Annotated in this window: 45 protein-coding genes, 1 pseudogene and 3 CRISPR repeat arrays (2 of these 49 only partly in view); of the genes and pseudogenes, 17 read left to right on the forward strand and 29 right to left on the reverse strand. The window is 56.0% G+C overall.

The window, feature by feature from the left end; all coding sequences use genetic code 11:
• The 3 genes from lolA to lrp all read right to left on the reverse strand — a co-directional run.
• On the reverse strand, positions 1 to 297 hold the beginning of the coding sequence (lolA, locus tag N037_RS03425) for an outer membrane lipoprotein chaperone LolA (protein WP_023310983.1). The gene continues 318 nt to the left of window position 1, outside the view; the window shows 297 of its 615 coding nt (coding positions 1-297); its start codon is at positions 295 to 297; the stop codon falls past the left edge of the window.
• Positions 298 to 425: 128 nt separating this feature from the next.
• Positions 426 to 4,106: a DNA translocase FtsK 4TM domain-containing protein gene (locus tag N037_RS03430; RefSeq protein ID WP_032638968.1), complete on the reverse strand. Its 3,681-nt coding sequence runs from the start codon at positions 4,104 to 4,106 to the stop codon at positions 426 to 428.
• 135 nt (positions 4,107 to 4,241) lie between these two features.
• Positions 4,242 to 4,736 (reverse strand): leucine-responsive transcriptional regulator Lrp, encoded by a 495-nt coding sequence (gene lrp, locus N037_RS03435; protein ID WP_000228469.1) that lies wholly within the window; start codon positions 4,734 to 4,736, stop codon positions 4,242 to 4,244.
• A 544-nt stretch (positions 4,737 to 5,280) separates the two neighbouring features.
• Here lrp and trxB point away from each other — a divergent pair.
• The 7 genes from trxB to N037_RS03470 all read left to right on the forward strand — a co-directional run bounded on the left by trxB (position 5,281) and on the right by N037_RS03470 (position 13,056).
• Positions 5,281 to 6,249, forward strand: a complete 969-nt coding sequence (gene trxB / locus N037_RS03440) for a thioredoxin-disulfide reductase (RefSeq protein ID WP_032638969.1) — start codon at positions 5,281 to 5,283, stop codon at positions 6,247 to 6,249.
• Between the two features lie 114 nt (positions 6,250 to 6,363).
• Positions 6,364 to 8,130: a heme ABC transporter permease/ATP-binding protein CydD gene (gene cydD, locus N037_RS03445; RefSeq protein WP_032638971.1), complete on the forward strand. Its 1,767-nt coding sequence runs from the start codon at positions 6,364 to 6,366 to the stop codon at positions 8,128 to 8,130.
• Positions 8,130 to 9,851 carry a heme ABC transporter ATP-binding protein/permease CydC gene (cydC, locus tag N037_RS03450; RefSeq protein WP_032638974.1) on the forward strand — a complete coding sequence of 574 codons (1,722 nt, stop codon included), beginning with the start codon at positions 8,130 to 8,132 and terminating at the stop codon, positions 9,849 to 9,851. The genes cydD and cydC overlap by 1 nt, the downstream gene beginning before the upstream one ends.
• 45 nt (positions 9,852 to 9,896) lie before the next feature.
• Entirely contained in the window at positions 9,897 to 10,601 is a 705-nt protein-coding gene (gene aat / locus N037_RS03455) for a leucyl/phenylalanyl-tRNA--protein transferase (protein ID WP_032638976.1), read from the forward strand.
• Positions 10,602 to 10,885: 284 nt separating this feature from the next.
• On the forward strand, positions 10,886 to 11,104 hold the full coding sequence (infA, locus tag N037_RS03460; RefSeq protein WP_002211347.1) for a translation initiation factor IF-1: 219 nt from the start codon (positions 10,886 to 10,888) through the stop codon (positions 11,102 to 11,104).
• A 173-nt stretch (positions 11,105 to 11,277) separates the two neighbouring features.
• Positions 11,278 to 11,906: direct repeats of the CRISPR family, unit length 28 nt; unit sequence TTTCTAAGCTGCCTGTACGGCAGTGCAC.
• 236 nt (positions 11,907 to 12,142) lie between these two features.
• Positions 12,143 to 12,586 (forward strand): type II RES/Xre toxin-antitoxin system antitoxin, encoded by a 444-nt coding sequence (gene parS, locus N037_RS03465; protein ID WP_023337017.1) that lies wholly within the window; start codon positions 12,143 to 12,145, stop codon positions 12,584 to 12,586.
• Positions 12,583 to 13,056, forward strand: coding sequence for an RES family NAD+ phosphorylase (locus N037_RS03470; RefSeq protein WP_032638978.1), 474 nt, complete (start codon positions 12,583 to 12,585; stop codon positions 13,054 to 13,056). The genes parS and N037_RS03470 overlap by 4 nt, the downstream gene beginning before the upstream one ends.
• A 21-nt stretch (positions 13,057 to 13,077) precedes the next feature.
• Here the strand turns inward: N037_RS03470 and cas6f are convergent, their stop codons facing one another.
• The 9 genes and pseudogenes from cas6f to clpS all read right to left on the reverse strand — a co-directional run bounded on the left by cas6f (position 13,078) and on the right by clpS (position 26,354).
• A complete protein-coding gene (gene cas6f / locus N037_RS03475; protein WP_032638980.1) occupies positions 13,078 to 13,632 on the reverse strand; it encodes a type I-F CRISPR-associated endoribonuclease Cas6/Csy4 in 555 nt (184 codons plus the stop codon).
• Between the two features lie 9 nt (positions 13,633 to 13,641).
• On the reverse strand, positions 13,642 to 14,640 hold the full coding sequence (csy3, locus tag N037_RS03480) for a type I-F CRISPR-associated protein Csy3 (protein ID WP_032638982.1): 999 nt from the start codon (positions 14,638 to 14,640) through the stop codon (positions 13,642 to 13,644).
• A 13-nt stretch (positions 14,641 to 14,653) separates the two neighbouring features.
• On the reverse strand, positions 14,654 to 15,589 hold the full coding sequence (gene csy2, locus N037_RS03485; protein ID WP_032638984.1) for a type I-F CRISPR-associated protein Csy2: 936 nt from the start codon (positions 15,587 to 15,589) through the stop codon (positions 14,654 to 14,656).
• Positions 15,586 to 16,893: a type I-F CRISPR-associated protein Csy1 gene (gene csy1, locus N037_RS03490; protein WP_032638986.1), complete on the reverse strand. Its 1,308-nt coding sequence runs from the start codon at positions 16,891 to 16,893 to the stop codon at positions 15,586 to 15,588. Before csy1 ends, csy2 begins: the two co-directional genes overlap by 4 nt.
• 16 nt (positions 16,894 to 16,909) lie before the next feature.
• Positions 16,910 to 20,140, reverse strand: a pseudogene (gene cas3f, locus N037_RS03495) (type I-F CRISPR-associated helicase Cas3f).
• A complete protein-coding gene (cas1f, locus tag N037_RS03500; RefSeq protein WP_032638988.1) occupies positions 20,137 to 21,120 on the reverse strand; it encodes a type I-F CRISPR-associated endonuclease Cas1f in 984 nt (327 codons plus the stop codon). Before cas1f ends, cas3f begins: the two are co-directional and overlap by 4 nt.
• Before the next feature lie 334 nt (positions 21,121 to 21,454).
• Positions 21,455 to 22,626: a CRISPR direct-repeat array (repeat unit 28 nt; unit sequence TTTCTAAGCTGCCTGTACGGCAGTGAAC).
• 177 nt (positions 22,627 to 22,803) lie between these two features.
• Entirely contained in the window at positions 22,804 to 23,241 is a 438-nt protein-coding gene (locus tag N037_RS03505; RefSeq protein ID WP_032638990.1) for a hypothetical protein, read from the reverse strand.
• A 485-nt stretch (positions 23,242 to 23,726) separates the two neighbouring features.
• Positions 23,727 to 26,006, reverse strand: coding sequence for an ATP-dependent Clp protease ATP-binding subunit ClpA (gene clpA / locus N037_RS03510; RefSeq protein WP_023335109.1), 2,280 nt, complete (start codon positions 26,004 to 26,006; stop codon positions 23,727 to 23,729).
• A 27-nt stretch (positions 26,007 to 26,033) separates the two neighbouring features.
• Positions 26,034 to 26,354, reverse strand: a complete 321-nt coding sequence (gene clpS, locus N037_RS03515; protein WP_006174393.1) for an ATP-dependent Clp protease adapter ClpS — start codon at positions 26,352 to 26,354, stop codon at positions 26,034 to 26,036.
• A gap of 267 nt (positions 26,355 to 26,621) precedes the next feature.
• Here clpS and cspD point away from each other — a divergent pair, with 267 nt between their 5' ends.
• Entirely contained in the window at positions 26,622 to 26,843 is a 222-nt protein-coding gene (gene cspD, locus N037_RS03520; protein ID WP_006809408.1) for a cold shock-like protein CspD, read from the forward strand.
• Positions 26,844 to 26,913: 70 nt separating this feature from the next.
• Here cspD and macB read toward each other — a convergent pair whose 3' ends face one another.
• Positions 26,914 to 28,854: a macrolide ABC transporter ATP-binding protein/permease MacB gene (gene macB, locus N037_RS03525; RefSeq protein WP_032638992.1), complete on the reverse strand. Its 1,941-nt coding sequence runs from the start codon at positions 28,852 to 28,854 to the stop codon at positions 26,914 to 26,916.
• A complete protein-coding gene (gene macA / locus N037_RS03530) occupies positions 28,851 to 29,966 on the reverse strand; it encodes a macrolide transporter subunit MacA (RefSeq protein ID WP_032638994.1) in 1,116 nt (371 codons plus the stop codon). Before macA ends, macB begins: the two co-directional genes overlap by 4 nt.
• A gap of 159 nt (positions 29,967 to 30,125) precedes the next feature.
• Here macA and N037_RS03535 point away from each other — a divergent pair, with 159 nt between their 5' ends.
• A complete protein-coding gene (locus N037_RS03535) occupies positions 30,126 to 31,082 on the forward strand; it encodes a VirK/YbjX family protein (protein WP_032638996.1) in 957 nt (318 codons plus the stop codon).
• Here N037_RS03535 and N037_RS03540 read toward each other — a convergent pair.
• Positions 31,079 to 32,737, reverse strand: a complete 1,659-nt coding sequence (locus N037_RS03540) for an ATP-dependent endonuclease (RefSeq protein ID WP_032638998.1) — start codon at positions 32,735 to 32,737, stop codon at positions 31,079 to 31,081. The two genes, N037_RS03535 and N037_RS03540, sit on opposite strands and share 4 nt — an antisense overlap.
• 291 nt (positions 32,738 to 33,028) lie before the next feature.
• Here N037_RS03540 and aqpZ point away from each other — a divergent pair, with 291 nt between their 5' ends.
• The 4 genes from aqpZ (at position 33,029) to hcr (ending at position 37,569) form a co-directional block, all read left to right on the forward strand.
• Positions 33,029 to 33,724: an aquaporin Z gene (gene aqpZ, locus N037_RS03545; protein WP_023335104.1), complete on the forward strand. Its 696-nt coding sequence runs from the start codon at positions 33,029 to 33,031 to the stop codon at positions 33,722 to 33,724.
• 169 nt (positions 33,725 to 33,893) lie between these two features.
• Entirely contained in the window at positions 33,894 to 34,793 is a 900-nt protein-coding gene (locus N037_RS03550; RefSeq protein WP_023335103.1) for a lysine exporter LysO family protein, read from the forward strand.
• Positions 34,794 to 34,937: 144 nt separating this feature from the next.
• Positions 34,938 to 36,590, forward strand: coding sequence for a hydroxylamine reductase (gene hcp / locus N037_RS03555; RefSeq protein ID WP_032639000.1), 1,653 nt, complete (start codon positions 34,938 to 34,940; stop codon positions 36,588 to 36,590).
• Between the two features lie 10 nt (positions 36,591 to 36,600).
• A complete protein-coding gene (gene hcr / locus N037_RS03560) occupies positions 36,601 to 37,569 on the forward strand; it encodes an NADH oxidoreductase (RefSeq protein ID WP_032639002.1) in 969 nt (322 codons plus the stop codon).
• 85 nt (positions 37,570 to 37,654) lie between these two features.
• Positions 37,655 to 38,944: direct repeats of the CRISPR family, unit length 28 nt; unit sequence TTTCTAAGCTGCCTGTACGGCAGTGCAC.
• Between the two features lie 166 nt (positions 38,945 to 39,110).
• Here the strand turns inward: hcr and N037_RS03565 are convergent.
• Positions 39,111 to 39,545, reverse strand: coding sequence for a DoxX family protein (locus N037_RS03565; RefSeq protein ID WP_023335100.1), 435 nt, complete (start codon positions 39,543 to 39,545; stop codon positions 39,111 to 39,113).
• Between the two features lie 151 nt (positions 39,546 to 39,696).
• Between N037_RS03565 and poxB the strand changes: the two genes are divergently transcribed.
• The 4 genes from poxB (at position 39,697) to N037_RS03585 (ending at position 45,005) form a co-directional block, all read left to right on the forward strand.
• Positions 39,697 to 41,415 (forward strand): ubiquinone-dependent pyruvate dehydrogenase, encoded by a 1,719-nt coding sequence (gene poxB / locus N037_RS03570; protein ID WP_032639004.1) that lies wholly within the window; start codon positions 39,697 to 39,699, stop codon positions 41,413 to 41,415.
• Positions 41,416 to 41,453: 38 nt separating this feature from the next.
• Positions 41,454 to 42,452, forward strand: a complete 999-nt coding sequence (gene ltaE, locus N037_RS03575; RefSeq protein ID WP_032639006.1) for a low-specificity L-threonine aldolase — start codon at positions 41,454 to 41,456, stop codon at positions 42,450 to 42,452.
• Positions 42,453 to 42,462: 10 nt separating this feature from the next.
• Positions 42,463 to 43,899 (forward strand): SDR family oxidoreductase, encoded by a 1,437-nt coding sequence (locus tag N037_RS03580; RefSeq protein WP_032639008.1) that lies wholly within the window; start codon positions 42,463 to 42,465, stop codon positions 43,897 to 43,899.
• Between the two features lie 92 nt (positions 43,900 to 43,991).
• Positions 43,992 to 45,005 carry an NAD-dependent epimerase/dehydratase family protein gene (locus tag N037_RS03585; protein WP_023335096.1) on the forward strand — a complete coding sequence of 338 codons (1,014 nt, stop codon included), beginning with the start codon at positions 43,992 to 43,994 and terminating at the stop codon, positions 45,003 to 45,005.
• 131 nt (positions 45,006 to 45,136) lie between these two features.
• On the opposite strand, the gene N037_RS03590 is transcribed toward N037_RS03585, so the two are convergent.
• The 13 genes from N037_RS03590 to gspE all read right to left on the reverse strand — a co-directional run.
• Complete coding sequence (locus tag N037_RS03590; protein WP_032639010.1) at positions 45,137 to 46,957, reverse strand: glycoside hydrolase family 19 protein; 1,821 nt, start codon at positions 46,955 to 46,957, stop codon at positions 45,137 to 45,139.
• Between the two features lie 139 nt (positions 46,958 to 47,096).
• The gene (iagB, locus tag N037_RS03595; protein WP_032639012.1) at positions 47,097 to 47,543 is read right to left on the reverse strand and encodes a type III secretion system invasion protein IagB; all 447 of its coding nucleotides are present in this window, start codon (positions 47,541 to 47,543) and stop codon (positions 47,097 to 47,099) included.
• A 138-nt stretch (positions 47,544 to 47,681) separates the two neighbouring features.
• Positions 47,682 to 50,390 carry a glycosyl hydrolase family 18 protein gene (locus tag N037_RS03600; protein WP_032639014.1) on the reverse strand — a complete coding sequence of 903 codons (2,709 nt, stop codon included), beginning with the start codon at positions 50,388 to 50,390 and terminating at the stop codon, positions 47,682 to 47,684.
• Between the two features lie 254 nt (positions 50,391 to 50,644).
• Positions 50,645 to 51,442, reverse strand: a complete 798-nt coding sequence (locus N037_RS03605; RefSeq protein WP_032639016.1) for a prepilin peptidase — start codon at positions 51,440 to 51,442, stop codon at positions 50,645 to 50,647.
• Complete coding sequence (gspM, locus tag N037_RS03610; protein WP_032639018.1) at positions 51,439 to 51,924, reverse strand: type II secretion system protein GspM; 486 nt, start codon at positions 51,922 to 51,924, stop codon at positions 51,439 to 51,441. Before gspM ends, N037_RS03605 begins: the two co-directional genes overlap by 4 nt.
• Positions 51,921 to 53,054, reverse strand: coding sequence for a type II secretion system protein GspL (gene gspL / locus N037_RS03615; protein ID WP_032639019.1), 1,134 nt, complete (start codon positions 53,052 to 53,054; stop codon positions 51,921 to 51,923). Before gspL ends, gspM begins: the two co-directional genes overlap by 4 nt.
• A gap of 15 nt (positions 53,055 to 53,069) precedes the next feature.
• Positions 53,070 to 54,080, reverse strand: coding sequence for a type II secretion system minor pseudopilin GspK (gene gspK / locus N037_RS03620; protein WP_032639020.1), 1,011 nt, complete (start codon positions 54,078 to 54,080; stop codon positions 53,070 to 53,072).
• Positions 54,077 to 54,712, reverse strand: coding sequence for a type II secretion system minor pseudopilin GspJ (gspJ, locus tag N037_RS03625; RefSeq protein WP_023335088.1), 636 nt, complete (start codon positions 54,710 to 54,712; stop codon positions 54,077 to 54,079). The genes gspK and gspJ overlap by 4 nt, the downstream gene beginning before the upstream one ends.
• On the reverse strand, positions 54,709 to 55,089 hold the full coding sequence (gene gspI, locus N037_RS03630; protein ID WP_032639022.1) for a type II secretion system minor pseudopilin GspI: 381 nt from the start codon (positions 55,087 to 55,089) through the stop codon (positions 54,709 to 54,711). The genes gspJ and gspI overlap by 4 nt, the downstream gene beginning before the upstream one ends.
• Positions 55,082 to 55,567, reverse strand: a complete 486-nt coding sequence (gene gspH / locus N037_RS03635; RefSeq protein WP_032639024.1) for a type II secretion system minor pseudopilin GspH — start codon at positions 55,565 to 55,567, stop codon at positions 55,082 to 55,084. Before gspH ends, gspI begins: the two co-directional genes overlap by 8 nt.
• Positions 55,567 to 56,016, reverse strand: coding sequence for a type II secretion system major pseudopilin GspG (gene gspG, locus N037_RS03640; protein ID WP_014169334.1), 450 nt, complete (start codon positions 56,014 to 56,016; stop codon positions 55,567 to 55,569). The genes gspH and gspG overlap by 1 nt, the downstream gene beginning before the upstream one ends.
• Positions 56,017 to 56,019: 3 nt before the next feature.
• Entirely contained in the window at positions 56,020 to 57,228 is a 1,209-nt protein-coding gene (gene gspF / locus N037_RS03645; protein ID WP_032639026.1) for a type II secretion system inner membrane protein GspF, read from the reverse strand.
• Positions 57,228 to 57,671, reverse strand: partial view of a type II secretion system ATPase GspE gene (gene gspE, locus N037_RS03650; RefSeq protein ID WP_032639030.1) — the 3' end only. 1,035 nt of this gene lie beyond the right edge of the window; 444 of the gene's 1,479 nt are visible here — the last part of the coding sequence; its start codon lies beyond the right edge, outside the window; the stop codon is at positions 57,228 to 57,230. The genes gspF and gspE overlap by 1 nt, the downstream gene beginning before the upstream one ends.

The raw sequence follows: 57,671 nt of genomic DNA on the forward strand, positions 1-57,671 counted from the left end.
CGCCGTTGCCTGCTCAACGAACGGGTTGAAGAACCATAAGGTTTTGCCGTCAGACACCAGGATGCTTTCATCCGGCTGGGTCATGTGCCAGTTAAAAAGATTTGGGCGTTTTACCCACAAATCTCCCTGGCCTTCCTGCACCGCGTTGCCGCTGCCGTCAGTCACTTTTTGCGTGAAGCTGGCGTGGAAGCTGCTTACTTTATCCAGTCGGCTTTTAAGGTCGCTGGCTGCATCAGCCCAGACGCTGCTGGCGACAAAACTGGTGAGTAATGCACAGGCGATGGCGATTTTTTTCATTGTTATTCCTTAAAATACGTCTTCCCGGTATGGGGTTTCCGTCTTCTATTCTGGACCTGCCCGAAGGCAGGCGACAGAAGAAAATGCTTAATTTTGGCTGATTTACCCTTCTTTGCAATCGCAGAAGGTTAATCAAACGGCGGCGGCGCCAGCACCTCACGGTTACCGTTATGCCCCTGCTCGCTCACAATGCCCTGCGCTTCCATCTGCTCGATGATACGCGCTGCGCGGTTATAGCCAATGCGGAACTGGCGCTGCACGCCAGAGATGGACGCTTTGCGCTTTTCGGTAACGAAGTTAACCGCCTGATCGAATAACGGATCCAGCTCTTCGCCGCCGTCGAAGCCACCGCCGCCGCCTTCGCTTTCCGTATCGCTGGTAATGCCGTCAACATATTGTGGACGACCGCGCGCTTTCCAGTCCTGCACAACGGCGTGTACTTCCTCATCGCGGACGAACGCACCGTGGACACGCACCGGAGAGGTGGAGTTCGGGCCGGAATAGAGCATGTCACCCATACCCAGCAGCGACTCTGCCCCACCCTGATCAAGAATGGTACGGGAGTCAATTTTACTGGATACGGTAAAGGCGATGCGCGTCGGAATGTTCGCTTTAATCAGACCGGTGATAACGTCCACGGAAGGACGCTGGGTTGCCAGCACAAGGTGAATACCGGCCGCACGCGCTTTCTGCGCCAGACGGGCAATCAGCTCTTCCACTTTCTTACCGACGGTCATCATCAGGTCAGCGAACTCATCGACCAGTACGACGATATAAGGCAGCTTTTCCAGGACCGGATGCTGGGCATCCATGCTGTCTCCCGGCTTCCAGTAAGGATCCGGGATCGGACGTCCCATGCGCACCGCCTGAGCGATTTTCTCGTTATAACCAGCCAGGTTACGCACGCCCAGCGCAGACATCAGCTTGTAGCGGCGTTCCATCTCATTGACGCTCCAGCGCAGGGCGTTGGCAGCGTCCTTCATGTCGGTGACCACTTCGGTCAGCAGATGCGGGATGCCTTCGTAAACCGACAGTTCGAGCATTTTCGGGTCGATCATGATGAAACGCACATCTTCCGGCTGCGCTTTATAAAGCATGCTGAGGATCATGGCGTTCACACCGACGGACTTACCGGAGCCGGTAGTACCCGCGACAAGCAGGTGAGGCATTTTGGCGAGATCGGCCACCACCGGATCGCCCGCGATATCTTTACCCAGCACCACGGTCAGCGGGGATGGGTTATCGCGGAATTTGGTGTTATCCAGCACTTCACGCAGGTAGACGGTCTGACGTTTCTTGTTCGGCAGCTCAAGCCCAACGTAAGGTTTGCCTGGGATCACTTCCACCACACGCACCGCAACGGTCGAGAGAGAACGCGCCAGATCGCGGGACAGGTTGGAAATACGCGCGGCTTTTACGCCAGGCGCCAGGTTCAGTTCAAAACGGGTGATAACAGGACCCGGCGAGTAGTTCACCACGTCCGCCTTGATGCGGAAGTCAGCCAGACGGGCTTCGACCAGACGCGCCATTTGTTCGAGCGCGAAGGTATCGACCGGCTCCACTTCTGACGGCGGCGGCGTTAACAGATCCAGAGACGGCAGCGGCGTGCTTGGACGCTGCAGCGGACGGCTGTCACCGTTACGCATCAGCAGCGGGTGAATCAGGCTTTCCTGCTGCTGAGGCGCAGGCTGCTGGAACTGCGGCGGCTGCGGCGGTTTGGCATACGGCTGCTGAACAGGTTGATGCGGCTGCGCGTAGGCCTGTGGTGCTGGCTGCTGGCGCACAGGCTCTGCTTCCGGCATCACGCTCGGGGTGAATAAAGGCTCGCTCGGGCCATCATCCACCAGATCCTTCATCGGCGAGAATTCAAAATCAGACAGCGAGAACGGATTTGCCCCCGCCGGTTGTTCACCGGAATAGCGCTGCTGCTGGGTGGCGGCAAACTGGCGCGCCAGTTCTGCTTCAGCCGCGTCCTCTTCGTCTTCCAGCAGCGGTTCATCATGCTGGTATTCTTCACCGTAGCGTTGATTCTGCTGCGCAGCGAACTGACGGGCCAGCTCGTCCTGCTGCATTTCATCAGCGTCATCTTCGTACTCAGGCTCGCGCGCTTTCTCTTCGGCCATACGTTGGGAAGGCAGCTTGATACCATACGAGGCAAGCTCTCGACGAGTCGGAACGCGAACGCGGTTAGGACGAGGCAGTTGCGGACCAATCCCCTCCTTCACCTGAGGACGCGGCGCGCCCCCGGTTGCCAGGCTAAAGACAGGTGCCGCCACGGCGGCAGCCGCGGTAGCCTGCTTCACGCTTTCCGCTACGGGTGCGACAGCAGGCGTAGGGGCGACCGGTGGAACGGAAACAGAAGGCGCTTTCGTCACCGGCTCCTGCACCGGTTCAGGCACTGGCTGGTACCAGGCCGCCAGCTGCTCGCGTTCACGCGCACGACGCTCTTCAACTTCTTCAAAATAGTACATTGGTGGACGAGAGGGTTTTACCTCTTCCACGATTTCAGGTTCAGGCTGCGGCTCTACATAAGGCTGCACAGGTTCAACCGGTTCAGGCACATACTCCTGATAAGGTTGGGCCACAGGCTGTTCGTAGTGCGGGTAATCCTGCGGTTCATACGCAGGCTGCGGCGGCTGATAAGGCTGCTGCCACTGCTCCTGCTGCACAGGGATATAGCTTTCAGGTTCAGGCGCGATAACAGGCTCCGGCGTGTGAACGCCGGGCGCAGTCTGCCAGTCAACCTGCGGCTGCTGAATAACGGATTCCGGCGGCGAAACCGGAGCAGATGGCGTTACCGCTTCAACAGGCGCGGCATAAGCCTGCGCAGCGGTCGTCGCGGCTGCGGCTGCCGCAACCGGTTCGGTAACAGACTGGCCGTTTAACAGCGGATCGTATTCGTCAAAATCACCCGGCATCGCGCGGTTGCCGGAGAAGAGAACATCGTCAGGATCGACGGCGGCACCCGCCGCGCGGTATTCAACCTGCTCGTCTTCATCCATGCGTTTTCCGGAGAAGAGCGCCGCATCGGTTTTACGGCCTAGCGGGTTGGCAAATTTCTCAGCAACACGCTGACGACGTGCCAGCGCGCCGCGCAGAATACGCGCACGACGAGACTCGCGACGCTGCACAGGCGCGTCATCTTCCTCTTCATCTTCGTACTCGTCTTCATCAACCCACGTATCGTCACGACGGGTACGGTTGCTGGCGAAGGTCAGAATGGTGAGGATAAAACTGCCGATTTTCTCGGCAATGCTCACCCAGGACCAGCCTGTAAATAACGTCAGCCCGGCCGCCCAGATGCACAGCAGCGCCAGCGTGCCGCCGCTGCTGTGCAGCATCGGCTGTAGCGCAGAACTGAGTAAGCTGCCGATCACCCCGCCCGAGGCGAAGTACCAGATATCATCCGCATTTATCGCTGCCAGCCCGCACGAGGTGAGGATCAGGGCCAGCGCGCCAATCAGGCGCAGCGACACGGCGAAATAGTCGATGTAATCATCGTTCTGACGATGACGCCACGCAAACCAGCATCCGCCAATGATAATGACGGGAAGGGTGTAGGCCATCACACCGAAAATGAAGAACAGCGTGTCCGCAAGCCAGGCACCGGGGACACCGCCTAAATTATGGATAGGCTCATGCCATGCCGTTTGTGACCAGCTGGGATCTGAGGGGTTGAAACTGAGTAAGGCTGCCATCAGCCAGACGGCAAAAAGGGCAATAACAATCAGCAAAGCCTCGAGGAGACGACGTCCGCTGCTTAGCTTCGATAGTGTGACTTCTTTGTCTTCAGTGTATTCCTGGCTCAAAAAAGGCTCTCCAGGTATCAGGCATATCCTGCCTGTTTGCTAAAACGGACAACAGCGCCGGGACTCCCCGGCACTGTTGCTGTATGGATTAACAGGAGTGTAATCAAACTACGCTGATTTTGCACCTGTTCCGTGTTAGCGCGTCTTAATAACCAGACGATTGCTCTGTTTGACCTCTTCCATCACCACATATGTACGGGTGTCGTTCACGCCTGGCAGACGCAGCAGGGTTTCCCCCAGCAGCTTACGGTAGGCGGACATATCAGGCACACGGGTTTTCAACAGGTAGTCGAAATCACCGGACACCAGGTGACACTCTTGAATTTCTTCAAGTTTTTGTACAGCGGCGTTAAATTGCTCAAACACATCCGGCGCACCACGATTCAGAGTAATCTCAACAAATACCAGAAGTGAGGCATCCAGATAATGCGGGTTCAGCAGAGCCGTATAGCCCTGAATAAAACCCTGTCTTTCCAGTCGGCGCACACGCTCAAGGCACGGCGTCGGGGAAAGTCCCACACGTTTTGAAAGCTCGACGTTGGAAATACGCCCATCCTTTTGCAATTCATTAAGAATGTTACGATCGATACGGTCGAGATCTTTGCCAGGGCGCTTCTTGCTATCTACCATTATTATTGTCTCTCTGTATTCCTTCCCTACTCCTGCCTGGACCCTGTGCACATCACTGTTCAGAGCCTGTACCCGTTAGTCATCACATCGCCTGATTATGTATTAGACGCGATGCGGATTCGGGTTCTGTTGGTAAGAAGACCGTTGCCCGAAGGCAGTCACCGACATCACGTATGGCGTCTGTCCACGCCATGCGTAGATTTCACTGACACGGTAAAAATGGCATTTACGTGCATGCCTATGCGGCATACGGTTAACGCGGTTTTTTTTCTTCCTTGAATGTTTTCGCAAAAGCGCAGGGGATTGTCAAAGCAAAACATCGTTTTTTAGTACAACATGCCGGATATTCATTACGGCAGGGTATTAATCCTCATTTTATTGCCTTACAAACGAGCGATTTTCAGGAGAAAGCGTGATGTTATAGCGCCTCATTCATCGTCCGTGGCTATTACACAGATTGATATCAAAATTGCTGCGCTCTTTTTTTACGGCAACAAATTCCCTACAATCCAGCCAAATGTCTGCCAACAACAATGGGGATCTCATGGGCACGGCCAAACACAGTAAGCTGCTAATCCTTGGTTCTGGACCTGCGGGATATACCGCAGCGGTCTATGCTGCACGCGCTAACCTGCACCCGGTACTCATCACCGGTATGGAAAAAGGCGGTCAGCTGACCACCACCACCGAAGTGGAAAACTGGCCAGGGGACCCGAACGACCTGACCGGGCCGCTGCTGATGGAACGTATGCACGAGCATGCCGCCAAATTCGAAACCGAAATTCTGTTCGACCACATCAATAAGGTCGATCTGCAGAACCGTCCGTTCCGCCTGACGGGCGACAGCGGCGAATACACCTGTGACGCGCTGATCATCGCCACCGGTGCCTCTGCCCGTTACCTCGGTCTGCCATCCGAAGAAGCGTTCAAAGGCCGCGGCGTTTCTGCCTGCGCAACCTGTGACGGTTTCTTCTACCGCAATCAGAAAGTCGCGGTTATCGGCGGCGGCAACACCGCAGTGGAAGAAGCGCTCTACCTGGCGAACATTGCCTCAGAGGTGCACCTGATCCACCGTCGCGAAACCTTCCGCGCGGAGAAGATCCTGATCAAACGTCTGATGGATAAAGTGGCAAGCGGCAACATCGTGCTGCACACCAACCGTACCCTGGAAGAGGTGACGGGCGATCAGATGGGCGTTGCCGGTCTGCGTATCCGCGATACCCAGAACACCGACAACGTCGAAACGCTTGAAGTGGCGGGTCTGTTTGTGGCGATCGGTCACAGCCCGAACACCGCGATCTTTGACGGTCAGCTGGAGCTGGAAAACGGCTACATCAAAGTGCAGTCCGGCATTCACGGTAACGCGACCCAGACCAGCATCCCGGGCGTGTTCGCGGCTGGCGACGTGATGGACCACATTTATCGTCAGGCGATTACCTCTGCGGGCACCGGCTGTATGGCCGCGCTGGACGCTGAACGCTACCTCGATGGACTGGCTGAACAAGGTAAATAATCTTTACAAGTCAGTAACAAACGTAAATAAAGGCGGCGATAAGTCGCCTTTATTGTCTCCCCGTTGTAACATTGCGCTGCCCAATTTCTAATAACGTCACCTGCAAAGTACGCAATGGAAAAAACCCGTCAACAAGAGTTAACACGCTGGCTGAAACAGCAAAGCGTTATTTCCCGCCGCTGGCTTACGATTTCCCGTCTCCTGGGATTCGTTAGCGGCCTGTTGATTGTTGCCCAGGCATGGCTGCTGGCCCGCATTCTTAATCACATGATCATGGAGAACATCCCGCGCGAAGCGCTGTTGCTGCCCTTTATTGTCCTGATCCTGATTTTTATCCTGCGCGCCTGGGTGGTATGGCTGCGTGAGCGCGTCGGTTTTCACGCCGGACAGCACATCCGCTACGAGATCCGTCGTCAGGTGCTGGATCGCCTTCAGGAAGCCGGGCCCGCGTGGATCCAGGGTAAACCGGCCGGTAGCTGGGCGACGCTGATCCTTGAGCAGATTGACGATATGCACGACTACTATGCGCGCTATCTGCCGCAGATGGCCCTTGCCGTCTTCGTTCCGCTGCTGATCGTCATCGCCATCTTCCCGGTTAACTGGATGGCTGCGTTAATTCTGATGGGCACCGCCCCGCTGATCCCGCTGTTTATGGCGCTGGTCGGCATGGGGGCCGCGGATGCCAACCGCCGTAACTTCCTGGCGTTAGGTCGCCTGAGTGGCCATTTCCTCGATCGTCTTCGCGGCATGGAGACGTTACGCATTTTTGGCCGCGGTGAAGCGGAAACCGAAAATATTCGCCAGGCATCGCAGGACTTCCGTCAGCGCACCATGGAAGTGTTACGCCTCGCCTTCTTATCTTCCGGCGTACTGGAATTCTTTACCTCACTGTCGATTGCCCTCGTGGCGGTCTACTTTGGCTTCTCCTACCTTGGCGCGCTGGATTTCGGCCATTACGGCACGGCGGTGACCCTTTCTGCCGGGTTCCTGGCCCTGATCCTGGCCCCGGAGTTTTTCCAGCCGCTTCGCGATCTGGGGACCTTCTATCACGCCAAAGCGCAGGCGGTTGGTGCAGCCGATAGCCTGAAAACGTTCCTGGAAACGCCGCTGGCACACCCGGAGCGGGGTGATGTGACGCTGAATGCTAAAGAGCCCGTGACCATTGAAGCGCAGGACTTTTCCATTCTGTCACCGGAAGGCAAAGTGCTCGCGGGTCCGCTGACCTTTACCTTGCCTGCCGGACAACGCGTGGTGCTCGTCGGCACCAGCGGTTCCGGGAAAAGCTCGCTGCTGAATGCGCTATCCGGTTTTATGGCCTACACGGGTTCACTGCGGATCAACAAAACCGAACTGCGCAACCTCGATCCAGACGCCTGGCGTAAACAGCTCAGCTGGGTGGGCCAAAACCCGCAGCTTCCCGCCGCTACGCTGCGTGAAAATGTGCTTCTGGCGCGCCCGGAAGCGCGTGAAGATGAACTGCAATCGGTTCTTGACCGTGCCTGGGTCAGCGAGTTTCTGCCGCTGCTTCCGCAAGGGGTTGATTCCGTGGTCGGCGACCAGTCCGCCGGGCTATCGGTCGGACAGGCGCAGCGTGTGGCGGTTGCCCGCGCGCTGCTTAACCCATGCCAGCTGATGCTGCTGGATGAGCCTGCCGCCAGCCTGGATGCCCACAGCGAACAGCGCGTAATGGAGGCCCTGAACGCCGCCTCCCGGCAGCAAACCACCCTGATGGTCACCCATCAGCTGGAAGGCATTGCCGACTGGGACCAGATCTGGGTCATGGAGAATGGCCGTATTGTTGAGCAAGGCGATTACGCCTCTCTCGTTGCCGCGCAGGGACCGTTTGCCGCCCTGCTGGCGAACCGTCAGGAGGACATCTGATGCGTGCTCTGCTGCCTTATCTTGCGCTCTATAAACGCCACAAATGGATGCTGACGCTGGGGATTGTGCTGGCGATTATCACGCTGCTCGCCAGCATTGGTCTGCTCACGCTTTCCGGCTGGTTCCTGTCGGCCTCGGCCGTCGCGGGCTTTGCCGGTTTATACAGCTTCAACTATATGCTCCCGGCTGCCGGTGTTCGCGGTACCGCCATCACCCGTACTGCCGGACGCTATTTCGAACGGCTGGTCAGCCACGACGCCACTTTCCGCGTGCTGCAGCACCTGCGCATCTACACCTTCAGCAAACTGCTGCCCCTCTCCCCTGCCGGGCTGGCGCGTTTTCGTCAGGGTGAGCTCCTTAACCGTGTCGTCGCGGATGTCGACACGCTGGATCACCTGTACCTGCGCGTGATTTCCCCGATCGTGGGCGCGTTTGTGGTGATTGTGGTGGTCACGCTGGGGCTGTCTGTTCTGGATGTTCCCGTTGCGCTGACGCTGGGCGGGATCATGCTGTTAACGCTGATCGTTCTGCCGCCGCTGTTTTACCGCGCCGGAAAATCCACCGGGGAAAACCTGACGCGCCTGCGCGGGGATTACCGCCAGCAGCTCACCTCCTGGCTTCAGGGGCAGGCAGAGCTGACGATTTTTGGCGCCAGCAAGCGCTATCGCGCCCGCATGGAAAGTACGGAGCTTAACTGGCATGAGGCCCAGCGCCGCCAGTCGGAGCTGACGGCCTTCTCTCAGGCGCTGATGATGTTAATCGGCGGCGTGGCGGTGATTGCCATGCTGTGGCTGGCCTCCGGCGATGTCGGCGGGAATTCACAGCCGGGTCCTCTTATTGCCCTTTTCGTCTTCTGCGCGCTGGCGGCGTTTGAGGCGCTGGCCCCGGTGACGGGCGCCTTCCAGCATCTGGGTCAGGTGATCGCCTCTGCCCTGCGCATCACCCAGATTGCCGAACAGGAGCCTGAAGTCACGTTCAGTGCCGGGCAAACCGCGGTACCAGAGCAGGTTGCGCTGACGCTTGAAGATGTCACCTTTGCCTATGACAAACAGGCGCAGAACGCGCTGGACGGTATCAACCTTTCTGTTAACGCAGGACAGCGGATAGCGATCCTCGGCCGTACCGGCTGCGGTAAATCGACGCTGCTGCAGTTGCTGACCCGCGCCTGGGATCCGCAGCGCGGTCAGATTCGTTTTAATAACACGTTGCTGACCGATTTCAGCGAGCAGGCCCTGCGCAAGACCGTGAGCGTCGTTCCACAGCGCGTGCATCTGTTTAGCGCCACCCTGCGCGATAACCTGCTGCTGGCCGCGCCAGAGGCCTCTGATGATGCGCTTCGCGCCGTGCTGGAGCAGGTCGGACTGCAAAAACTGCTTGAGGACGAGGGGCTGAACAGCTGGCTGGGCGAAGGCGGCCGTCAGCTCTCCGGCGGTGAGCTGCGCCGTCTGGCCATTGCGCGCGCGCTACTGCACGATGCGCCGCTGATGCTGCTCGACGAGCCCACCGAAGGACTGGACGCCACAACCGAAAGCCAAATCATTGATTTACTAGCAAATGTCATGACCGGCAAAACCGTGCTGATGGTCACACACCGCCTGCGTGGACTGGCGAGTTTTGATCGGATAATTGTGATGGACAACGGACACATTATTGAGCAAGGTAGTCACGCAGAGCTGTTGGCGAAACAAGGTCGCTACTACCAGTTTAAACAGCGTCTGTAGACTATATTTGTAGCGTCCTCACTCGCGTACTGGAGTTTTGCTGTCATGCGCCTGGTCCAGCTTTCTCGTCATAACATCGCGTTCCCTTCTCCGGAAGGGGCGCTGCGTGAGCCCAACGGGCTGCTGGCCCTTGGCGGTGACCTCAGTCCCGCTCGATTATTAATGGCGTATCAGCGCGGTATTTTCCCCTGGTTTTCTCCCGGCGATCCGATTTTATGGTGGTCCCCCGATCCGCGTGCCGTGCTGTGGCCAGCGCAGTTTCACGCGAGCCGCAGCATGAGGCGTTTCCATGCGAAATCACCCTACCGCGTCACCCTCAATCACGCCTTTGGTCAGGTTATTGAAGGCTGTGCCGAAGACCGCTATGAAGGGACATGGATAACCCGCGATATCATTACCGCCTACCACCAGCTTCATGAGCTTGGCTACGCCCACTCCATCGAGGTGTGGCAAGGCGGAGCGCTCGTCGGCGGCATGTACGGCGTGGCGCAAGGGACGCTGTTTTGCGGCGAGTCGATGTTCTCTCGTGCGGTTAACGCCTCGAAAACCGCGCTGCTGGTCTTCTGCGAGGCGTTTGCCCAGCGCGGCGGACGCCTGATCGATTGTCAGGTGCTCAACGAGCATACCGCCTCCCTGGGTGCCGTTGAAATTCCACGACGCCAGTACATCGAACAGCTGGATGCCAGCCGTCAGGAGAAGCTCCCGCGCGACTTCTGGATACCGAGAACGCTCTTTATGCCCAATGCCTAAATGTTTTCCGCATATTTTTTGTGAGGGTGTTATAATTATGCCGCAGAGTAGCTTCTGCCTGTTGCCCCGCCGCCGTTTGGGACCCTCGCTTCAGATAACGTCCTGACGTTTATCCTGTTGTCTCCCCTTTACGAATGCGCTTCCTGTTCGGTTGTACCGTGACGCTTGGGCAATGCGCCGAAACTGTTTTGCTGCGTTTTAATCGCGCAATTCTTTACTTAATTGATGAATTTCGGCATTATCTTGCCGGTTCAAAACTTGGTAGTGATACCCCAGAGGATTAGATGGCCAAAGAAGACAATATTGAAATGCAGGGTACCGTACTTGATACGTTGCCTAATACCATGTTTCGCGTAGAGCTGGAAAACGGTCACGTGGTAACTGCGCACATCTCCGGTAAAATGCGCAAAAACTACATCCGCATTTTGACGGGCGACAAAGTGACTGTTGAACTGACCCCGTACGACCTGAGCAAAGGCCGCATTGTCTTCCGTAGTCGCTAATTGTTTTCGCCTGTAATGGCAGATGAATATTAAATAAGGCCGGGATTTTCCCGGCCTTATTTTTTTTGTGGTGCAGTTGATTATTTGAACAATTATTTGGCCGTTCGTTTCAGCTTTAGGGCTATCTGTTAGACAGTGTGGAGAGTAAGGGGGATGAGACCTTATTTTCTATTTTGCTAAGCTGCCTGTACGGCAGTGCACATCGGTGAAGGCGGCATACCAGAGATTTACCATTTCTAAGCTGCCTGTGCGGCAGTGCACCTGATTGAGCGCTGGGGGCCACTCAAGATGATTTTCTAAGCTGCCTGTGCGGCAGTGCACCAGAAACGCCGAAAGCGGCAAGGTTACCCTGATTTCTAAGCTGCCTGTACGGCAGTGCACGACGAAATCGCCAACCGCCTCGGCCTGCGTCTTTTCTAAGCTGCCTGTACGGCAGTGCACTTCGGTTCAACCATTCTTCTCTATCTCCTTCATTTCTAAGCTGCCTGTACGGCAGTGCACCTGACGTCGTCGCGTGTTTTGGTGACGTCAAATTTCTAAGCTGCCTGTACGGCAGTGCACTCCATGGGTTATCGCGTGCTGGCCGCGAAGCTTTTCTAAGCTGCCTGTACGGCAGTGCACAGTTGACGCGGTTATTGGTCGAGGTGTTGTTAGTTTCTAAGCTGCCTGTACGGCAGTGCACCCGAAAAGTCTACATAGGGATGGTACATGAAGTTTCTAAGCTGCCTGTACGGCAGTGCACAGGAAGGCCAGGCTTATCCCCATAAAAAAAAGTTTCTAAGCTGCCTGTACGGCAGTGCACTGGAATAATATCCCCACACCATCATGATTTTCATACAAAAAAAGCTAAAAACCCCTCTTTTACCCTCTTTTTTACCCACCAAAATATTCATTTAAAATCAATACATTAAAAATACACTAAAAATTAGGGTCAAACGGCCTTCTTCTCATCACCTCCTGCATACAAAACACTCATTTCACTCCCCCTGACAAATGGCTATACTTACACATGACAAATGACATGAATCCGGAGGTAACATGAGAACATGGATCCCCGCGCAGAAACCTGCCGATAACGCGCTTTGGCGGTACGCCGGTTTACCTGCAAACAGGGGTATGCGGCTGATTGAATTTCTCAATCAGGGCTTACCCGTCAGCGTCCTCGACAACATTCATGAGTGGACGGCAATGTCGAAAGCGGACATTTTGCGCGTCACCGGGATTAACGAACGTAACGTGGCCCGCCGTAAAAGCGCGGGACGGACGCTGACGCCGGATGAAAGCGAACGCGTGGCACGTTTCGTTCGGGTGCTGGATGCTGCCGTCGACTATTTTGGCAGTAAAGAAGAGGCATGGAACTGGCTGCAGGCACCGGTACGCGGGCTTGGGAATGTTGCGCCTGTCGATCTTATCGCTACGGAAACCGGTGCTCTGGAAGTCACCGACCTGATTGGTCGACTCGAACATGGCGTATTCGCATGATTTTTTATCGACTGGTAACGGGACGCTATGCCAGCGAAGCGTGGAGCGGAAGTGGTGCAAATCAGTATGGCGGACGGTGGAACCATAAAGGCCATCCAGCTGTTTATGTGTCCACCTCCATTTCACTGGCCTCACTGGAGATTTTGGTGCACGTTCGAAAGGATAGCGTGTTGAATCAGTACCAGCTTTTCAGCATTGATATCCCGGATGACCAGATTGATTACCTGGATAAAGCATGGCTACCCGAGGACTGGCAGGAAAATCCGGCGCCGGTATCAACGATGGATCTGGGAACCGGATGGTTACAGGCTAACAGTGCCCTCGCGCTCATCTTACCTTCCTGCATCATTCCTTATGAAAACAATGCCATCCTTAATCCCTTACATCCGGCATTCCACGCGGCGCTCAATTCAGTTCAGCAGCTGCCCTTTATTTTTGACACCCGACTGGCTGAAAAAACCGCACCCTGAACGCGGATGCGGTTATGCTTCTCAGAACCAGGGAACCGTCGCCGCCGCGCTGAGTCCGTAGGTCGTAAACATCCCGGAGACAGGCGCAGAGAGCAAATCACCATGGCGAATGAAGAGCTTAAAAGACTGACCCGTTGAGAGACTGCGCAGGTTAAGCCAGGGCAAATCCGTCCTCGCCTCCTGCATCGTCAGAAGACGTTGTTGCGCCTCCTCCTCCGTTAGCCATCCTTTTTTCACCGAACGTCGCATAAGCCTCTGCGCGCTGCTTTTCACCTGGACGCGGCTCACGCAGCGCCACTGGTTGACGACCGGAACGGGCTGGATGGCTGAGGACATGCAGTAGTCGCTCAATCCTTTTCGCCATAGGAGTGATTCGAGTTCGCTTAACGCCGTTTGAGTACCGTGCAGGCGTAACACCGCGCCGGGCTTAATGCCATGTGCAGGGAAGCTGATACCAATATCGCCCTGCCCCCGCTGGCCCAACGCACGATGCAGTTTAGCCATCAGCGCGGCCATCAGCATCTCCTCGCTGAACTCCGGGTCAGGCAGGACGCGGATCTCAAGATAGTGATCCATAATCACTCCTTACTCGCCCTTCTCACCGAAGACACCGCCGCGGATCAGGACGGCCATCACGTAATGCTGCTGTTCAACGTCAGGCTTTTGACCTTTCGTCACCCAGTTATCCAGCAAGGTGTAGAAATCCATTTTCTCTTTCGGCTGACGACAAGCCACACCGCGACTGGTGACTGAGCCGTACGGCTCAACGGCGATAGCGCCCAGCGCGTCTACCTGAGGGTGCCAGGTATCGATAGTTCGAATGGCATTCCCGATTTTCTGCGAGTGCATGCCCGCAACGCTGTCTACCTGATACAACAGACGGCTCTTGCTGCTGTTGCTGTCCAGGACCAGTTCCTGTGACGGGAAGATCTCCTGCCCGGCACCGAGCAGCACCTGCGCCTCTACATTCAGCAACACAAAACCTTCACCGCTCAGCCCTTTTTCGATTTCCTGTGCCAGCGTAATGAGTTGCTCATCGCTGGCAGAAAAATCTCGCAGCACATAATTGTACGCATCAAACGTCCAGGACTTACTGCCCGTTACGGTCACGATAATTTTTTCTGCGCCGACGCGGTTGCGCCATAAAAAACGACCGTTCGCCAGATTGGTTGCATATCGACGAGCCAGTTCGGCAAAACCGTGTTCACTGATATAGCCATCGATAACCTGCTGAAGTTCATCCTGATAGGCGCGGTCATTACACACAGAAGGCGTCGCCAGGTTACCCAGCACGCGCAGGGTAAATTTCACCTTCAGGGTGTCTGCATCGGCAGGCAGCGCCGCCACATCTACACGCTGCAGGTTCGCTTTCTGGATTTCAGCATCCAGTTTCGCCGGATCGTTGGTAAGCGCATTTTTCAGACGGTTAGAAATGGTGCCGCGTACCGCTTTTTCCTGAATCCGAATCGGTTGCCAGTTCTCTCCCTCCCAGCGTCCTGAATACATCACCGCATCCGAAGTTGCCAGTTTACGTTCAAATGCCAGTACGGATGCCGTTTTAACGGCAGTTGGAGCCTTTGCCATAGATAAGTCCTTTTTAATTAAGATGTTCAGATGTCACCGGCGCGCCCGCGCCCTGACAGTAGTAGCCTGTTTCTGTCGTGCGATAGCGCCAGAAAATTTCTTCCAGTGACCGAATCCGGTGCAGGCCGCACCATTCGCCCACGCCATACACTGCTTCAGTAAACGCGAAGGGCGTTTCCGCATCGCGCGCGTTTGCTACGACGCCGGGAGCGTAGAGTTCAGAGATGCGCTGGTAGCCGGTCATTAATGGCACCAGATAACCGGGATTGGGTTTGGGAACAACGTGCCAGTTGGCCGGTTCACCTTCGCGGATGTTGCCGTCTTCCGGCGTTTCGGCCTGTATTTTTAGAGCAGCAAAATCCAGCCAGGCGTCAAGCAGCGTGGCGTTAGGGTCGTTTTCAAGAAGCCTTTGATGATGTTCGCCCAGCCAGCCGCTGCGATCGCGCAGGGCAAAGCCCGGCATCAGTTGCCACTGTAATCGACCCATCTCCTGAGCGCTGGCAGGCATCGCCATAACCGAAATATCCTGGATATCAACGATGATTCCCCCCGCCAGTCGGAGCGTCGGGCACACCTGAGACAGAAACTCGGCGAGGTCGCGCTGCCCGTATTCACCGTTGGGGATTTCCCCGTGACACTCGAGCAGCAGCGAAACCGTCATATGCATGCGCCCCTCTTCATTAAAGGAGGCCGTTTTCGCTTCACGGGTAAGAGGATTGCGGGTCAGGGCAAACTGATAATCACGGCCAGACGTGTGCGCGTGGATCTGGTGCTCATGGCTGATCACGGCACAGCCATCAATGCGTAGCTCGTGCGTTTCGACCAGACGGCGAGACAGCGCATGGGAAAATCCCAGGAAATGAGTAATGGCGGGAAAACCGTAAGTCAGGCCAGCAATCGCGTTGGCGTTCTCGACTCTGATACGGCGAAGCAGGATCAGTGAACTCATTTCAGCGCCTCCTGGATAATTTTTTCCATTTCGCGGAGGTTGGAGCGTAAATGTTCACGGGTTTGCCACTCACGCTCTTCCACCTTTCCAATATCCTTCAACCCTTTTCGCAACCGTGTATTCAGCCACAAGGCAAAATCCTCTGCGACTCCAGCCTGCCAGTCGTCTTTATCCCGCTCGAGACGAAAAGCTTCATCGGTTTTTGTGCGCCAGGGATCGAGCCAGAGTTGTTGATGACTGGCTAATCGAGGGCACAAGATTGTCCAGTTTTGCCACGTATCGCGCTGCAATTCCGACGCCACAACAAACAGCAGGTCGATAAGCGCATCAATGTATTCATCACGTGCTTCGCGAATACGGACGTTGGTGTAATTACCGGTTCTTGCCAATAAAGAAACAAGCAATTGAACAGTGCTGTTCGCACGCCGATCAAACTGACCACCTGATGTGAAAATGGAGCGCAACGCCGTCGGCGGCTTTTCTGTCCTTCTCCACTGTGGCGGCTGACAGGAAAGCAGCCAGCTACGCCCGCCGCGGACACTGTTAAGATAAGAAATGTTTTGCGGTTTGGTGCCACCGAAATGTATTTCTGCTGAATCAGGGAAAAGCGTCAACGGAGTGGGATGCCAGGTTCTCTCGCGGCGCGCTTTCCAGATGGCTTTAACATTGTCACCAAAACGGAAAGCAATCAGCTTCTGATGCATGGCGTGAACAAGTGAGGTGGCAAACAGCGGACTTAACAGATGATAACCATCACCTACTGGAAAATAATTTTGTTTGGCATACTTATGTAGCGCTAAGTCTTCGTTTAACGCTCTGGAAAAGCCTTCAATCCATAGTGCCAGAAGTGCTGGCTCATTGGTAAAACAACTTAAGGGACGAGCGTCCTTTCGTTGTAGAAAACTTAATAGCGAAGTCCCCTCAATGTTGGTCAAAAATAAAATAGCCAAATCAAATGCAGCCGCATTTCTAACAACATCTAGCGTTAGTTCGTCGACAGCAGAAGTATTGAAGTACCCGTCGGTTACATTTGTATTTATCCGATAACTACTTCCTTTATTTTCCCCATGTGAATATTTCGCAGCATGAGTTACCGGAAGAAAGATCTGCCATGCTCGCTTCGCGGCATCCGTCAGCCACGCTTTCGGCTCATAGCGAAGTTCTATATCCCGGCGTTCTGCCGCAAGCGTTGCGCTATCTGTATCGCTGCGCTTTGCGGCCTCTTTATCAAATGCTTCCAGCTTTGTTTGCCGTCGTCCGGCAATGTACTCAGCGATGAAAGCGCTCAGTGCTTCAACTGACATACTCGCTCCTGGCTCTTTATAGATATTCCCTGAACACACCCAATATCGGGTGATACAGCCATTGCTCTGTTTCCTCCTCCCTGCTGACTCTTAACGTCATTTCGCCATACCGTCGCGACACCGCGTCCAGCTCCATCTGCTTCGTCTCGGCCAGCGCCTCTAATACCTCGGCATAATCAATGGCAACCCACGGCTCTACGCCGTCTGCCATGGATAACGCCTGTTCGCAAAATCCTCCCGCAGGTTTTAACACCCCGTTTTCCTGCATCAGGCAAAACTCAGGTTCATCGCCTTCTTCTTCCATACTCAAAAAGAAAGTGTCCTGCGGCGACGAGCGGCGAAACGGTGTACGTCTCTGAAGCTCGCCGTTCCACGTCAGCGGCAGCCGCCACCACGATGCGGCCACCACATCTGACTTATCGCCCCCGCCCAGCAGCGCAGCACGCAAACGGGCATGCTCCAGCGCCGCCAGCGTATTGTCGGGCAGGTTTTCAACGATGCGCGGGATCGCATTCAGCGTGCGGTAGCCCTCTTTACTGAGCAGTTCATGGAGATCGTGGTGAGGCAGAAGATGATGTTCGGTTTCAAAACCGGGTCGGCAATAGGCGATCTTTTCTCCGCGAAGCGCGCGGACGTTGCGTTCCAGAATCACCAGGTTTTCGCTCTCAGGCACGATCTGACGATGCCGCTGAATGCGTCCCGCAAACTGAATAAGCGAACGCATCGAGCTCGGCTCGATAATCCCCCAGTCGGCATCAAAATCGCGCCCGACTTCGAGAACGGATGTTCCGAGCACGACAAAAAGATGATGCTGTTCCGGCGACGTCAGCGCCTGCTTAACGTCAGGCAACTCCCAGACCCGCTCCGGTTTGTGCCGCGTGAACGCGGTATCGAGTCGTTTTTCAATCGCCGCACGCACCGCCAGCGGGTGCTGGCTGTGGTACACGCAATAATGAATACGGTAATTGTCGGGAGAAGGTAATGCCATCAGCGCCTGCGCGACGGCAACCAGCGGGTTGATGTTCGCCATCCGCACCAGACCAAACGACACGGTTTTGCCGCTTTTATGGGTACTACGGTGATGACCGTGCAGCGCCAACATTTGCTGGTGCAGCGTCTGCGCCAGCGCAGAGACAACATCAGCATTGCGGGAAGCGTGCGCCTCCACGGCGGCCAGTTTACCCAGGCGAAGCCGCGGCTGGTTAGGCAGACGTTTAATCCGCTGCCTGACAAAATCGCCATGCGCCTGACGAAATTGAGCATCGTCTGCAACATCCTGCGACTGTGCGCCATACTCATCAAACCAGGCGCAGCAGATACTCATCGGTCTGTCCGACTGGCCGCACGCAGCCTGCCAGGCTTTACGCCCTTCCCGATAGGCTTCAAACAGCGCTTCCGTTAGCGCGGGGGGCAGCGTTGCTGAGGAAAGCAGCACGCGAGAGCCGAGCATTCCCGCCCAGTTCACCAGCCGACAAAGGGCGTGCAAATCATCAACGTCAAAATCGTCAGGCTCATCAAGGACCAGATCGCTGGTCAACAGACGCAGCATGGCAGGGATCTGCCTGCCGCCGCGCACGCCTTCCGTTGCAGGCATCAGGTGATCGATGGTTGTCACCAGCACCGGGGCACTGACCAGGCGATTGAGCGCCGGTTCTTTCGCCAGCCACTGCTGGGCAATACCGCTACTGGTCGCCCCTTCGTAATGCACGTAGTGATGGCTGGCGAAGAACGTTTCGTCGCTGGCGCTGCTGGTATCTTCAGCGTCATTACCCTGATATAACTCCTTCACTGCAGCGGCACCGGTCACCACGGCCAGCGTGTCGTCATCCAGACCCAGGCGCGACTGCAAAGCCTGGCCCGTCTGCAGCGTCAGCGTGCGTAACCCCAGCGCCACGCTAAAACGACACCCAGCCTGCTCATCTGCCAGCGCGTACATAATCCGGGCGTTAGCAAAGGTTTTACCGCATCCGGTCGAGGCCATATTGATGCCGAAGAAGCCCTGTTCGACACTCTTCTCGCGCACTGCAGACGCAACGTCCCACGCCTTGTTTTGCCAGTGAAAACGCTCTTCTTTCGCCCTTTCCCGGAACGTTTTATGCCGGGCGATGGCGGGTAATGAACGGTGCAATGCCGGAAGAGAACGCCCCATCAACAGCGCCAGATGCGCGACGCCGACATTGTGCTCATCCAGCTTTTGCCTGAGCTGCCCGGACTGGCGGTCGCTGTTGGCCCAGCACTGAAAGGCATCATCCTGCCACCCGGCATACGCGGGTTGAGAGGAGTAAACGTGATCGGCCAACATCAGCGACAGGCGAGCAAGATGAAGGGTAAAAAGATTATCCAGCGATCCCGCCTGAAGCAGTGCGGACAGGTTCCGGATGCGTTTACCTATCTGCCGGGCCTTCTCGCGCCAGGTTTTACTTTTTAGCGGCGTACCGTGCGGGAATTACCAGACATTTTTAAAATCACGCTCTTTCCACTGATGTTTTTCGGTGGATTTATGGTTAAGCGAGTTCCAGTCTGCGTTCAGCTGTTTCTCAAACCAGCCTTCACAATAGATCAGTTGAGGGCGTGTCGAATGCGACTGCGGTAAACGGTGATGCGACAACATCAGCCATATCACCACTTTTGCCAGAGGCGGGAGTTTGCCCAAAAGGCTGCAGTTCTTGTCCGTATCCATCTTCAGCGCTTTCAGCATGGCCTTTTCGTCAGCGGCTTTTAGCTGAGTGAGGGACGCCAGCCACTGTTCATCGGTTTGCTCCCCTACAAACGCCTCGAACAGACGAACCGAGATCCACTCATGGCGATACGGCTGACAAAGGTGCTGACTTTCACCCTTAAGCGTCTGCTGGAAGCACAACCCCGCTTTACCAAAATCATGAAACAGCCCGGCAATTGCCGCCAGCAGGGCGATGCTTTCCGCACTTTGCCAGCGGTGTTCACTGTCATTGCGAATAACTTGTAGGGTCGTGCGATTTGTTGGCACGCGTCCCTGCGCGTTAAAGCGACGCAAATTCCCGACTATCCACAGCAGCTCGGTTTGACCGTTTTTTTTCAGCCAGTGGCAGGCCACGGCGGTGTTACGACGTGCCGTTTTACGCAACAGCTTGCGCAGCGTGATAGCACCTTCCATCGTTATCGTCGTCTGCCATGCCGCGTCCCCCGTACGCTCTGCGAACTGATCGATAATCTGACAGCTTTGCTCGCGCGCACGTTTGGTACATCGGGAGATAATCAGCACATTCATTTTGCGACGCCCGCCAGCGAGTACGAAGTTTCCTGCAAGGTGGTAATCATCACATCCAGCGCATCAGCCTGTTGAAACGCGTTGATGCAGCGCTGACGAAACTGTTGATTATCCTCACCCTCCATCGCCGCAATAAAGGCCTGCGGCATAACGAGGGCGTCTTTGATTAAATCGGCAATATCAAAAACCAGCCCGCCGCGTCGGGTTTTACCGTGCATGACGGCCAGACCATGAGGAATGCCCGTCACCCAGGCCGCGACAGCCGCCAGCCCGTAGGCCAGATAGTTGCCCTGATCGAGAAAACGGTTCGCCATATCCGCCCCACCGCCCCGTTTGGCACGTGAGAAGGTGCCGTAGCCCACCGTCTGGCTGGCCAGCTTGTAGAGTGATTTTGTGAGCTGTGCTTCCTGGAGCATCAGCGACGTATGATCCTGCGCGTTTTCCATACCTTGCTTCGCACGCTCAAGAATAGTTTCCAGCGCGTCCCGATCGGGCTGAAAAGACGTTTCTCGCTGCATCCGCAGCCCTGCCCACTGTTTTTCGATTTGCTGTAAACGAATAAGCTGAAACTGCTTTGCCGCCTGCAGACGTTTTGCTTCATCAAACCAGAATGAGACCCAGTTTTGTAAATACGCCGTCGGACGATATTCGCTTTGCGGGCTGAGCCATGAGACGTCGATATCCACCTCGTTCGCTGAATAAAGCGGCGTGCCGTCCGTTCCGCAAAAACCGACCATTACCCCTGCCCGCGCAAACTCCCGCATCGCCATTTGCGTAACGGATGTTCCCATTCCCAGCATCACCGCTGTGGTATTAGCGATGGGAATATTCCAGTAAAATGACTCTTTTCCTGCCTGGGTGACATATTCAACGCGCCCACCATTTACCTGGATGCGACATTTCTCCAGGTAATAAATGTTGGCGCGTTTTGAATGCAGGATGGTTTTTAAATCTGTAGGGGTGATGCTGTTTACGGACATGGCAAGGGCTTTTATTTCAAGGTGTTGAATGCACGGTATGTTATCGGAGATAAGATGAAAACAAATGTGACGGGTATCAAATGAAGAGTAATTGCCGTGATAATAAAGCGAAAAATTACTTTTTCATTTAATGCATTATTTTTACGAAAAATATATTGGTTAGAATATAATTTGTGCGTGAATAGATTTTTTATTTATTGTGAAAAATAGAGGGTGCGAGTTTGATGGTATTAAGGTTTAAATAGATAAGATGAATGTTTTAGAAGGGTAGTTTTAGTTGTGCTGCCTGTGCGGCAGTGAACCATGCTCCCCACCGAGCCAGCGCAGCTGTCTCTTTCTAAACTGCCTGTCCGGCAGTGAGAAGGGTAACGAGCTTGAGTTTGCTTCCCCTCCTTTTCTAAGCTGCCTGCACGGCAGTGAACGCTACATCAACAGGTAATTTCGCCTGTTCCCATTTCTAAGCTGCCTATACGGCAGTGAACTGGATGCTACTGCCAGCAGCACCGCAGCAGGATTTCTAAGCTGCCTGTACGGCAGTGAACGAAACAATTATCGTCGAACATGTACGCTTCGTGTTTCTAAGCTGCCTGTACGGCAGTGAACCAGCGATTCTTTCAAAAGCCGGTACTATTGAATTTCTAAGCTGCCTGTACGGCAGTGAACGGAAGGAGACAATGCCCTTAGGCCTGATTTCATTTCTAAGCTGCCTGTACGGCAGTGAACTTTACCCTCGTCTTTACATTCGCGGGATGGGCTTTTCTAAGCTGCCTGTACGGCAGTGAACATAGGGCTGTATCCATCCTTAGCCAGCTTGTCTTTCTAAGCTGCCTGTACGGCAGTGAACATTTAATATTACATTTGTTTAATACTTCTATTTTTCTAAGCTGCCTGTACGGCAGTGAACTTAATAAAACTATGGCAGTTGGAGGTGATTTATTTCTAAGCTGCCTGTACGGCAGTGAACGTTCCCAGAGCCGTAGAACTTGGCCTTTTGCATTTCTAAGCTGCCTGTACGGCAGTGAACCTATTGTGCACGGTGATTTCAGGGATGACACATTTCTAAGCTGCCTGTACGGCAGTGAACTTGATCACCACACTCCACACTATCCGATGTATGGTTTCTAAGCTGCCTGTACGGCAGTGAACGTGATATTGCTGATTATTTTGGTATTCCTACTTTTCTAAGCTGCCTGTACGGCAGTGAACAATTATCTGCACCTAATGGCGGATGGAAATATTTTCTAAGCTGCCTGTACGGCAGTGAACAACAACATCGTGATTTCTCTTTACATACTATCTTTCTAAGCTGCCTGTACGGCAGTGAACTTGTCACAAAGAACGGGCGCGCGAAGAAGGTTTTTCTAAGCTGCCTGTACGGCAGTGAACGAAGTGGGCTTGATTGACCAGCTGCTGAAGGATTTCTAAGCTGCCTGTACGGCAGTGAACGGATCCTCGCCGTGCACACCGGGTTGCGCCATTTTCTAAGCTGCCTGTACGGCAGTGAACTGGAATGAAACAACGCCATCTTATTGTTAGCAAACAAAATAATCAACTTTTACGCATAAAACCCTTTTTTCTGGAACGTAAATCCGCACCATATAAATCAATATGTTACGTAAGCATCAGAAAAAAGGGTATAAACCAATGGCGTCAGAGTAACGCCCCTGACGCCTTGGATTGCACTCAGGAAATAATGTGAATTACCGTTTCTGCACGTTGAGGCGCAACGACATCTGCGGCCATCGAATGCGCAATGTCATGCAGCAACCCCGTCAGGTGCGGCAACATATCGCGGTCAAAATGCGACACCAGCAGCACATGGTTTAACGCGCGGCAGTAGTCGCATTTCGTTTCTGTATCTTCCAGCAACCACTCTTGTTGTCGCGGTTGTTCCGCTTCATCCTCAAATTCCACCACCTGAAAATCACGCATTGATTCTGTGAGGCCGGATTTCACCTCTTCCAGCCAGGCTCCGAGACAACGGCAAACGGGCTGCGTTTGCGGGAGTGATTTGCAGTCGAGAAGAATTTCTGTGAGCAGTTTGCAGCGCTCGGCAAGGGTTGGGAGATCGGGGTTGAGAGAGAGTTCGCTGTAGAGCAGTGAAAAATTGTTATGTTCCATTTGGTTATGACTCCGTGTGAAATGATGAGATCTCCACCCGAACGCCAACTCAGGTGGCAGACTGAACCGGTTTGGCGTACCGACCCACACGGGAAAATCGGCGCTTCAAAAGAAGCCCCGGTTCAGCCCACCATAATTGAGTCTGCGGATTATATCGCTAGCTTTCAAAAGTGTGAACGAACCTGATGATAGTTGACGCATCAACATCATTTCTCGCGTGTAATCAGGACGCCAATCCCGGTACCTGATTTTGCAGGTGCGCCGCCATTTTATTACTGTGGATTTATCCAGCAACTGACTTCGAAAGAAACTGGAAAGTGCCTCGCAAAATTCCTCTGCGGTCTGTTGCCCTCACCCCAACCCTCTCCCACAGGGAGAGGGAGAAAACACTAAAAACGACAACACTGTTGTCGTTTTGCTTTTACCTTGGCAGGCATAAAAAAACCGGGCAAAAGCCCGGTTTTTAACATTAACGTTCAACTCACTCAGTGAGCCGCTTCCGGCTTGTGCTTCGCCGCACTCTGGAAATCGTACGTCAGTTCGTTCTTCGCCTGGTCCAGCGCCACGGTCACCTGGCCGCCGTCCACCAGCGAGCCAAACAGCAGCTCGTTCGCCAGCGGTTTCTTCAGGTTGTCCTGAATCACGCGCGCCATCGGACGGGCACCCATCGCTCGGTCGTAGCCTTTCTCGGCCAGCCAGTTGCGGGCCTCCTGGCTCACTTCCAGCGACACGCCTTTCTGATCCAGCTGAACCTGCAGCTCGACGATGAACTTGTCCACTACCTGATGGATCACGTCGGTAGAGAGGTGATCGAACCAGATAATGTTGTCCAGACGGTTGCGGAACTCCGGCGTGAAGATCTTCTTGATCTCCTCCATCGCATCGGTGCTGTTATCCTGGTGGATAAGGCCGATGGATTTACGCTCGGTTTCACGCACACCGGCGTTGGTGGTCATCACCAGCACCACGTTGCGGAAGTCCGCCTTGCGCCCGTTGTTGTCAGTCAGCGTCCCGTTGTCCATCACCTGCAGCAGGATGTTGAACACGTCCGGGTGTGCCTTCTCGATTTCATCGAGCAGCAGGACCGCGTGCGGATGCTTGATCACCGCGTCGGTGAGGAGGCCGCCCTGGTCAAAGCCCACGTATCCCGGAGGCGCACCAATCAAACGGCTGACGGTGTGACGCTCCATATACTCGGACATATCAAAGCGCAGCAGCTCAATGCCCAGCGCTTTGGAGAGCTGAACCGTCACCTCGGTTTTCCCTACGCCGGTCGGGCCAGCGAACAGGAAGGAACCGACAGGCTTGTGGTCATGCCCCAGCCCGGCGCGGGCCATCTTGATCGCTTCGGTTAAGGCCTCAATGGCTTTATCCTGACCAAAGACCAGCATTTTCAGGCGATTGCCGAGAGTGCGCAGCGTGTCGCGGTCGCTCTGAGAAACACTCTTCTCAGGGATACGCGCGATGCGGGCCACCACGGACTCAATATCCGCCACGTTAACGGTTTTCTTACGCTTGCTGGCCGGCATCAGGCGCGCACGCGCCCCTGCCTCGTCAATCACGTCAATCGCCTTATCCGGCAGATGACGGTCGTTGATGTATTTCACCGCCAGCTCCACCGCCGCACGGACCGCTTTCGCGGTGTAACGCACATCGTGGTGCGCTTCGTACTTCGGTTTCAGGCCGTTGATGATCTGCACCGTTTCCTCGACGGACGGCTCGGTCACGTCGATTTTCTGGAAGCGGCGCGCCAACGCACGGTCTTTCTCAAAGATGTTGCTGAACTCCTGGTAGGTCGTGGAGCCAATCACGCGGATCTTGCCGCTGGAGAGCAGCGGTTTGATCAGGTTCGCGGCATCCACCTGGCCACCGGAGGCCGCACCTGCGCCGATGATGGTGTGGATCTCATCGATAAACAGAATGCTGTTGGTGTCCTGCTCCAGCTGTTTTAACAGCGCCTTAAAGCGTTTTTCAAAATCACCGCGGTATTTCGTACCCGCCAGCAGTGAGCCGATATCCAGCGAGTAGATGGTGCAGTCGGCAATCACTTCCGGCACGTCGCCCTGCACAATGCGCCAGGCAAGCCCTTCGGCAATCGCGGTTTTACCCACGCCTGACTCACCCACCAGCAGCGGATTGTTCTTGCGGCGACGGCACAGTACCTGGATCGCACGCTCCAGCTCTTTATCGCGACCAATCAGCGGGTCGATACCGCCAACGCGAGCAAGCTGGTTAAGGTTGGTGGTGAAGTTTTCCATACGATCCTCCCCGCCTGCTTGCTCTTCATTGTTATTGACCTGATTGCTGGAATCCGATGCCTGGTTAGGCTCGTCTTTGCGCGTTCCGTGAGAAATAAAGTTAACCACGTCGAGGCGGCTGACTTCGTGTTTGCGCAGCAGGTAGGCAGCCTGTGACTCCTGCTCGCTGAAGATGGCGACTAAGACGTTTGCGCCAGTCACTTCGCTACGTCCGGAAGACTGGACGTGGAATACCGCGCGCTGCAGCACGCGCTGGAAGCTGAGCGTCGGCTGCGTGTCGCGCTCTTCTTCACTGGCTGGCAGCACCGGTGTGGTTTGTTCGATGAAGGCTTCGAGTTCCTGACGTAGCGCTACCAGATCCACGGAGCAGGCTTCCAGCGCTTCGCGGGCAGATGGGTTGCTAAGCAGTGCGAGCAGTAAATGCTCGACGGTCATAAACTCATGTCGGTGCTCACGCGCTCTGGCGAAAGCCATGTTTAAACTGAGTTCCAGTTCTTGATTGAGCATAGGCACCTCCCCCAATTTTATGCCTTATCAGGCTTTTTCCAGCGTACACAGCAACGGATGCTCGTTCTCCCTCGCATAGTCGTTCACCATCGCCACTTTGGTTTCCGCCACTTCGGCTGTGAAGATGCCGCAGATAGCTTTGCCACGATAATGAACGGTAAGCATCAGTTGCGTTGCACGTTCTACATCATAAGAAAAGAACTTTTGTAGCACGTCAATAACAAATTCCATCGGCGTGTAATCATCGTTCATTAACATAACTTTATACATAGATGGCGGTTTTAGCGCGTCGCGCACTTTATCTTCCGCCAGCTGGTCAAAATCCAGCCAATCGTTGGTCTTACCCATTATGCATAACCACTTTGAATCTACCTCAGATGTTAGATAACAATCATCTATTACTGTCATCCGCGATGTCTGTCACAAACTATTGCAATAGCGTTAACTGCTTCAAACTTTGGTTGATTATTGTCCCATCTCCAGCGCCAAACGCTTGACGACTTCTTTCGTTTCTCTAAATTGTACAAGCGTGAGATGGCGAGGTTTTGAACAGCCCCCACTCCACCACCGGTTCATTCCATCTTAACTTATAAGATTTACGAAGGATGTCGAAGCATGGAAATGGGTACTGTTAAGTGGTTCAACAACGCCAAAGGGTTTGGCTTCATCTGCCCCGAAGGCGGCGGCGAGGATATCTTCGCTCACTATTCCACCATTCAGATGGATGGTTACAGAACGCTCAAAGCCGGGCAATCCGTCCGGTTCGATGTACATCAGGGACCAAAAGGCAATCATGCAAGCCTAATCGTACCCGTTGAAGCAGAGACGGTTGCATAGCTCTCTGTTTTATTGTGTACATCCCGCAGTCAAAATGCCAGCCCGATCGGCTGGCATTTTTATTTTCGGGTTATTCCCGTGCCAGCGCGTCCACCGGATCCAGCCGCGCCGCGTTGCGGGCGGGCAACCAGCCAAACAGAATGCCGGTAAAGGTCGAACACAAAAATGCGGTAATAATGGCAACCGGCGAGAAGCCAATCTCCCAGCCGGGTAAAAAGAGCTGGAGCGCAAACGCGATCATCATCGAGAGCGCAATGCCCATCGCCCCGCCGACCAGACACACCAGCACGGCTTCAATCAAAAACTGCTGCAGCACGTCGCTGGCACGGGCCCCGACCGCCATGCGGATGCCAATCTCCCGGGTACGCTCGGTGACCGACACCAGCATGATGTTCATCACCCCGATGCCGCCGACGACCAGCGAGATCACCGCCACCAGCGTGAGGAACAGCTGAAGAGTACGTGTGGTCTTTTCCGCCGTTTTCAAGAGGCCGTCCATATTCCAGGTGAAGAAATCTTTCTTCCCGTGGCGCAGGGTTAACAGCCGCTCAAGCTGCTGTTCGGCCAGCGCGCTGTCGTAGCCCTCCTTCACGCGCACGGTGATGGAGTTGAGCCAGGACTGCCCCATAATCCGCCCTGAGATGGTGGTATAGGGCAGCCAGACGCGCAGTATCTTGCTGCTGCCAAACATCGACTGCTTCTCTTCCGCCACGCCGATGACCGTGGCAGGCATGTTGCCGACCAGGATCACCTCGCCCACCACGCTGGCTTTGTTGGGGAAGAGCTGCCTGCGCGAGTTCGCGTCCAGCACCACCACCTGCGCCCTGCCCGCCAGCTGCTCGGCGTTAAAGGTCGCGCCTTCGCTGAAGGTCATGCCGTAAACGTTGAAGTAGTCTCCGCTCACGCCGTTAGCGCTGGCGGCCACGTCAACGTTGCCCACGCGCAGACGCAGGTTCTGCGAAACCGCAGGCGTGGCGGAGTTCACCCACGGCTGCTTCTGAATCGCCGCCAGATCGTCGTATTTCAGCGCCTGCTGATACTGCGGCTCGTCGTCGCCAAAGTCTTTGCCGGGATAGACGTCAATGGTATTAGTGCCGATGGCGCGGATATCCGCCAGCACCAGCTGCTTGGCCGCGTCGCCCACCACCACAATCGACACCACCGAGGCGATACCGATAATGATGCCGAGCATCGTCAACAGGGTACGCATTTTGTTGGCCGCCATCGCCAGCCAGGCCATGGTCAGCGCCTCGCGAAAGCCGCTGGAGAACTGCCCCCAGCCGGTTGAAGCCGGTAGCACTTCTTTCGGCGCCGCAGCCCTGGACTCACGCGGCGGCGGATTGCTGACCAGCTCGCCGTCGAGGATCTCAATAATACGTTCCGCCTGCGCCGCCACCTGCGGATCGTGGGTAACAATAATCACCGTGTGCCCCTGATCGCGCAGCTGGTGCAGGATTGCCATCACCTCTTCGCCGGAATGGCTGTCGAGCGCGCCGGTCGGTTCATCGGCGAGGATCACCTGCCCGCCGTTCATCAGGGCACGGGCAATACTCACGCGCTGCTGCTGGCCGCCGGACAGCTGCGAGGGCTGGTACTCCACCCGCTCCGCCAGCCCCAGACGCGTCAGCAGCATCTGCGCGCGCTCAAGGCGCTTTTTACGCTCAACGCCCGCATACACCGCAGGCACTTCCACGTTCTGGGCCGCGTTAAGGTGAGAAAGCAGATGGTAACGCTGGAAGATAAAGCCGAAATGTTCCCGGCGCAGCCTCGCCAGCGCGTCGCCGTCCAGCGTGGAGATATCCGTCCCGGCCACGCGATAGGTCCCGCTGGTGGGTTTATCCAGACAGCCGAGAATGTTCATCAGCGTCGATTTACCGGAACCCGATGCCCCGACAATGGCCACCATCTCGCCCGCCTCCACGCGCAGGGAGATGCCCTTCAGCACCTCCACCGGGCCGTCTCCGGACGGATAGCTGCGACGAATGTTATTCAGCTCAAGCAGCGCCGTCATTTGGCGGCTCCGGGCAGGCTTTCGCTGACAACAACCTCCTCGCCCTCTTCCAGCCCTTTCACCACCACCACGTCGGTGTCGTTGCGCGCGCCGATCACGACCTCGCGCTCGCGCGTTTCGCCGTTGCGCAGCACTTTCACTTTATAACGGCTATCCCCGGCGGATTCACCCAGCGCAGAGAGCGGGATGGTCAGCACGTTCTTCACGCCGGTCAGCTGGATATGCACCTGCGCGGTCATATCCAGACGCAGCACGCCCTGCGGGTTTGGCACCTCAAAGCGGGCATAGTAGAAGATAGCGTCGTTCACTTTTTCCGGCGTCGGCAGAATATCTTTCAGCACGCCTTCGTAGCGCGTCTGCGGGTCGCCCAGCACCGTAAACCAGGCGTTCTGCCCCGGCTTAAGATGGATCACATCCGCCTCTGAGACCTGGGCTTTGACCAGCATGGTGCTCATGTCAGCCAGCGTCAGAATATTTGGCGCCTGCTGCGCGGCAATCACCGTCTGGCCCTGCAGCGTGGTGATCTGGGTCACTTCGCCCGCCATCGGCGCGACGATTTTGGTGTAGTCAAGGTTGGTTTTCGCCGTATCCAGCGAGGCCTGATTGCGTTTGATCTGCGCGTCAATCGTGCCGATCTGCGCCTGTTTCACCGCCAGTTCAGTGGTGGCGGTATCTAAATCTTGTTTCGAAATAGCCTGAGTTTTGGCCAGCGCCTGCTGACGGGTCAGCGTCACCTGGGCCAGGTTACGTTCTGCCAACGCCTGCGCACGCTGCGCGCGCAGCTCCATCAGCGTGGCTTCCACCTCGCGGATCTGGTTCTCAGCCTGCTCAGGATCGATAACCCCGAGCAGCTGGCCTTTTTTCACCTTGTCGCCAATCTCAACCGACAGCGTTTTCAGCTGGCCGCTGACCTGAGCGCCGACGTCAACCTCGCGCAGCGCGTCAAGCTTGCCCGTCGCGAGGACGTTTTGCTGCAGTTCGCCAGGGCGAACTATCAGCGTCTGATACTGTGGCACCGGCGCATTCAGCACCTGCCATAGCCAGTATCCACCGGCTAAAACCACGACCGCCAGCAGCAGAAACAGCGTTCTGCGTTTTCCCTTGAGGTTCATAAATATTCCAAATAAATGTTCTGGCAATGATAAGTGTTGATTCTAACTAAACGACTCTTCAACGAAAGCCCTGTTCTCCGAAATCGTCCTAATTTGTTTACGAGATGTTGACATTTCCCCTGCTGAAATAGCGATATTCCAAAAGGATCAGGATCTACCATGTCTTCTATCGTCGATACATCCCTTTCAAACCTGCCCCAGCCAACATCCGGCTGGCAGCTCTTCAAAAACCTGGCTTTCGGGGAGATTACGCCCGGGCTGGCATGGGAAAAAACCGCCTACCGACGTAAGTTCATGCTGCGCTCACTGGCGACACCGCTCAGCACCGCGCGCCTGCTGTCTGAGCTTGCAAAACATCCACACCTGATGCAAATGCTCCAGGTTCAGCCGGGACTGCCCTGCCGCCTTCATCGTCCGTGGTTGACGGTCAATATGGATCGACAGCGTGCGCTGGAATCACTGTCCTGGCACTATCAGATGATGTGTCGTCAGCTGCCGGCGACGCTGACTCATGGTTACCTTTCAAAGCAGGGCGTGACCCTGCTGACCTTAACCGGAAAAGATGAACAGCAATTTACCGTCCGTCTGTGTGCCGACGCGTTTATGGATAAAGAGGGAGAAGCTACCCTCGTTTTCTGTGACAGTCAAAATACGGCGCTGGCGGAGATGACCTTTACGCTATGCCCGTTTGAGGGAAAATCGACGCTGTTCATTGGCGGTTTGCAGGGCGCAAAAGCGCATGTTCCCCATGAGCTGATCCAGAGTGCGACGAAAGCCTGCCATGGTCTTTTCCCGAAACGTCTGCTGGTCGAGGCCGCGATGACGCTCGGCGCCGCGTTCCCGGTAGAGCAAATTGTCGCCGTCAGTAACGATACCCATATTTATCGCAGCTGGCGCTACCGCAAGAAAAAAGAGGGCAAACTGTTGGCCGACTACGACAGTTTCTGGCTCTCCATCGGCGGTGAAAAGCAGGACAACGGTAACTTTATGCTGCCGCTCGTCATGCCGCGTAAACCGATGGAAGAGATCGCCAGCAAAAAACGCGCCGAATATCGCCGCCGCTACGCGCTGCTGGATAGCCTGATTCAGCAGGTGAAACAGGCGACCCAACGCTAATCCGCTTTCCCGCGTGCCAGCCACAGCACGCGGGAGAACATCTTCCGCAGCAGCGTCGGTACTGCCTCCACGCCCCGCCTACCCGCTTCCGTCGCCACTTCAATGGCTAAATCCGGTTTTGACGAACGATGAATGGCTTTGGCGATCACGCGCCGCATGTTCATCGGAACATCGACCGGCACCATGGCAATTCGGTGGAAGACGTCGTCGAACCCCTGACGATACATAAAGTGTTCCATGTCCATCGCAGGGAGCATGGTTAAATGGTCGCGTTCTTCCTCTCGCTCGTTATTCAGCAGGCTTCGCACGGTTGAGGCATATTTTTTGCCCGCCTCATCACCGTCTACCAGCACGTGCCACTCGATCCCCATCCGACGCGCAAATTTTATCAGCGGCTTTAATCCCGACTGGGCGAATTCAATCACCTTAATGCCTTCCGCATCAAAATGGTGGCCGCACTGGCGCGCCAGTTCGTTGATGACCCAGGTTTCCGTTTCCCCCTCCACCAGCAGCCAGCAGCGGGCAAAGAGCGACGACGCCCGGTTAAAGCGAATATGAAACGCGATGCGCCGCCCGTCTTCCGCGCTCAAACCGCCCGGCCCAAGCCGGAAAGCGGAGACGCGGGAGGATTCACGCACCAGGCGACAGACGTGCTCTACCGGCGTCAGTGATAATAACTCCCCGGAATTGGTGGTCGTAATACGCTGGAGCGGCAGCAGATTCAGCAGATGCCACGCCACGGAGAGCATGATGGGATGCAGGCGCGTTTCCGGGTCTTCCACCAGCAGCAGCGGCCGGGCGTCCCGGTCAAGACGAACGGTGCCTTTAGCCTGCAAAAGCGTTGAAAACAGCCCCAGCAAAATCACCCGATGGGTACGGCCGCCGGGCCGGTCGATCATCCGGTTAATGATGTCGAGATAGCGCCAGCTTCGCTGCTCATCATGAGAACGGCGGCGCATCAGGCGATGGCGTGACTCCGAGGTTCCCTGCTCGGAAAAATAGTGCTCCAGGAGCTGTACCATCGCGGACAACCCCTGACGGATTTGACCATCGGTCAGATTCTGCGGGCGCGACACCAGCTCTCTGGCCAGAAAATCCAGCTCGCGGGCGGTGACTTCCACTTCCGGCATATTCGGTACGGTACCGTTACGAATGCGCCGCATAAAACGCGCATCGCGCAGGCGTAACACCGGCGTCAGGCGGATCAGGTGGCGGGCCAGATCGTCGATATTGTCCAGCGGGATCGGGTTGGCTTTTTCATCGAGAAACTCACGCAGGGTGAGAACCCCCTCGTTCTCCGCCATCTCCCCTTCCAGCCGGTAGAAAATCCGGTGGAAACCGTCATCGCACGGCACCCAGCAGGGTGACAGCGGGCGGAAGCGACGCACGCGGTGACGTCCCGGCTCGGATTCGCGGAACGTCAGGATGATATGCAGGTGCTTCTCGCGCCCCGTCACGTCACCGGGCGGAAACCAGAAATCGTCGCGGACGAAGTGATACAGATCGTCTTCGGGCGAAAGCAGTAGCGTCAATGCATCCAGCAGGCTGGACTTACCCCACGCGTTCTCGCCGATCAGGACGTTGTTCTGCTCCAGCTGCAGCGACAGGCGGTTAATACCGCGAAACCCGACAATTTCCACACGTTCGAGAAGCATAAATCCCCCGACAAATGATCACTTTTTCCTTTAAGTTATCAGCAGTATAGCGGCAGGAACCCAGGCACGACAGCACAACATTCATCCTTGCGAGAATTGGTCTATGCTCTATTTACCGCTGATTTGAACAAGGATTGACATCACATTGCCTTAAATCAAATTAATCGAATTTATTTAAGTGGCGAAGGGGTGTTGTTGGTTTCTAAAATACAGGCTCTTTGAGTCGTCATCCCTTTATGGCGAAATATCCCGTGCGCGGGAATGCGCGCGGATAATTATTTTGAGGTGGTTATGTTTAGAAAATTAGCGGCAGAATGCTTTGGTACATTCTGGCTGGTATTTGGTGGCTGCGGTAGCGCCGTTCTGGCTGCAGCATTCCCGGAATTGGGCATTGGTTTTGTCGGCGTCGCGCTGGCGTTTGGTTTAACCGTATTAACCATGGCGTTTGCCGTGGGGCATATTTCCGGCGGTCATTTTAACCCGGCAGTGACGTTAGGTTTATGGGCGGGCGGGCGTTTCCCCGCTAAAGACGTCATTGGCTACATTGTGGCGCAGGTGGTTGGCGGTATTATCGCAGCAGGCGTTCTGTACGTGATTGCCAGCGGTAAAGCCGGGTTCGACGCCGCAGCCAGCGGCTTTGCCTCTAACGGCTTCGGTGAACACTCTCCGGGCGGCTACTCCATGCTGTCTGCCATCGTGATTGAAATTGTGCTGACCGCCGGCTTCCTGCTGGTGATCCACGGCGCAACGGACAAACACGCGCCGGCCGGTTTTGCCCCGATTGCCATTGGTCTGGCGCTGACGCTAATTCACCTGATCTCGATTCCGGTCACCAACACCTCCGTTAACCCGGCACGCAGCACCGCCGTCGCCATCTTCCAGGGCGGCTGGGCGCTTCAACAGCTCTGGCTGTTCTGGGTGATGCCAATTATTGGCGGTATCCTGGGCGGCGTGCTGTACCGCACCTTGCTGGAAAAACGCGATTAATTGCGCTCGGTGTCGGGTGGCGCTAACGCTTACCCGACCTACGTGAGAATGCACTTTGTAGGCCGGGTAAGCGTTAGCGCCACCCGGCTTTCTTTTGCCGCTTTACTGAACAGCCTTTATTGGGTAGTGTCTCTGGCGCTCAACAGATACTCAAAAGGACCGGCTGTTCATGTTTTCAGGACTCCTCATTATTCTGCTGCCCCTGATTGCGGGCTACCTTATCCCGCTACATCAGGAATCCGCATTACGGCTTATCAACCGTTTTCTCAGCTGGATTGTTTACGTCATTCTTTTTTTTATGGGGATAAGCCTGGCCTTCCTGGATAACCTGTCGGCGAATTTACTCTCCATCCTCCATTATTCTGTCGTCACCGTGGTGGTTATTTTGCTGTGCAATATTGCCGCGCTGCTGTGGCTGGAACGCACTATTCCATGGAAAAATCACCATCATCAGGAAAAACTCCCTTCACGAATTGCAATGGCGCTTGAATCATTAAAATTATGCGGCGTCGTGGTGCTCGGTTTTCTTCTTGGGCTGACCGGTTGGGCATTTTTACAGCACGCGACAGAGGCCAGTGAATATACGCTGATCTTCCTGCTGTTCCTGATCGGTATTCAGCTGCGAAATAATGGCATGACGCTGAAACAGATTGTCCTCAACCGTCGGGGAATGATAGTTGCGGTGATTGTTGTCGCCAGTTCAATGGTGGCGGGCGTCATTAATGCCTTTATTCTCGATCTGCCGCTGAAAACCGGCCTGGCGATGGCGTCAGGTTTTGGCTGGTACTCCTTGTCCGGTATTCTGCTGACCGAATCATTCGGCCCGGTGATCGGCAGCGCCGCCTTCTTTAACGATCTGGCGCGCGAGCTGATTGCCATCATGCTGATCCCAAGCCTGGTTCGCCGCAGTCGTTCTACCGCGCTGGGCCTGTGCGGCGCGACGTCGATGGACTTTACCCTGCCGGTACTCCAGCGCTCCGGGGGGCTGGAGATGGTCCCCGCGGCTATCGTGCACGGCTTTATTTTGAGCCTGCTGGTTCCGGTCATGATGGCCTTCTTCTCTGCCTGATACTTCTTTGGCGGTAGGTTTCCTGCCGCCAAAATTGCGCTGAATCAATATCCCTCTATTTTGTCGCAGAAAGCCCTTTTCACCGTTCTGCCACAGGCATAACCTTAAACATGTATATCAAATATAACTTTAGCAGGTGTGATTATGTTTTGTGTGCAATGTGAACAAACCATCCGTACCCCGGCAGGCAATGGCTGCTCTTACGCACAGGGTATGTGCGGCAAAACCGCAGAAACATCTGACCTGCAGGATCTGCTGATTGCGGCTCTGCAAGGCCTTTCCGCATGGGCGTTCAAAGCCCGCGAATACGGCATCGTCGACCACTATGTCGACAGCTTCGCCCCGCGCGCGTTTTTCTCCACGCTGACCAACGTCAACTTCGATTCTCCGCGCATTGTTGGCTATGCCCGCGAAGCGATTGCCCTGCGTGAAGCGCTGAAGGCGCAGTGCCTGAAGGCGGACGCCAGCGCCCGCGTGGAAAACCCGATGTCAGAACTTCAGCTGGCCAGCGACGATCTGGGCGACCTCCAGCGTCAGGCGGCAGATTTCACGCCAAATAAAGACAAAGCGGCAATTGGCGAGAACATTCTTGGCCTGCGCCTGCTGTGCCTGTACGGCCTGAAAGGCGCTGCGGCCTATATGGAACACGCGCACGTTCTGGGTCAGTACGACAATGAGATTTACGCGCAGTACCACAAAATCATGGCGTGGCTGGGTACCTGGCCTGCCGATATGAACGCGCTGCTGGAATGCTCAATGGAAATCGGCCAGATGAACTTCCGCGTGATGAGCATTCTGGATGCCGGTGAAACCAGCACCTACGGCCACCCGACGCCGACTCAGGTCAACGTCAAGGCGACCGAAGGCAAGTGCATCCTGATCTCCGGTCATGACCTGAAAGATCTCTACAACCTGCTGAAGCAAACCGAAGGCACCGGCGTTAACGTCTATACCCACGGCGAAATGCTCCCGGCGCACGGTTACCCGGAGCTGCGTAAATTTAAGCATCTGATCGGTAACTACGGCAGCGGCTGGCAGAACCAGCAGGTGGAGTTCGCCCGCTTCCCTGGTCCTATCGTGATGACCTCTAACTGCATCATCGACCCTACCGTCGGCGCGTACGATGACCGCATCTGGACCCGCAGCATCGTCGGCTGGCCGGGCGTGAGCCATCTTGAAGGTGACGATTTCGGTCCGGTTATCGCCCAGGCGCAGCAGATGGCGGGCTTCCCGTACAGCGAGATCCCGCACCTGATTACCGTCGGCTTCGGTCGTGAAACCCTGCTCGGCGCCGCTGATTCGCTGATCGATCTCGTCAGCCGTGAAAAGCTGCGCCACATTTTCCTCGTCGGCGGCTGCGACGGCGCGCGCGGCGAGCGTAACTACTTCACCGACTTCGCCACCCGCGTGCCGGAAGACTGCCTGATCCTGACCCTGGCGTGCGGTAAATACCGTTTCAACAAGCTGGACTTCGGCGACATCGAAGGCCTGCCGCGCCTGATCGATGCGGGCCAGTGTAACGATGCTTACTCGGCCATCATTCTGGCGGTCACCCTGGCGGAGAAACTCGGCTGCGGCGTGAACGACCTGCCGCTGTCGCTGGTGCTGTCATGGTTCGAGCAGAAAGCGATTGTCATCCTGCTGACCCTGCTCTCTCTCGGCGTAACCAACATCGTGACCGGCCCGACCGCGCCTGGCTTCCTGACGCCGGACCTGCTGGCGGTGCTGAACGAGAAGTTCGGTCTGCGTTCAGTGACCAACGTTGAAGATGATATGAAGCAGCTGCTGAGCGCGTAAGGAGTTATTTATGACCATGCCAACCTCACAATGTCCGTGGCGGATGCAGGTTCACCACATCCACCAGGAGACGCCGGATGTGTGGACGCTGTCGCTGCTGTGCCATGACTACTATCCGTACCGTGCAGGCCAGTATGCGCTGGTCAGCGTTCGCAACTCGGCGGACACCCTGCGCGCCTACACGATCTCCTCCACGCCGGGCGTGAGCGAGTACATCACGCTCACCGTCCGCCGTATTGACGACGGCGCGGGCTCGCAGTGGCTGACGCGGGACGTCAAGCGCGGGGATTATATCTGGCTGTCCGACGCCCAGGGTGATTTCACCTGTGACGACAAAGCAGACGATAAATTCCTGCTGCTGGCGGCGGGCTGTGGCGTGACGCCGATTATGTCCATGCGCCGCTGGCTGGCAAAAAACCGTCCGCAGGCCGACGTGCAGGTGATTTTCAGCGTGCGTTCCCCGGAAGATGTGATTTTTGCCGAGGAATGGCGTGATTATCCGGTGACGCTGGTGGCTGAGCACAACGCGACCCACGGCTTTGTGTCCGGTCGCCTGAGCCGCCAGCTGCTGCAAAGCGTGCCGGACGTCGCTTCTCGCACCGTGATGACCTGCGGCCCGGCACCGTACATGGATATCGTCGAAAAAGAGGTGAAGGCGCTTGGCGTGACACGCTTCTTCAAAGAGCAGTTCTTCACGCCGGTGGCGGAAGCGGCAACCAGCGGCGTTAAGTTCACCAAACTGCAGCCTGCGCAGACCTTCTTTGGCCGCGTGGGGACCACGCTGCTGGAGGCACTGGAAAGCAACAAGGTACCGGTAGCGGCGGCCTGCCGCGCGGGCTTGTGCGGCTGCTGTAAGACGAAGGTGGTTTCCGGGGAGTACACCGTCACCAGCACCATGACGCTGACCGACGCGGAAATTGCCGAGGGTTACGTGCTGGCCTGCTCGTGTCATCCACAGGGCGATCTGGTCCTCGCATAAGCGTTAAACGTTCGATCGTAGGCCCGGTAAGCGCTAGCGCCACCGGGCTTTTTGTCGGGTGGCACTACGTTTACCCGACCTACATTGTGCATGCTGCCTGTACGGCAGTGAACGGAGACGTGGACGTATACCGCGTTACGGATTGTCTCTAAGCTGCCTGTACGGCAGTGCACGCGTAAATGATGTGGCTGCCCAGTAATGAGATTTTCTAAGCTGCCTGTACGGCAGTGCACGGCGTGCAGGCTGTTCGCCTCTCCCCCTTCTGTTTCTAAGCTGCCTGTACGGCAGTGCACATTTCCAATCTTGAGATTTGTAATGCCTTTCATTTCTAAGCTGCCTGTACGGCAGTGCACGCCGCGAACTGGCACGCCTGTTGGCTGTCCGTTTTCTAATCTGCCTGTACGGCAGTACACAGGGTGGATATAATTTTCAGCAGTGGCATATATTTCTAAGCTGCCTGTACGGCAGTGCACCGCGTGAACAATTTTTTCAACCGGGTAGCAATCTTCTAAGCTGCCTGTACGGCAGTGCACTTAGTTGCCGCGACTGCGACGTAATTTTGTGCCTTCTAAGCTGCCTGTACGGCAGTGCACATAATGGGCGACGAGGAAGCCGCGGGCGTAGTCTTCTAAGCTGCCTGTACGGCAGTGCACTTGTGCCGGAGCCGCCGTCTCTTCACTTTTCACTTCTAAGCTGCCTGTACGGCAGTGCACGATGAATGTCGGAATGGCGTTTATGGTCTGCGCTTCTAAGCTGCCTGTACGGCAGTGCACGCGCACAGAAGAAGGACGCTGGCGCCTGTTCGCTTCTAAGCTGCCTGTACGGCAGTGCACCAATCGTAGTAGTCATTTAAACGGTAGCTCCAGCTTCTAAGCTGCCTGTACGGCAGTGCACTCAGCAAAGCTATTTTCCAATAGCTCTCTCATCTTCTAAGCTGCCTGTACGGCAGTGCACCGCAAACCCCGGAGATTGAGCGCGGCCAGGCTCTTCTAAGCTGCCTGTACGGCAGTGCACCTCCCCAGGCAATTAACCGCGGGGCCAGGGAACTTCTAAGCTGCCTGTACGGCAGTGCACTTGCAGGTGCTTTTCAGCTTTATTTACAGCAAACTTCTAAGCTGCCTGTACGGCAGTGCACGCGTTAGATAGCGTTGGGCCACTCAAGCCACACTTCTAAGCTGCCTGTACGGCAGTGCACTGCCGAAATTAAGCGCAAGCGCAAAGCCCAGGCTTCTAAGCTGCCTGTACGGCAGTGCACTTCGATCCTTCAGCTAAGCGCTACGACAAGTCCTTCTAAGCTGCCTGTACGGCAGTGCACTGACACATACGAAGTTAAACAATCTACATTGTCTTCTAAGCTGCCTGTACGGCAGTGCACTGGAACAATCTACACCTATCACGTTGTAAGATAAAGAATTCCCCTAAAAAATCACCCTTAACCCCTTTTTTCATGACATACAAGTCAGCACAATAAAATCAACCACTTAAAAATCACCAATAAAAAAGGGTCCGTAGACCCCTTCTTTCATTCCAGCATCCAACTTTCACCGCCACGCCGGAGCTTTCCCTACCGCAAACCGCCCTGCGCCTAAAAATGCAACAGCCAGCGAGCCGATAAAGAAGTACACCAGGCTTTCAATCGCCCATGCGCCTACCTTATCGAGGGCGAGTGTTTCCCCCATTCCCACCATCAGCCACGCCACAATCATCGTAAACGCCAGCACCAGCGCGGCCGGGCGCGTAAAGAGCCCGACAATAATCAGGATCGGTGCCACCACTTCGCCAACCAATACGCCGTAGGCGATAAATCCGGGCAACCCTTTCTCCACCAGCATGCCGCTGATAAAGCCCACGCCGCCAAAAAGCTTGTGCAAACCGTGAAAAAGCATCAGCCCGCCGACGGCAAGTCGTAACAAGAGTTTGCCAAGATCGTCGCACGATAGCTTTTCATTAACAGCAATTAACAATGATTTAACCATTTGAAATGATTCCTGTTTTCACCGAGGTATAGCCAGATTATGCCGAATAATTGCGCGTGAAAAGCACCTTTTAATTAGGGGGAGATAACGGGCAATACGGAGACTTTCTTCTAAGCTTGTAAGCGATATCACAAAAAGGAGACGGACAACCATGAAACAAACCGTGGCTGCATATATTGCGAAAACGCTCGAACAGGCTGGCGTGAAACGTATCTGGGGCGTAACCGGCGATTCCCTGAACGGACTTAGCGACAGCCTCAACAAGATGAAGACCATCGAATGGATGCCCACCCGCCATGAAGAGGTTGCCGCCTTCGCCGCAGGGGCTGAAGCGCAGCTCACGGGGGAACTGGGCGTGTGTGCGGGCTCGTGCGGTCCCGGCAACCTGCATCTGATCAACGGCCTGTTCGACTGCCACCGAAATCACGTGCCGGTGCTGGCGATTGCCGCCCATATCCCCTCTTCCGAAATCGGCAGCGGCTATTTTCAGGAGACGCATCCGCAGGAGCTGTTCCGTGAATGCAGCCACTATTGCGAGCTGGTTTCATCCCCGGAGCAGATCCCGCAGGTGCTGGCGATCGCCATGCGCAAAGCCGTGCTGAACCGCGGCGTTTCTGTGGTCGTTATCCCGGGCGATGTGGCCCTCAAGGCCGCGCCGGAAGGGGCCAGCACCCACTGGTATCACGCCCCGCAGCCGGTGGTGACGCCTGCGGAAGAGGAGCTGAAAAAGCTGGCACAGCTGCTGCGTTACTCCAGCAATATCGCCCTGATGTGCGGCAGCGGCTGCGCGGGCGCGCACAAGGAGCTGCTTGAATTCGCCGGTAAGCTTAAGGCCCCCATTGTTCACGCCCTGCGCGGCAAAGAGCACGTCGAGTACGACAACCCCTATGATGTGGGGATGACCGGGCTGATCGGTTTTTCCAGCGGCTTCCACACCATGATGAACGCCGACGCGCTGATCCTGCTCGGCACCCAGTTCCCGTATCGCCCGTTCTATCCGGCGGATGCGAAAATTATTCAGATTGATATCAACCCGGCCAGCATCGGCGCGCACAGCAAGGTCGATATGGCGCTGGTGGGCGACATCAAATCCACCCTTGCCGCCCTGCTGCCGCTGCTGGAAGAGAAAACGGACCGCAAGTTCCTTGATAAAGCACTGAGCGACTATCGCGATGCGCGCAAGGGGCTGGACGACCTCGCCAAACCGAGCGACAAAGCCATTCACCCGCAGTATCTGGCGCAGCAGATCAGCCATTTCGCGGACGACGATGCCATCTTTACCTGCGACGTGGGCACGCCAACCGTCTGGGCCGCGCGCTATCTGAAGATGAACGGCAAACGCCGCCTGCTCGGCTCGTTCAACCACGGCTCGATGGCCAACGCCATGCCGCAGGCGCTGGGCGCAAAAGCGACGGCACCGGAGCGTCAGGTGGTGGCAATGTGCGGCGACGGCGGGTTCAGCATGCTGATGGGGGATTTCCTGTCGGTGGTGCAGATGAAGCTCCCGCTGAAAATCGTGGTCTTCAACAACAGCGTGCTGGGCTTCGTGGCGATGGAGATGAAGGCCGGGGGCTACCTGACGGACGGCACCGAGCTGCACGACACCAACTTCGCGCGCATCGCCGAAGCGTGCGGCATCACGGGTATTCGGGTGGAGAAAGCTTCCGAGGTGGATGAAGCCCTGCAGCGCGCCTTCTCCATCGACGGTCCGGTGCTGGTGGATGTCGTCGTCGCCAAAGAAGAGCTGGCGATCCCGCCGCAGATCAAGCTGGAACAGGCCAAAGGCTTTAGCCTGTATATGCTGCGCGCCATTATCAGCGGGCGCGGCGACGAAGTGATCGAACTGGCAAAAACCAACTGGCTCAGGTAAAACATCTGGCATCGCCTTTTTAATAATAAGGACATGCCATGATTGATTTACGCAGTGATACCGTAACCCGCCCGAGCCGCGCCATGCTCGAAGAGATGATGGCCGCCCCGGTCGGGGACGACGTCTACGGCGATGACCCGACGGTCAACGAACTACAGCGCTACGCGGCTGAACTGAGCGGCAAGGAAGCCGCCCTGTTCCTGCCAACCGGTACGCAGGCTAACCTGGTGGCGCTGCTCAGCCACTGCGAGCGCGGTGAAGAGTATATCGTCGGCCAGGGTGCGCATAACTATCTCTACGAAGCGGGCGGCGCGGCGGTGCTCGGCAGCATTCAGCCGCAGCCGATTGACGCCGCGCCGGACGGTTCCCTGCCGCTCGATAAAGTCGTGGCGAAAATCAAAGCCGACGATATCCACTTCGCCCGCACCAGGCTGCTCAGCCTCGAAAACACCCACAACGGCAAAGTACTGCCGCGCGAATACCTGAAGGCAGCGTGGGAATTCACGCGTGAGCGTAAACTCGGTCTGCACGTTGACGGAGCGCGCATCTTTAACGCCGTGGTGGAGTACGGCTGCGAGCTGAAAGACATTGCGCAATACTGCGACTCGTTCACCATCTGCCTCTCTAAAGGTCTGGGCACGCCGGTGGGTTCCCTGCTGGTCGGCAATGCGGACTACATCAAGCGCGCCAACCGCTGGCGTAAGATGACCGGCGGCGGCATGCGTCAGGCGGGTATTCTGGCGGCAGCCGGGCTGTATGCCCTGAAAAACAACGTGGCGCGCCTGAAGGACGATCACGACAACGCCGCGTGGATGGCGGCGCAGCTGCGCGAGATTGGTGCCGACGTGATGCGTCACGACACCAACATGCTGTTTGTTCGCGTGGGCGATGACCACGCTGCGCTGGGTGAGTTTATGAAATCACGTGGCGTGCTGATCAACGCCTCCCCGGTCGTGCGCCTGGTGATGCATCTTGACGTGAGCCGCGAACAGCTGGCAGACGTGGTGAAACACTGGCAGGCGTTTTTACAGCGATAAGGAGCATCACGTGCCGCAACGCATTCTGGTGCTCGGCGCCAGCGGGTATATCGGTCAGCATCTCACCGCGGCGTTAAGCCAGCGGGGACACCAGGTGCTGGCAGCGGCACGCAACACCGAACGCCTGCAAAAACTCAGTTTGCCAGGCGTCACCTGCCACAGCGTTGACCTCAACTGGCCGAAGGAACTTCCCGCGCTGCTGGACGGGGTCGACACGCTTTACTACCTGGTGCACAGCATGGGCGAAGGCGGGGATTTTATCGCCCACGAGCGTCAGGTGGCGATGAACGTCCGCGATGCCCTGCTGCAAACGCCGGTGAAGCAGGTGATCTTTTTAAGCTCGCTCCAGGCACCTGAACACGAGCAGTCCGATCACCTGCGCGCCCGCCAGCTTACGGCTGAAACCCTGCGCGGAGCAAATATCCCCGTCACCGAACTGCGTGCCGGGATCATTGTCGGCGCAGGCTCCGCCGCCTTCGAAGTGATGCGCGATATGGTCTACAACCTGCCGGTGCTCACGCCGCCGCGCTGGGTGCGCTCGCGCACTACGCCGATTGCGCTTGAGAATTTACTGCATTATCTGTTGGCCCTGCTGGATCACCCGGCGGCGCAACACCGCGTGCTGGAAGCCGCTGGTCCTGAAGTCCTGAGCTATCAGGCGCAGTTCGAGCACTTTATGCGCGTCAGCGGCCGCCGACGCTGGCTGATACCCATCCCCTTTCCAACCCGCTGGATTTCGGTGTGGTTTTTGAACGTCATTACGTCGGTGCCGCCAACCACGGCAAAAGCGCTGATCCAGGGACTGAAACACGATCTGCTGGCGGACGATCGCGAGCTGCGGGCGCTCATTCCCCAGGATTTGATCCGCTTTGACGATGCCGTGCGCAATACGCTGAAAGAGGAAGAGCAACTGGTGAACTCCAGCGACTGGGGTTACGACGCCCAGGCGTTTGCCCGCTGGCGCCCGGAGTACGGCTATTACCCGAAACAGGCGGGCTGCACGGTGAAGACTTCCGCCAGCCTTACGGATCTGTGGGAGGTAGTGAACCAGATTGGCGGCAAAGAGGGTTATTTCTTCGGCAATATCCTCTGGCAAACGCGCGGGGCAATGGATCTGCTGGTGGGGCACAGGCTGGCAAAAGGCCGCCCGGCACGCCCGTATCTTGAGGTGGGCGATGCGGTCGACAGCTGGAAGGTGATCATCGTCGAGCCGGAAAAACAGCTGGCGCTGCTGTTCGGCATGAAAGCCCCGGGACTTGGCCGGCTCTGCTTTACCCTGAAAGACAAAGGCGATTATCGTGAACTGGATGTGCGCGCCTGGTGGCACCCGCACGGAATGCCGGGTCTGTTCTACTGGCTGTTGATGATCCCTGCGCACCTGTTTATCTTCCGCGGGATGGCGAAACGCATTGCGCAACGGGCAGAACAAAAGACGGAAAAGATCTAAATAAAACTCTCTTTCTTTCACCTTTCCCATTGCATAGCGCCGTAATTCACGAAAGAATGCGCACGAAATTCTTTTCAACACAGTGGATTGATATGAAGGTACTGGTTACCGGGGCGACCAGCGGCTTAGGCCGAAATGCGGTCGAATTTCTGCGCAACAAGGGCATCAGCGTCAGGGCTACCGGTCGCAACGAAGCGATGGGAAAACTGCTGCAAAAAATGGGCGCAGAGTTCGTCCATGCTGACCTGACGGAGCTGGTCTCCTCGCAGGCGAAAGTGATGCTCGCCGGTATCGACACGCTGTGGCACTGCTCCAGTTTCACCTCTCCGTGGGGGACCCAGGAAGCCTTCGATCTCGCCAACGTGCGGGCAACCCGCCGTCTGGGCGAATGGGCCGTTGCCTGGGGCGTGCGTAACTTTATTCATATCTCGTCGCCTTCGCTCTATTTCGACTATCACCACCATCGTGACGTGCAGGAAGATTTCCGCCCGGCTCGCTTTGCCTGTGAGTTTGCCCGCAGCAAGGCGGCCAGCGAAGAGGTGATTGACCTGCTGGCGCAGTCCAACCCGCATACCCGCTTTACCGTGCTGCGTCCGCAGAGCCTGTTCGGGCCGCACGACAAGGTGTTTATTCCGCGTCTGGCGCAGATGATGCACCACTACGGCAGCGTACTGCTGCCGCGCGGCGGCGATGCGCTGGTGGATATGACCTATTACGAAAATGCCGTTCACGCCATGTGGCTGGCAAGCCAGCCGGACTGCGATAAGCTGATTTCCGGTCGCGCCTATAACATCACTAACGGCGAACCGTGCACGCTGCGCAGCATTGTGCAGCGGCTGATCGACGAGCTGCAGATCAACTGCCGTATTCGTTCTGTGCCCTACCCGATGCTGGATATGATTGCCCGCAGCATGGAGCGTTTTGGCAGTAAATCGGCCAAAGAGCCAGCGCTGACGCATTACGGCGTATCGAAGCTTAACTTTGATTTCACGCTGGATATTTCGCGGGCGGAGAATGAGCTGGGGTATAAACCGATCGTGACGCTGGATGAAGGGATTGTGCGCACGGCGGCGTGGCTGCGGGATCACGGGAAGCTTCATCGCTAGCCTTTTTGCCCGGTGGCGGCTTCGCCTTACCGGGCCTACAACTGCACCGTACTGTTCCCTCGCCCCTTTGGGGTTAGGGTGAGGGGAAAGTGCAAACACTAAAACGGCAACCTTTCGGTTGCCGTTTGCTTTTACAGAGCCGTCCAGGCTTCAGACCATGCCAGGCCAGCGCCTGGTTCGTAGTATGCCGGAGCGTTGTTACACCAGCCGCTGTACGGGAACGGTTTGCACTGGAACAGTTTACCGTGGTTGTTCACGATATCACCTGCGTTGTACTTGCTGTTCGCGCTCCACGCTGCGTATGAGCCGGAAGTGCCTTCATCCTTAGACGGTGTGGCCGCTTTCGCCTTCACGTTCAGCAGGTAAGAGGTGGTGCTGCTCAGTTCGCCATCACTAACGGTGAGGCTGATTTCAATCTGCTGAGCCGTCGCCGCTTCTGGCGCCTTGAAGGTCACCACCGCTTTATCCTGACCGGTGACGGTCTGACCATCCTGTGAACGCCAGGTGTAGGTCAGCTTGTTGCCGTCAGCATCGGTAGAACCTTCCGCGCTCAGAGAAACCTGCGCACCGGCATCAACCGCACCGATTGGACCTGCAATCTGCGCTACAGGCGCGTGATTCACGACTGCCGGGGTTTCATCCGGTACTGGCGCTGGTGCTGGTGCTGGCGTTTCATCTTCAGCTGGCGTTGGCGTGACGGGTTTTTCATCCGGCGTAGTGGCAGAACCATCGTCGTTAATGATGTTCACGTTATAGAACTTCTTAACGCAGTTGGTGTAGTCACCCTCTTTGAACGCGCTGAATGGCGTCTGGTAGCCCACCAGCTGGCAAGAGTAGGTCTTACCGTCTGGCGTATCGGCGTTCCATCCCCAGTCCTGTTCCCAGTAAATCTTCAGCGCGCCGGCGCCGCCTTCATCGAACTGCTTCATGTTGGCGCAGCCCAGCACTTCATTTGCCGGAACAGGCACTTTCAGGTAGTTCGCGAACTCTTTGTAGTACTTGATGCGGTTCTGAGACTGCGCGATTTCAGTCGGGCCGCCGCACTCAACGCCGCCGTTGATGATCTGGGTGGTCACGCCAAAGCCCGGTACCAGACCGTTGGCCTTATCGCGATCGTTCGGCTGCCAGGTTCCGTCAATCACCTGTAACATGCTTGGTTTTGGCGGCTGCGGATAGGCGAAGAAGAAGATGGCGCTCGCCAGGTTCAGCCAGGTGTCGGCCACCAGTTCAGGCTTGTCCAACAGGGTACGGACAGTCCCAAACATCGCTTCAGAGAACGGACCGTAGTTGTAGTTGTAGGACAGTTGTTTAGCACCGCGGCCGAAGTAGCTTACGAAATCACCGTCTTTGTCTTTCCCGCATGGCCAGGTCTGCCCCTGCCAGATGTCCGGATTACATTCGCCGTTATAGCCGCCCTTCTGACCTTCAGTCCAGCCCATTTCGCGGACGTGAACCAGCGCCTGACGCCATTCAGCTTCAGGACGCCAGCTTTCGTGGCCGCCGGTTTCCTGCGCAAAGTGGGCAAACATGGTTGCCAGCTCTTTACGACAGATGGCGTCGCTGTCTCGACCGTCGTTATAGGTTTTACACAGTGCCGGGAATTTACCCACCGCTTTCAGGAAGTTGCTGTAGGTATAGGACTGCGCACGCATTGGGAACAGGTATTCCCAGTCGCTGGCCTTAACGATCCCTTCAACGCGCTTCACGTTATCCGGGTTTGCCGCACGGCCAGGCTCAATCATTTCAACCTGAGCATTGTCCAGCGTCTGAATAGTCTCTTTTACGGAGGCCATCAGCGGGAAGCTGGTCAGCTCTTTTTCCTTCTTCGCCAGATCGCTGGCTTTCATGGTGTACGGTTCGCTGCTGGTTGCCTGCAGCGTTGCAGCCTGAGCCATAAACGGTGCAATGCATGCACCTGCCACGAGAATGCTCAGTAATGTCCTTTTAGTCATTTCAAAAAATCCTGTATATAAGCAATGATGGTTTATGCAATCCCGGCTTATGTATTATTCCCTTAATAAATAAACCTGAGAGTGCGGTTCTTTACACTTTTTGAAGAACACCACCCGGTACTCTTCAAAAAATAAAAGTTCAATACCCGTTCGCTTTTTCAATTTTGATTTGCTGATATTTACTCCAGACTTTGTGGGCATATATCATTCGCTGCGGATAATTCTCTTTTTTCAACCCTGCGTTATATGCACCCACTGCTTCCCAGTTATAACCATATACTTTTATCATGCTGGATAAGATAGATGCCCCCACCATAATCGACGTACAGGGTTCGGAAATAAGTCGAGATTCATCAATCCCCTGGCGCTGTAACTCACGAAAGTGCGCACTATTAATTTGCATTAATCCCACATCTCTTGAACCATCGCGATTCCAACCCACGGCATACGGGTTCATGCCTGATTCCACTTTTGCAATTGCGTATAATAAATACGGATCGACATGATAATAATGCGCCGCGCGATCCCAGCAATTTGCAAAAACGCTTTGACTAACGATGAGTAATAACAATATAAAACGTTTCATTTCTTTACCCGCTTATTGAATTACATCCCTCTCTTTGCGCGCGAATTATTATTGTTTATGATATTGACCACACCCGAAGTGGGGTGTGGTCAACGTATTGCAAGATGATATCAATCCCGCAATTTCAGGCTACGAAGATTATTTGCAGTCAGTTGATACGCCTTCTTTCACCCATACATCGCTTTTTGCCGGGTTATCACCACGGGTCCACCACTTCGCACGGTATACAGAACCGTTATACGTGGTGGTTTCACCGCCGTTATAAACCACATCTGAACGCCAGTTCATTTTCACCTGGCTTACCAGTTCCCATGCATCGGCATCGAAGCCTGGCTTATTGCCTTGAGTCCAGTACTTCGCTTTCCATACCAGGTTTCCGCTGCTGACGGTATCGCCAGTGTTGTAAACCTTGCTGGAAGACCATGCTGCATATTTGCTGGCATTCGCATCAACGGGGGCGTCACAGCTGCCGGTCGTCGCATCACCCGACGGCGGGGTCACTTCGTCAGCAGGCGGCGTTACCTCGTCAGCAGGTGGTGTAACGTCGTCAGCCGGAGGCGTCACGTCTGCTGGCTTAGGTGTTACCACGACCTGGACGTTGGACTGAACGCTGGTTTTGCCATCGCTGACCACGACGCTCAGCGTGTAGGAGGTCTCAGCGCTCACCTCTGGCGCGGTGATGTTCGCGTTCGCCGTGTCAGTACCGGTCGCGTGCATATCCGCTGGAATGCTCCAGGCATAGGTCAGCGCATCGCCGTCTGGATCCGCAGCCTGCGCATGCAGGGCGTAAGTTTCACCCGCCTGCAGCGTGACCGCTTCCATTGGGTTCACAACCGGCGCCTGGTTGGCTTTCGGTGCTTTGTTCACAACCTGCACATCAATCGCGTTGCTCAGGCCTTTAGCGTCAGTCACCGTCAGGCGGAACACCAGAGTCTGGTCGGAAGTCGCAGCGGCAATGTTAAAGGTCGCTTTCGCTTTGGTGCTGTTGGCGATAGTGACCGATGGGCCAGAAACCTGAGTCCATTTATAGGTAATCGCATCACCATCTGGATCGCTGGAAGCAGAACCATCGAGCGTAACGGCTGCCGGGCCAGAGATGTTCTGGTCGGCAGATGACGCGATTGGCGCGTGGTTGGTTACAACCGGGTCGACCGGAGCAGAACCGCCCAGCAGGCTCTCGTTCATCGCGTTCAGGATATCGCCGGTATCAGAATCGATAGACCATGCGAAGAGGCCGCCCAGGTTATTCGCCAGAACGTACTTACCTTTTGCCGTTGTTGAACGCGCGTCCTCATAAGAGATCAGATCGCCCGTAGATTTGTTGAACACATAAGGTGCTTCGGCAGTTGCGTCGTAACCGGATTCCCAGCCTGGCTTGCCTTTGTATTCGTTAACAATCTGACGGTAGTCAACCACGCCCGGTTCCCAGGTACCTTTCACCATACCGGTTGCGGTACCGGTGAATGGATTATCGCCTGTGTAGCCATGCACACCTGTCCAGCCGCGGCCATACATGCCCGCACCCACCACGATCTTGCCGGGCTGTACGCCCTGCTCAAGCAGCGCGTTAACGCCGTTTTCTGTGGTGTAGCTGGTGTCTGGTCTCCAGGACGGCGCACGCAGCGCAGCCTGATGGCCCAGCTCGGTGTTGCTCCAGCCGCCGAAGAAGTCGTAGCTCATCAGGAAGATGTGGTCGAGATCTTTCTGCGCCGTGGTGTAATCCACGTCTTCAATCTTATCTTTACCGGCCCCGATGGCGCTGGTCAGTTCATAGGTACGGCCAGTCTGCGCAGACAGTTCGTTCAGCATGGTGCGCAGATCGTGAATCAGCGCGGTATAGGTGGCTTTATCCTGCTGCGGGTTGCCCAGGGTTTCCGTCACGCCGCCGCCGCCCGGGAATTCCCAGTCAATATCTACGCCGTCGAAGAATTTCCAGGTTTGCAGGAATTCTTTAACAGAAGAGACGAAGCGCGCGCGAATAGCAGGGTCGCCCATGTGGTAGAACGGATCGGACAAGGTCCAGCCACCGATGGAAGGCAGCACTTTCAGGTCTGGATGCGCTTTTTTCAGCGCCATCAGCTGGCCAAAGTTACCTTTGTACGGGTCGTCCCAGTTAGAAACGCCAGACTGCGGTTTTTGCAGCGCAGCCCACGGATCGTGGATCGCCACGGTAAAGTCCGGGCGGCCCTGGCAGTCACGCTGAAGCACTTCGAAGCTGTTACCGCCCTCAACGGTTTTCAGACCGTCGTTGATGCCGTCACCGCCACAGATTGGAATGAAGCCGTACAGGATATGGTTCAGGTTAGCTGCGGGGATTTTATCAACCGGGAAGTTACGACCGTACACGCCCCATTCAGGGAAATAGGCCGCAACCACTTTGTCGGTGTGCTTAGCGAAGGTTTTGTTGTTCTCCTGCATCGGCGCATTTAGCGGCAGCAGGTGGCTACCGTCGGTATCTGCAACGATGATCAGCTTGCTGGCGCTCTTCGTGCAGCCGCTGGTATTACAGAGTTCAACCTGCTCCTGATAACGTCCGCCCTTTTTCACCTTGAAGATCGCAGAGCCGTTCGCGCTGCCCGCCCCTGTCCAGACGGTTTTACCATCCAGCAGCACTTTTGCCGAGGTTGGTGCATCACCGCTCCAGACGTTCCACTCGACTTTCACATCCACACCATCGTTGTGTACTTTAACGAGGTTGTTGTAATCCTGTGCCGCCGGGTCGACTTCAACAAGCGCAAACTTGTCATTGCCATAGCCGATAGTCGGCGTACCTGGTGCCGCTGCAAATACAGAGCTTGTTGCGGCTGCAACAAAAAGCGCCAGATATTTAGGCTTCATAAATTTCATTTATATTTCCTGATAAATTTATTCGTAACGTTAATAACCCATGTCTTCCATGAGAACATGGCGTGTTTTCGCGTAATGCGTATTTAACCAACCTGAAAACCGTGACAAAAAAGCGTTGCTGCGTTGTATTCCTCCATAAAAAGATACAAGCCCAAATCCCGTGTAGCTTATATCCCTTACGATACACTGAGCGCAAAGAGACGTCCTTCTCTTACACAATCGAAAAAATTTATAAAACAACTTGACCTGAATATTTAAAATATGAAAGCAAACTGCTGTGCACTAAACACCACTATTCCAGCAAATGAGAGATAAGGTCCGAAAGAAATAGTGAGGTTATTTTTATTTAAATGCGTTAAAGCGAAATAACCGACAATACCGCTCAACGCAGCGATTAATTCCAGCGAGGGCAATGCCTGCCAGCCACACCAGGCCCCCAGGGCCGCCAGCAGCTTAAAATCACCATATCCCAGCCCTTCCCGCCCGGTGGTCAGGCGGAACGCCCAGTACAGCAGCCAGAGAGACAGATAGCCCGCCACGGCGCCGAACAGCCCATCGCACAGCGGCAGCGTAGGGTCAAACGCATGGAGTAATAATCCCGCCCACAGCAGGGGTTGGGTCAGGCAGTCTGGCAGCAGCTGGTGCCGCCAGTCGATCACGGCAAGGGGCAATAAAAACGCCGCCAGCAGCCACAGGGAGAACAAGGCCTGGACGTTCGGCATACACCAGGCAGTGATGCCAAAAAACAGCGCGGAAAAAAGTTCGATTAAAAATATCCGCAACGGAATCGCGGTACCGCATCGGCTACAGCGTCCGCGTAAAATAAGCCAGCTGACCAGCGGAATATTCTCCCAGGCGGCCAGCGCGTGCTGACACGCCGGGCAGTGCGAGGCCGGGAACAGCAAATTGCCTCCGCCCTCGTCGTCCATCACCATGCCCGGTACGCGCTCGGCGACGACGCCCAGAAAGCTCCCCACAATACCGCCCAGGATAGCGCTCATCACCGGGAACCCCACCGGGTAAACGTCCCGCATCAGCGCGAAGGTGTTCATACGGTTTTGCTCCAGGTGAGCTGCACTTCGGCTTTTACGTCACTGAGATGATCGACCGGGGTGAAGCTCATTTTCTGCAGCCTGACGCCTGCGGTCTGGTTAATTTCCCGCAGCCAGCTTTTTAATTCGTAAACGTTAACGCGATTGACCACAAAGGATAAAGTTTGCCCATCCTGACGCACATCCGTCAGTGACAAATTAATCTCATGCGCGCTATTCTCCACCACCGTGCGTGGATTATCCGTTTTGATAATCTGTACCTGCAGATGATTTTTATCTATTTCACTGCGCATCCAGTTCAGCGTCTCTTTTTGTCTGCTTAGCGTGGCTTTACTGTTTTGAATCATATTATCCAGCGGGATCACACCTGCGTAATAAACGGCCGCCCCTGCAAGGGCAACGGCAAACATTTTTATAAGAACTTTTTCCCTGACGCTGTAATTCTGGTAACGAGACTTAAGCTGCGCGATTCGCTCTTTCATTTATATTTCCCTGCGATCATGGCGGTATAAGGCGCAGCGGTGGAGACAGGCTGCAGGGTGAAATCAAAGTTTTCACCGGCCTGCTTCACAAACGTCTGCAACGCGGTTTGGGTTTGCGCACTGACGCTCAGCGTCAGCGTATTCTGTTGAGCATCGTATTCCAGCAGCTCGATCTCCATCGCCGGTACGGCCTGCCTGGCTTTCTCCAGTGCTTCAAGCTGCAAAAATACCCCTTTGGTCTGTTTCTTCATGTTTTGACCAAAGTGGTATTTGATGTTGGTCTGCTGGCGCATGGTGGGAAAATGGTGCTGGTAAACCTGAACAATCTCCTGCTGAATGGCATTCTCCTGCTGAACGAGCATCCAGGCCATGGCGACGCGCGGGCCCAGCAGCAGGCCGAGAAAGAGCAGGCCCGCCGCGACCATTGCCGCTTTGATGCCTTTCCGGGCTTTATCCGTGCCCGCCTTTGCACTGAATTCACCGTGCATAATATTCACGCGGCAGGTTTGCCACTGCGGCTGAATCAGGACCAGCGGGTGCTGCCAGGGCTGCAGAAGGTCCACGTCAACCCCCTCAGGCTGCGCGCCGTAGCAGCACACCTCGCCCTCGCCCGCTTTTTGCATCAGCAGCGGCAGCAGGCTGGCCTCCATCTCCCCGGCGGTGTGAGGGGATAAACGCAGCCAATAGCTTTCATCCTGTTGGACAAGCGTGCTTCCCCCTTCAGCCACCGGCAGTAGCCAGGCATCCGGCAACGCCTGAATCACCTTCATTCCAGCGGCCTGAAAACGGGTTAACCATGCGCGCAGCAGATCGGCATCAATCGCCACAGCATCGACCTCGGCGCCCTTTTTGTTGAGCACCGTCCAGTGAAGGTTATCCACGTCACCAATCAGCGTCTCTTCCGCCATCCACGAGAATGCCGTCGCCTGCGAGGCCACTTTCTTCGGCAGCGTAAAGTGGCGGAAGATCATGTTGCAGGCGGGCAGCAGCAAACAAACGCGGGCGGCCAGAGGATGGTCCACCAGCGTGTCCAGGCTCTCCAGCACCTCAACCTGCTCGCTGCCGGAGACACACCACATTATTTTCCCGCCCTCGCGGCTGTCGGGACGAACAAAAAGGACCTGTTTCATAGCGTTCTACTTTTCTTATTCACTCATTCGGTAACGACGTTGCCACGTCACGATCTCACCGGCTTCGTTATTCACCTGAAGCTGGCTCACCACGCGAAGCGTTAATTCATCGGTATTGCCGGTATAGTTCACGCGGAAATACCGGCTATTAATGGAGAGATAGTCGGCCACCTGCGGGAGGTCGTCCTTTAACTGCGGGAAGGTCTGCTCCAGCGCTTTGCTGAAGGTTTCCCTGTTTTCCCAGCCGGTTTCAGGACGCGATTCAATCAGGCGAACGGCATCATCTTCAGTAAGTTTTCCGGGGAACAGGGCGGCCAGTAAGGCGGCCTGCTCCGGTTTAAGGGTATTCACATCCACCTTACTGGCGGAGTCCGGCAGTGCGCACAGCAGCTTGCTCACCTTCGGGTAAGCGGCAGCCGGGAAGGCAGGCAGCAGCTTGATCTCGGCAATCGTGCGCATCATCTGGTTCGCCGGCTGGCGAGCGGGGACCACGCCTGCCCAGGCATCGGTCTCCGCGCCTTCTCTGGCCGTCGTCGTGTCGCCATCGAGATAGTCCACCAGCTGCAGATACACCTCTTCGGCGTTGGTCTGGCTCAGGCCGCTCTCCGTCAGAAGCTGTTCAACAATCTGCTCTCTGCGCGGCTTTTCCGCCGCCGCCGGGGCGTTTTGCCCCTGGGCAATTTTTTCGACCGCCAGCAGGTTATTGACGTTAAAGCAGTCCTGCGCGTCCTCCACCTGGCTGACCACCGTGTAGTCTTCACCCCGGGTTTCCAGCGGCTGATGCCAGTCGCCGTCGAGGGAGAGCGGTTTGCTTTCCCCGCTGGCGTCGGTCTGCAGCCGGTCTTTCACCACCTTTTCCTGTTCCTGCATCGCCCAGCGCAGCTGCTGCTGGCTGACCTGGTAATGCGTTTTTTGCAGGTTGCGGCAGAACTGCTGGCTGATTTTGGCGGCCAGCGCCGACATCATCACCAGCAGGATCAGCACCACCAGCAGGGCAACACCTTTCTGTTTCTGTAATCGGCTCATGGCTTCACTTCCGGTGCAGGCTGCGGGACAGGCGCGGCCTCTGGCGCTGCGGCCGGCGCGGGTGTGGCCGCTTCAGGCAGATCGCCCGGGGTCGTGAACACCCAGCGCCAGGTATCGCCGTTTTCCATGGTCAGCGTCAGCTCCACGCCGTCCGGCAGATGCGCCGGGTCGTTCCAGCTTTTCTGCCAGCCCTGACGGTAAAAACGCCACTGGAGGGATTTCACCTCGCTGACAATCGGCACCTCGTCCGGTTTGGCGTCCGCCGGGCCGTCAATCACCGGCCAGACGTCGCGATACAACCGCCCCGCTTCCAGCCGCCAGCGCACGCGCTCCAGCTGGACCGTTCCGCTTACGCCGTTCAGCGTGGTCAGCTCAAGCGCGTCGTCCACCTGACGAAACAGTTCCGGCTCGTTGCGCGGCGCGCGCGCCTGCAGCTGGTAGAAATCGCGCTCCATCAGGTTCCAGGCCCGCTGGAGCTGATTGAGCTTCGCCGCGCTGGCATCGGTGGCCGAACTGGTGCGCATCGCGCCATCCAGAATTTGCCAGGCCAGGGTGCTGATCACCGCAAAGATGGTCAGCGCAATCATGATCTCCAGCAGGGTAAAACCGCGCTGGCGTCGGGTTCTCTTCACTGGCTCTCTCCCGGCCCAACGATCTGTAACGTAATGACCGGCTGGCTGTCGTCGCCCTCCGCATACACGCGGATGGCGTTAGCCCAGCCGCTGTCGGCGGTTTTGACCCGCTGCTTGCGCCAGTTCCAGCTGCGTCCGCCCATGATCTCCGTTCCCTGCTGCTCAGCATCCGGGAAGTCGGTTTTCGCGAGCTGCGCTTCTGCCAGCTGATTCTCAGCCACCCAGCTCGCCTGCAGCGTGTCGGCCAGCCCGTGGGTAAAACGCACGTTCAGGGAGACCGAGTTCATCAGCGCCAGCGCGGCGGTGGAGAAGATCACCAGCGCGACCATGACCTCCAGCAGCGTCATTCCCGTTTGCTTTTTCTTTCCGTTAGCCATCGTTTTCTACCGATACCGGAGCCGCACCTTGCGACACCACGCGGAAATGGTGCTGTTTGTCGTAGCTTTGCAGCGTCAGCGTAAAGCGGCTGATTTCGCCGTCCGGCAAAAAGAGCACCTGCGGCTCGGAGGCGACCGTGGCGGCCAGACGCTGCGGCGAGAGCGAAACGTGCATCTCCTCAGGGAAATCGCCTTTGGTGGTAATACGGCCCTCGGTTAACGGCACCCAGCGGCGCTCGCCGTTTTTATCGTCGAGCGTCACCAGCTGATAGTTATCCGTGGTCATTACCAGCCCGACAATATTTCCGTCCATCACCGCACGGTCTGAACCATAATCAACGAGCGCTTTTAATTGCTGGCCAAATATATCCGCACCGCTGCGCGAGGGTATTGTTGACACCACCATCATGGCGCAGCTGGCAAATATCACCAGCGCCAGAATAATTTCCAGCAACGTAAAGCCGCGTTGATGTTTCATTATTTCTCTTTCTTATCCAGAGACCAGTTCGTAATATCATCGGCGGTATTGGCTTCACCGTCCGGACCGGCAGAGAAGACGTCAACCGCACCGTGTTCGCCCGGGCTCACCAGGATATAATCCCCGCCCCACGGATCCTGCGGCAGGCGGCGAATATAGCCATCGGCGCGGTAGCCGTTAGGGATAGGCGCGATTTCAGGTTTGGTCACCAGCGCCTGCAATCCCTGTTCGGTGGTCGGATAGCGGTGGTTATCCAGCTTGTACATATCCAGCGAACCTTCGAGCGCGACAATATCGCTGGTCGCCTTTTGCGTATCCGCTTTTTCCTTATTACCCATTAAGTTTGGCACCACCATACTCGCTAAAACGCCGAGAATAACGATCACCACCATTAATTCGAGCAACGTGAAGCCCGCCTGGCGAGCCAGGTGTTTTCTTTTTATAGCCATGATTTAACCTACCATATTATTAAGTTGCAGAAGCGGCTGTAATATTGACAGCACGATGAATAAAACAATCGTCGCCATGGAGACCACCAGCGCCGGCTCAAATACCGACAGCGTTAACGTAATGCGATGCTGTAATGCCGATTCCTGGTTTTCCGCCGCGCGGTCCATTAAATTGCCCAATTCCCCGCTCTCTTCGCCGGAGGCAATCATGTACAGCATGGTCGGCGGGAATAGCTTCGCCTGCTCGAGCGCCGCGTAAAGCGATGCCCCCTGGCGCACGGTATCCGCCGCCTGCTCCAGCACCTGCCGGGCGTAGAGGTTTTCGATACCGTCCATCGCGATATACATTCCCTCCAGCAGCGGCACGCTGCTGGCCTGCAGAATGCTCAGGGTGCGGATATAGCGGGCGCTGTTGACGGCGCACACCAGCTTTTTAATCGGCGCGCCGTTCACCAGCCAGCGGTTCCAGCGAAAACGGTTTTTGGCATTCCTGAGCCAGGTTTTGAAGCCGACAAACCCACCGCCCAGGAGCCCGACAATATAGATGCCGTAGGCCTGCAGGAAATCGCTCACCGCAATCAGCGTGCGGGTGGTGATCGGCAGCTGCTGCTTCATGTGGGTGAACTGCTCGATCACCTGCGGCACCACCGCCACCAGCAGAATGCTGATGACAGCGATGGCCACCACCGTCAGGGTAATCGGGTAGACCATCGCCTGCGTCAGCTTGCTTTTCATCTTCTGGCGCTGCTCGTTGTACTCCGCCAGCTTCTCCAGCACGTCGCCCAGGTGGCCGGTCTTTTCACCGGCCATCACCAGCGTGCAGTAGAGCTTGTCGAAGGTGCGCGGGAACTGGCTAAAGGCGTCGAAGAGCGTGTGCCCTTCCACCACCTTCTCGCGGATCTCCACCACCATCGTCGCCAGCTTTTTGTCTTCCGTCTGCTTCGAGATCGCCTTCAGCGCGCTCTCCAGCGGCAGCGCGGCGTTGACCAGCGTGGAGAGCTGACGGGTAAACATCGACAGCACCGGCGTAGAGAGCTTTGCCCCGGTTTTTGCTTTACCGGACGCCGCCGCCTCGCGGGTTTCGGTGATGCTGACGGGCATTAGCTTTTGCTCGCGCAACATCTGGCGAACCTGCTTTTGCCCCTCGGCCTGCAGGGTGCCGCGCTGGGTTTTACCCGCCGCGTCCGTTGCCGTCCAGGCGTAGAAGGCCATTACTCATCTCCCCCACGTTCGGCGGTGACGCGCATCACCTCTTCCAGCGAGGTCACGCCGCTAATCACCTTCAGCAGCCCGTTTTCGCGCAGGCTGTAGGCCTGCTTAAAGAGCTGCGTTTCGATGGACATCTCGTCCTTATCTTCATGAATGGCCCGACGCATGGTGCTGTCCACGACGAGGAACTCATGAATGCCGGCACGCCCCTGGTAACCGCTCTGGCGGCAGTGCTCGCAGCCGACCGCGCGGTAAATCGCTTTGGGGGGCGCGTCCATAAAGCTGAACAGCGCTTTCTCATTGGCGTCCAGCGGACTGGTGGTTCGGCAGTGGGTACACAGCCGACGCACCAGACGCTGGGCAATGACACCGAGCAACGATGAACCGATTAAAAAGGACTCCAGCCCCATATCGCGCAGACGGGTAATCGCCCCTGCGGCGCTGTT

Source organism: Enterobacter sp. EGD-HP1 (assembly GCF_000733275.2).
Classification (GTDB): domain Bacteria; phylum Pseudomonadota; class Gammaproteobacteria; order Enterobacterales; family Enterobacteriaceae; genus Enterobacter.

Bases quoted from the DNA above. Each gene is read 5' to 3' on its own strand.
- N037_RS03600 (WP_032639014.1), bottom strand. From the start codon at position 50,390: ATGAAATTTATGAAGCCTAAATATCTGGCGCTTTTTGTTGCAGCCGCA.
- gspH (WP_032639024.1), bottom strand. From the start codon at position 55,567: ATGAAACATCAACGCGGCTTTACGTTGCTGGAAATTATTCTGGCGCTG.
- macA (WP_032638994.1), bottom strand. From the start codon at position 29,966: ATGAACCTCAAGGGAAAACGCAGAACGCTGTTTCTGCTGCTGGCGGTC.
- cspD (WP_006809408.1), top strand. From the start codon at position 26,622: ATGGAAATGGGTACTGTTAAGTGGTTCAACAACGCCAAAGGGTTTGGC.
- lrp (WP_000228469.1), bottom strand. From the start codon at position 4,736: ATGGTAGATAGCAAGAAGCGCCCTGGCAAAGATCTCGACCGTATCGAT.
- aat (WP_032638976.1), top strand. From the start codon at position 9,897: ATGCGCCTGGTCCAGCTTTCTCGTCATAACATCGCGTTCCCTTCTCCG.
- N037_RS03470 (WP_032638978.1), top strand. From the start codon at position 12,583: ATGATTTTTTATCGACTGGTAACGGGACGCTATGCCAGCGAAGCGTGG.
- gspI (WP_032639022.1), bottom strand. From the start codon at position 55,089: ATGGCTAACGGAAAGAAAAAGCAAACGGGAATGACGCTGCTGGAGGTC.
- clpS (WP_006174393.1), bottom strand. From the start codon at position 26,354: ATGGGTAAGACCAACGATTGGCTGGATTTTGACCAGCTGGCGGAAGAT.
- N037_RS03585 (WP_023335096.1), top strand. From the start codon at position 43,992: ATGAAGGTACTGGTTACCGGGGCGACCAGCGGCTTAGGCCGAAATGCG.
- clpA (WP_023335109.1), bottom strand. From the start codon at position 26,006: ATGCTCAATCAAGAACTGGAACTCAGTTTAAACATGGCTTTCGCCAGA.
- macB (WP_032638992.1), bottom strand. From the start codon at position 28,854: ATGACGGCGCTGCTTGAGCTGAATAACATTCGTCGCAGCTATCCGTCC.
- trxB (WP_032638969.1), top strand. From the start codon at position 5,281: ATGGGCACGGCCAAACACAGTAAGCTGCTAATCCTTGGTTCTGGACCT.
- N037_RS03540 (WP_032638998.1), bottom strand. From the start codon at position 32,737: ATGCTTCTCGAACGTGTGGAAATTGTCGGGTTTCGCGGTATTAACCGC.
- N037_RS03535 (WP_032638996.1), top strand. From the start codon at position 30,126: ATGTCTTCTATCGTCGATACATCCCTTTCAAACCTGCCCCAGCCAACA.
- cas1f (WP_032638988.1), bottom strand. From the start codon at position 21,120: ATGTCCGTAAACAGCATCACCCCTACAGATTTAAAAACCATCCTGCAT.
- infA (WP_002211347.1), top strand. From the start codon at position 10,886: ATGGCCAAAGAAGACAATATTGAAATGCAGGGTACCGTACTTGATACG.
- csy3 (WP_032638982.1), bottom strand. From the start codon at position 14,640: ATGGCAAAGGCTCCAACTGCCGTTAAAACGGCATCCGTACTGGCATTT.
- gspK (WP_032639020.1), bottom strand. From the start codon at position 54,080: ATGAGCCGATTACAGAAACAGAAAGGTGTTGCCCTGCTGGTGGTGCTG.
- N037_RS03505 (WP_032638990.1), bottom strand. From the start codon at position 23,241: ATGGAACATAACAATTTTTCACTGCTCTACAGCGAACTCTCTCTCAAC.
- N037_RS03590 (WP_032639010.1), bottom strand. From the start codon at position 46,957: ATGACTAAAAGGACATTACTGAGCATTCTCGTGGCAGGTGCATGCATT.
- csy2 (WP_032638984.1), bottom strand. From the start codon at position 15,589: ATGAGTTCACTGATCCTGCTTCGCCGTATCAGAGTCGAGAACGCCAAC.
- gspL (WP_032639019.1), bottom strand. From the start codon at position 53,054: ATGAAACAGGTCCTTTTTGTTCGTCCCGACAGCCGCGAGGGCGGGAAA.
- N037_RS03565 (WP_023335100.1), bottom strand. From the start codon at position 39,545: ATGGTTAAATCATTGTTAATTGCTGTTAATGAAAAGCTATCGTGCGAC.
- iagB (WP_032639012.1), bottom strand. From the start codon at position 47,543: ATGAAACGTTTTATATTGTTATTACTCATCGTTAGTCAAAGCGTTTTT.
- hcr (WP_032639002.1), top strand. From the start codon at position 36,601: ATGACCATGCCAACCTCACAATGTCCGTGGCGGATGCAGGTTCACCAC.
- cydC (WP_032638974.1), top strand. From the start codon at position 8,130: ATGCGTGCTCTGCTGCCTTATCTTGCGCTCTATAAACGCCACAAATGG.
- aqpZ (WP_023335104.1), top strand. From the start codon at position 33,029: ATGTTTAGAAAATTAGCGGCAGAATGCTTTGGTACATTCTGGCTGGTA.
- gspF (WP_032639026.1), bottom strand. From the start codon at position 57,228: ATGGCCTTCTACGCCTGGACGGCAACGGACGCGGCGGGTAAAACCCAG.
- cydD (WP_032638971.1), top strand. From the start codon at position 6,364: ATGGAAAAAACCCGTCAACAAGAGTTAACACGCTGGCTGAAACAGCAA.
- gspG (WP_014169334.1), bottom strand. From the start codon at position 56,016: ATGGCTATAAAAAGAAAACACCTGGCTCGCCAGGCGGGCTTCACGTTG.
- ltaE (WP_032639006.1), top strand. From the start codon at position 41,454: ATGATTGATTTACGCAGTGATACCGTAACCCGCCCGAGCCGCGCCATG.
- N037_RS03550 (WP_023335103.1), top strand. From the start codon at position 33,894: ATGTTTTCAGGACTCCTCATTATTCTGCTGCCCCTGATTGCGGGCTAC.
- parS (WP_023337017.1), top strand. From the start codon at position 12,143: ATGAGAACATGGATCCCCGCGCAGAAACCTGCCGATAACGCGCTTTGG.
- poxB (WP_032639004.1), top strand. From the start codon at position 39,697: ATGAAACAAACCGTGGCTGCATATATTGCGAAAACGCTCGAACAGGCT.
- csy1 (WP_032638986.1), bottom strand. From the start codon at position 16,893: ATGTCAGTTGAAGCACTGAGCGCTTTCATCGCTGAGTACATTGCCGGA.
- gspM (WP_032639018.1), bottom strand. From the start codon at position 51,924: ATGAAAGAGCGAATCGCGCAGCTTAAGTCTCGTTACCAGAATTACAGC.
- cas6f (WP_032638980.1), bottom strand. From the start codon at position 13,632: ATGGATCACTATCTTGAGATCCGCGTCCTGCCTGACCCGGAGTTCAGC.
- hcp (WP_032639000.1), top strand. From the start codon at position 34,938: ATGTTTTGTGTGCAATGTGAACAAACCATCCGTACCCCGGCAGGCAAT.
- N037_RS03605 (WP_032639016.1), bottom strand. From the start codon at position 51,442: ATGAACACCTTCGCGCTGATGCGGGACGTTTACCCGGTGGGGTTCCCG.